56 protein-coding genes, 2 pseudogenes and 2 other annotated features (1 of these 60 cut by a window edge) are annotated in these 57,671 nt (G+C 37.4%); of the genes and pseudogenes, 47 read left to right on the forward strand and 11 right to left on the reverse strand.

What is annotated here, in order from left to right; translation table 11 throughout:
* Together B5P42_RS10515 and B5P42_RS10520 are read left to right on the forward strand one after the other, a co-directional pair.
* Positions 1-372 (forward strand): annotated as a pseudogene (locus tag B5P42_RS10515) (spore coat protein); the annotation flags it as partial.
* A 179-nt stretch (positions 373-551) separates the two neighbouring features.
* The gene (locus B5P42_RS10520; RefSeq protein ID WP_113734170.1) at positions 552-1,196 is read left to right on the forward strand and encodes a YhcN/YlaJ family sporulation lipoprotein; all 645 of its coding nucleotides are present in this window, start codon (positions 552-554) and stop codon (positions 1,194-1,196) included.
* A 32-nt stretch (positions 1,197-1,228) separates the two neighbouring features.
* On the opposite strand, the gene B5P42_RS10525 is transcribed toward B5P42_RS10520, so the two are convergent.
* The gene (locus tag B5P42_RS10525; RefSeq protein ID WP_113734171.1) at positions 1,229-1,663 is read right to left on the reverse strand and encodes a branched-chain amino acid ABC transporter substrate-binding protein; all 435 of its coding nucleotides are present in this window, start codon (positions 1,661-1,663) and stop codon (positions 1,229-1,231) included.
* A 433-nt stretch (positions 1,664-2,096) separates the two neighbouring features.
* Between B5P42_RS10525 and B5P42_RS10530 the strand changes: the two genes are divergently transcribed.
* Positions 2,097-2,612: a BofC C-terminal domain-containing protein gene (locus tag B5P42_RS10530; RefSeq protein WP_113734172.1), complete on the forward strand. Its 516-nt coding sequence runs from the start codon at positions 2,097-2,099 to the stop codon at positions 2,610-2,612.
* Positions 2,613-2,624: 12 nt separating this feature from the next.
* On the opposite strand, the gene B5P42_RS10535 is transcribed toward B5P42_RS10530, so the two are convergent.
* Positions 2,625-3,569 carry an iron-hydroxamate ABC transporter substrate-binding protein gene (locus B5P42_RS10535; RefSeq protein WP_113734173.1) on the reverse strand — a complete coding sequence of 315 codons (945 nt, stop codon included), beginning with the start codon at positions 3,567-3,569 and terminating at the stop codon, positions 2,625-2,627.
* Positions 3,570-3,758: 189 nt separating this feature from the next.
* Here B5P42_RS10535 and ruvA point away from each other — a divergent pair, with 189 nt between their 5' ends.
* The 6 genes from ruvA to yajC are packed head-to-tail and all read left to right on the forward strand — an operon-like array spanning position 3,759 to position 8,092.
* Complete coding sequence (gene ruvA / locus B5P42_RS10540) at positions 3,759-4,376, forward strand: Holliday junction DNA helicase RuvA (protein ID WP_002088786.1); 618 nt, start codon at positions 3,759-3,761, stop codon at positions 4,374-4,376.
* Positions 4,377-4,381: 5 nt separating this feature from the next.
* Positions 4,382-5,383, forward strand: a complete 1,002-nt coding sequence (gene ruvB / locus B5P42_RS10545) for a Holliday junction branch migration DNA helicase RuvB (protein WP_000344470.1) — start codon at positions 4,382-4,384, stop codon at positions 5,381-5,383.
* Positions 5,380-5,580: a DUF2905 domain-containing protein gene (locus B5P42_RS10550; protein WP_000138161.1), complete on the forward strand. Its 201-nt coding sequence runs from the start codon at positions 5,380-5,382 to the stop codon at positions 5,578-5,580. The genes ruvB and B5P42_RS10550 overlap by 4 nt, the downstream gene beginning before the upstream one ends.
* Positions 5,581-5,599: 19 nt before the next feature.
* On the forward strand, positions 5,600-6,652 hold the full coding sequence (queA, locus tag B5P42_RS10555) for a tRNA preQ1(34) S-adenosylmethionine ribosyltransferase-isomerase QueA (protein ID WP_002167633.1): 1,053 nt from the start codon (positions 5,600-5,602) through the stop codon (positions 6,650-6,652).
* 12 nt (positions 6,653-6,664) lie between these two features.
* Positions 6,665-7,804: a tRNA guanosine(34) transglycosylase Tgt gene (tgt, locus tag B5P42_RS10560; protein ID WP_002015319.1), complete on the forward strand. Its 1,140-nt coding sequence runs from the start codon at positions 6,665-6,667 to the stop codon at positions 7,802-7,804.
* A 27-nt stretch (positions 7,805-7,831) separates the two neighbouring features.
* Complete coding sequence (gene yajC / locus B5P42_RS10565) at positions 7,832-8,092, forward strand: preprotein translocase subunit YajC (RefSeq protein WP_002034132.1); 261 nt, start codon at positions 7,832-7,834, stop codon at positions 8,090-8,092.
* Positions 8,093-8,129: 37 nt separating this feature from the next.
* Here yajC and B5P42_RS10570 read toward each other — a convergent pair whose 3' ends face one another.
* Entirely contained in the window at positions 8,130-8,513 is a 384-nt protein-coding gene (locus B5P42_RS10570; RefSeq protein WP_002165041.1) for a TIGR04086 family membrane protein, read from the reverse strand.
* Positions 8,514-8,616: 103 nt separating this feature from the next.
* On the opposite strand from B5P42_RS10570, the gene B5P42_RS10575 reads away from it, so the two are divergent.
* Complete coding sequence (locus tag B5P42_RS10575) at positions 8,617-9,273, forward strand: DUF421 domain-containing protein (protein WP_113734174.1); 657 nt, start codon at positions 8,617-8,619, stop codon at positions 9,271-9,273.
* A gap of 29 nt (positions 9,274-9,302) precedes the next feature.
* Here the strand turns inward: B5P42_RS10575 and spoVB are convergent, their stop codons facing one another.
* The gene (spoVB, locus tag B5P42_RS10580; RefSeq protein ID WP_002145619.1) at positions 9,303-10,862 is read right to left on the reverse strand and encodes a stage V sporulation protein B; all 1,560 of its coding nucleotides are present in this window, start codon (positions 10,860-10,862) and stop codon (positions 9,303-9,305) included.
* Positions 10,863-11,048: 186 nt separating this feature from the next.
* Here spoVB and B5P42_RS10585 point away from each other — a divergent pair, with 186 nt between their 5' ends.
* The 12 genes from B5P42_RS10585 (at position 11,049) to B5P42_RS10635 (ending at position 26,021) form a co-directional block, all read left to right on the forward strand.
* Entirely contained in the window at positions 11,049-11,333 is a 285-nt protein-coding gene (locus B5P42_RS10585; RefSeq protein ID WP_002112000.1) for a post-transcriptional regulator, read from the forward strand.
* Positions 11,334-11,615: 282 nt separating this feature from the next.
* Complete coding sequence (gene secDF, locus B5P42_RS10590) at positions 11,616-13,880, forward strand: protein translocase subunit SecDF (protein WP_113734175.1); 2,265 nt, start codon at positions 11,616-11,618, stop codon at positions 13,878-13,880.
* 307 nt (positions 13,881-14,187) lie between these two features.
* Positions 14,188-15,081, forward strand: a complete 894-nt coding sequence (locus B5P42_RS10595; RefSeq protein ID WP_113734176.1) for a cation diffusion facilitator family transporter — start codon at positions 14,188-14,190, stop codon at positions 15,079-15,081.
* Positions 15,082-15,182: 101 nt separating this feature from the next.
* Positions 15,183-17,504 (forward strand): single-stranded-DNA-specific exonuclease RecJ, encoded by a 2,322-nt coding sequence (gene recJ / locus B5P42_RS10600; RefSeq protein WP_002015306.1) that lies wholly within the window; start codon positions 15,183-15,185, stop codon positions 17,502-17,504.
* Positions 17,505-17,569: 65 nt separating this feature from the next.
* Entirely contained in the window at positions 17,570-18,082 is a 513-nt protein-coding gene (locus B5P42_RS10605) for an adenine phosphoribosyltransferase (RefSeq protein WP_002015305.1), read from the forward strand.
* Between the two features lie 211 nt (positions 18,083-18,293).
* Entirely contained in the window at positions 18,294-20,477 is a 2,184-nt protein-coding gene (gene relA / locus B5P42_RS10610) for a GTP diphosphokinase (protein WP_002015304.1), read from the forward strand.
* A 17-nt stretch (positions 20,478-20,494) separates the two neighbouring features.
* Positions 20,495-20,935, forward strand: coding sequence for a D-tyrosyl-tRNA(Tyr) deacylase (locus tag B5P42_RS10615; protein WP_002015302.1), 441 nt, complete (start codon positions 20,495-20,497; stop codon positions 20,933-20,935).
* 116 nt (positions 20,936-21,051) lie between these two features.
* Positions 21,052-21,384, forward strand: coding sequence for a YrdB family protein (locus B5P42_RS10620; RefSeq protein WP_002143224.1), 333 nt, complete (start codon positions 21,052-21,054; stop codon positions 21,382-21,384).
* Between the two features lie 82 nt (positions 21,385-21,466).
* Complete coding sequence (locus B5P42_RS31970; protein ID WP_002015300.1) at positions 21,467-21,643, forward strand: hypothetical protein; 177 nt, start codon at positions 21,467-21,469, stop codon at positions 21,641-21,643.
* A gap of 54 nt (positions 21,644-21,697) precedes the next feature.
* Positions 21,698-21,928 (forward strand) — a binding site (T-box leader).
* A gap of 69 nt (positions 21,929-21,997) precedes the next feature.
* Positions 21,998-23,269: a histidine--tRNA ligase gene (gene hisS, locus B5P42_RS10625; RefSeq protein ID WP_012261743.1), complete on the forward strand. Its 1,272-nt coding sequence runs from the start codon at positions 21,998-22,000 to the stop codon at positions 23,267-23,269.
* Between the two features lie 12 nt (positions 23,270-23,281).
* Entirely contained in the window at positions 23,282-25,057 is a 1,776-nt protein-coding gene (gene aspS, locus B5P42_RS10630; RefSeq protein ID WP_113734177.1) for an aspartate--tRNA ligase, read from the forward strand.
* A 196-nt stretch (positions 25,058-25,253) separates the two neighbouring features.
* Positions 25,254-26,021, forward strand: coding sequence for a tRNA threonylcarbamoyladenosine dehydratase (locus B5P42_RS10635; protein ID WP_000903181.1), 768 nt, complete (start codon positions 25,254-25,256; stop codon positions 26,019-26,021).
* Positions 26,022-26,177: 156 nt separating this feature from the next.
* On the opposite strand, the gene B5P42_RS10640 is transcribed toward B5P42_RS10635, so the two are convergent.
* Entirely contained in the window at positions 26,178-26,819 is a 642-nt protein-coding gene (locus tag B5P42_RS10640) for an RsfA family transcriptional regulator (RefSeq protein ID WP_002145629.1), read from the reverse strand.
* A gap of 37 nt (positions 26,820-26,856) precedes the next feature.
* Positions 26,857-28,143, reverse strand: a complete 1,287-nt coding sequence (locus B5P42_RS10645; RefSeq protein WP_002067244.1) for a replication-associated recombination protein A — start codon at positions 28,141-28,143, stop codon at positions 26,857-26,859.
* A gap of 394 nt (positions 28,144-28,537) precedes the next feature.
* Between B5P42_RS10645 and cymR the strand changes: the two genes are divergently transcribed.
* From cymR to B5P42_RS10680, 7 genes are all read left to right on the forward strand, one after another.
* The gene (cymR, locus tag B5P42_RS10650) at positions 28,538-28,954 is read left to right on the forward strand and encodes a cysteine metabolism transcriptional regulator CymR (RefSeq protein WP_000704117.1); all 417 of its coding nucleotides are present in this window, start codon (positions 28,538-28,540) and stop codon (positions 28,952-28,954) included.
* 35 nt (positions 28,955-28,989) lie between these two features.
* Positions 28,990-30,135 carry a cysteine desulfurase family protein gene (locus tag B5P42_RS10655; protein WP_113734178.1) on the forward strand — a complete coding sequence of 382 codons (1,146 nt, stop codon included), beginning with the start codon at positions 28,990-28,992 and terminating at the stop codon, positions 30,133-30,135.
* Positions 30,136-30,151: 16 nt separating this feature from the next.
* Positions 30,152-31,267, forward strand: a complete 1,116-nt coding sequence (gene mnmA, locus B5P42_RS10660; RefSeq protein ID WP_002088752.1) for a tRNA 2-thiouridine(34) synthase MnmA — start codon at positions 30,152-30,154, stop codon at positions 31,265-31,267.
* A gap of 110 nt (positions 31,268-31,377) precedes the next feature.
* The gene (locus B5P42_RS10665; protein WP_002088750.1) at positions 31,378-32,037 is read left to right on the forward strand and encodes a tetratricopeptide repeat protein; all 660 of its coding nucleotides are present in this window, start codon (positions 31,378-31,380) and stop codon (positions 32,035-32,037) included.
* A 107-nt stretch (positions 32,038-32,144) separates the two neighbouring features.
* Positions 32,145-34,481 (forward strand): SF1B family DNA helicase RecD2, encoded by a 2,337-nt coding sequence (recD2, locus tag B5P42_RS10670; RefSeq protein WP_088293724.1) that lies wholly within the window; start codon positions 32,145-32,147, stop codon positions 34,479-34,481.
* A 127-nt stretch (positions 34,482-34,608) separates the two neighbouring features.
* The gene (locus B5P42_RS10675) at positions 34,609-34,797 is read left to right on the forward strand and encodes a hypothetical protein (RefSeq protein WP_002015288.1); all 189 of its coding nucleotides are present in this window, start codon (positions 34,609-34,611) and stop codon (positions 34,795-34,797) included.
* Between the two features lie 18 nt (positions 34,798-34,815).
* Positions 34,816-34,944, forward strand: a complete 129-nt coding sequence (locus tag B5P42_RS10680; RefSeq protein WP_002015286.1) for a YrzQ family protein — start codon at positions 34,816-34,818, stop codon at positions 34,942-34,944.
* Between the two features lie 36 nt (positions 34,945-34,980).
* On the opposite strand, the gene B5P42_RS10685 is transcribed toward B5P42_RS10680, so the two are convergent.
* The gene (locus B5P42_RS10685; RefSeq protein WP_002015285.1) at positions 34,981-35,193 is read right to left on the reverse strand and encodes a hypothetical protein; all 213 of its coding nucleotides are present in this window, start codon (positions 35,191-35,193) and stop codon (positions 34,981-34,983) included.
* Positions 35,194-35,369: 176 nt separating this feature from the next.
* Between B5P42_RS10685 and B5P42_RS10690 the strand changes: the two genes are divergently transcribed.
* Entirely contained in the window at positions 35,370-36,437 is a 1,068-nt protein-coding gene (locus tag B5P42_RS10690) for an AI-2E family transporter (RefSeq protein WP_113734179.1), read from the forward strand.
* Positions 36,438-36,475: 38 nt separating this feature from the next.
* On the opposite strand, the gene B5P42_RS10695 is transcribed toward B5P42_RS10690, so the two are convergent.
* Positions 36,476-36,820 (reverse strand): PH domain-containing protein, encoded by a 345-nt coding sequence (locus B5P42_RS10695; RefSeq protein ID WP_002034108.1) that lies wholly within the window; start codon positions 36,818-36,820, stop codon positions 36,476-36,478.
* Positions 36,821-37,057: 237 nt separating this feature from the next.
* Positions 37,058-37,276: a binding site (T-box leader), on the forward strand.
* Positions 37,277-37,317: 41 nt separating this feature from the next.
* Here B5P42_RS10695 and alaS point away from each other — a divergent pair.
* From alaS to B5P42_RS10755, 12 genes are all read left to right on the forward strand, one after another.
* Positions 37,318-39,960 carry an alanine--tRNA ligase gene (gene alaS, locus B5P42_RS10700; RefSeq protein WP_113734180.1) on the forward strand — a complete coding sequence of 881 codons (2,643 nt, stop codon included), beginning with the start codon at positions 37,318-37,320 and terminating at the stop codon, positions 39,958-39,960.
* Positions 39,961-40,038: 78 nt separating this feature from the next.
* Positions 40,039-40,305 (forward strand): IreB family regulatory phosphoprotein, encoded by a 267-nt coding sequence (locus B5P42_RS10705; RefSeq protein WP_000348591.1) that lies wholly within the window; start codon positions 40,039-40,041, stop codon positions 40,303-40,305.
* A gap of 3 nt (positions 40,306-40,308) precedes the next feature.
* Complete coding sequence (ruvX, locus tag B5P42_RS10710; protein ID WP_001221204.1) at positions 40,309-40,722, forward strand: Holliday junction resolvase RuvX; 414 nt, start codon at positions 40,309-40,311, stop codon at positions 40,720-40,722.
* A 12-nt stretch (positions 40,723-40,734) separates the two neighbouring features.
* Complete coding sequence (locus B5P42_RS10715; protein ID WP_002034112.1) at positions 40,735-41,013, forward strand: DUF1292 domain-containing protein; 279 nt, start codon at positions 40,735-40,737, stop codon at positions 41,011-41,013.
* Positions 41,014-41,253: 240 nt separating this feature from the next.
* Positions 41,254-42,324 (forward strand): endolytic transglycosylase MltG, encoded by a 1,071-nt coding sequence (gene mltG, locus B5P42_RS10720; protein WP_044442460.1) that lies wholly within the window; start codon positions 41,254-41,256, stop codon positions 42,322-42,324.
* A gap of 215 nt (positions 42,325-42,539) precedes the next feature.
* The gene (locus B5P42_RS10725; protein ID WP_002129210.1) at positions 42,540-43,181 is read left to right on the forward strand and encodes an O-methyltransferase; all 642 of its coding nucleotides are present in this window, start codon (positions 42,540-42,542) and stop codon (positions 43,179-43,181) included.
* Between the two features lie 7 nt (positions 43,182-43,188).
* The gene (locus tag B5P42_RS10730) at positions 43,189-44,118 is read left to right on the forward strand and encodes a peptidase U32 family protein (RefSeq protein ID WP_113734181.1); all 930 of its coding nucleotides are present in this window, start codon (positions 43,189-43,191) and stop codon (positions 44,116-44,118) included.
* A gap of 18 nt (positions 44,119-44,136) precedes the next feature.
* Positions 44,137-45,417 (forward strand): peptidase U32 family protein, encoded by a 1,281-nt coding sequence (locus B5P42_RS10735; RefSeq protein ID WP_002015275.1) that lies wholly within the window; start codon positions 44,137-44,139, stop codon positions 45,415-45,417.
* A 17-nt stretch (positions 45,418-45,434) separates the two neighbouring features.
* A complete protein-coding gene (gene udk / locus B5P42_RS10740) occupies positions 45,435-46,073 on the forward strand; it encodes a uridine kinase (RefSeq protein ID WP_002015274.1) in 639 nt (212 codons plus the stop codon).
* A 276-nt stretch (positions 46,074-46,349) separates the two neighbouring features.
* Positions 46,350-46,826: a transcription elongation factor GreA gene (gene greA, locus B5P42_RS10745; protein ID WP_105584419.1), complete on the forward strand. Its 477-nt coding sequence runs from the start codon at positions 46,350-46,352 to the stop codon at positions 46,824-46,826.
* 92 nt (positions 46,827-46,918) lie between these two features.
* Positions 46,919-48,670 carry a peptidoglycan D,D-transpeptidase FtsI family protein gene (locus tag B5P42_RS10750; RefSeq protein WP_088034200.1) on the forward strand — a complete coding sequence of 584 codons (1,752 nt, stop codon included), beginning with the start codon at positions 46,919-46,921 and terminating at the stop codon, positions 48,668-48,670.
* A 116-nt stretch (positions 48,671-48,786) separates the two neighbouring features.
* On the forward strand, positions 48,787-49,446 hold the full coding sequence (locus B5P42_RS10755) for a YrrS family protein (protein WP_012261740.1): 660 nt from the start codon (positions 48,787-48,789) through the stop codon (positions 49,444-49,446).
* A gap of 34 nt (positions 49,447-49,480) precedes the next feature.
* On the opposite strand, the gene B5P42_RS10760 is transcribed toward B5P42_RS10755, so the two are convergent.
* Positions 49,481-49,696 (reverse strand): YrzA family protein, encoded by a 216-nt coding sequence (locus B5P42_RS10760; protein WP_113734182.1) that lies wholly within the window; start codon positions 49,694-49,696, stop codon positions 49,481-49,483.
* A gap of 137 nt (positions 49,697-49,833) precedes the next feature.
* Here B5P42_RS10760 and B5P42_RS10765 point away from each other — a divergent pair, with 137 nt between their 5' ends.
* From B5P42_RS10765 to B5P42_RS10780, 4 genes are all read left to right on the forward strand, one after another.
* Positions 49,834-50,472, forward strand: a complete 639-nt coding sequence (locus B5P42_RS10765; protein ID WP_113734183.1) for a class I SAM-dependent DNA methyltransferase — start codon at positions 49,834-49,836, stop codon at positions 50,470-50,472.
* Between the two features lie 14 nt (positions 50,473-50,486).
* Positions 50,487-51,182, forward strand: a complete 696-nt coding sequence (gene mtnN, locus B5P42_RS10770; RefSeq protein WP_113734184.1) for a 5'-methylthioadenosine/S-adenosylhomocysteine nucleosidase — start codon at positions 50,487-50,489, stop codon at positions 51,180-51,182.
* Positions 51,183-51,264: 82 nt separating this feature from the next.
* Positions 51,265-52,188, forward strand: a complete 924-nt coding sequence (locus B5P42_RS10775; RefSeq protein WP_113734185.1) for an O-acetylserine dependent cystathionine beta-synthase — start codon at positions 51,265-51,267, stop codon at positions 52,186-52,188.
* 3 nt (positions 52,189-52,191) lie between these two features.
* The gene (locus B5P42_RS10780; RefSeq protein WP_002034121.1) at positions 52,192-53,325 is read left to right on the forward strand and encodes a bifunctional cystathionine gamma-lyase/homocysteine desulfhydrase; all 1,134 of its coding nucleotides are present in this window, start codon (positions 52,192-52,194) and stop codon (positions 53,323-53,325) included.
* A 288-nt stretch (positions 53,326-53,613) separates the two neighbouring features.
* On the opposite strand, the gene B5P42_RS10790 is transcribed toward B5P42_RS10780, so the two are convergent.
* Positions 53,614-54,969 carry an RNA-guided endonuclease TnpB family protein gene (locus B5P42_RS10790; protein ID WP_113734271.1) on the reverse strand — a complete coding sequence of 452 codons (1,356 nt, stop codon included), beginning with the start codon at positions 54,967-54,969 and terminating at the stop codon, positions 53,614-53,616.
* Between the two features lie 21 nt (positions 54,970-54,990).
* Positions 54,991-55,151, reverse strand: a pseudogene (locus B5P42_RS33515) (transposase); the annotation flags it as partial.
* Positions 55,152-55,653: 502 nt separating this feature from the next.
* Here B5P42_RS33515 and adhE point away from each other — a divergent pair.
* A protein-coding gene (adhE, locus tag B5P42_RS10805; protein WP_113734186.1) for a bifunctional acetaldehyde-CoA/alcohol dehydrogenase crosses the window boundary here: on the forward strand, positions 55,654-57,671 show its 5' portion. Its footprint extends 586 nt past the window's final position; the window shows 2,018 of its 2,604 coding nt (coding positions 1-2,018); its start codon is at positions 55,654-55,656; its stop codon lies beyond the right edge, outside the window.

Raw genomic sequence — 57,671 nt, forward strand, 5'->3', positions numbered from 1 at the left:
CAAATGCCAAACATGATGCCATATCAACAGCCAATGATGCCACCATATCCGCCGTATCAGCAACAAAATCCATACAATCAAATGCCGTATCAACAAATGGCGCCGCAATATACTTCTATGCCAAACCCAAATATGATGCCAATGGATAATAATATGCCGCCACTCGTGCAAGGGGAAGAAGATTGTGGATGCGGAGGAGAGAGTAGGTTATATAGTCCGCAACCGGGTGGACCACAATACGCCAATCCTTTATATTATCAACCAACTCAGCCAGCATATGCACCGCAGCCAGGAACGATGTATTATCAGCCAGATCCACCAAATGTATTTGGAGAACCAGTTTCAGAAGAAGAGGATGAAGAGGAAGTTTAAAAAAGGTGGGGTTATTCCCGCCTTTTTTGTATTCGTGATGGTCAGGAATATGGTGAATTTACATTAAGTGCTAGAAAATTCCTAGTGAAATATTAACAGTGTAAAAAACCTCTCTGTTACTCATCATAAGGGGGAGCTTTTCGAAAGAGAAGTTCATTCTAACAAGGGGGGTTTTTATATTGAATACGAAAGTAAAAGTTATTGCTGCTTCTTTGTTAGTTACCAGTGCATTAGCTGCATGTGGTACACCAAAAGATAAGAATGCGATGGATGGACGTAACTCTAATTACGAGCGTACATCTTATAATGACACACACCGATATAATGATAATGTAACGCGTAACGATCGTTCTACAGATTATGTAACATATAGAAACGGTCGTAATGACGCAGGATCCAACTATTATCGTGATGTAAATTATAATGGGCAAATTGCTAATCCATACCCAACTCGTAATATTACAATGAACAATTCATACATTAACAATGATGGTAAAACTGCGGAGAAAATTACGAATCGTGTAAAACGTATGAATAACGTAGACCGCGTTTCTACAGTTGTATATGGAAACGATGTAGCGATTGCGGTAAAGCCACGTAATTCGGCGACAGATGAAACAGCAATGGCAAACGAAATTCGTCAAGCTGTTGCGAATGAAGTTGGAAATAGAAATGTTTATGTTTCTGTAAGAAATGACATGTTTACTCGTGTTGATGCAATGAGTACGCGTCTACGTAACGGTACAGTTACAAACGATTTTAATCGTGACATAACAAATATGTTCCGAGATATTCGTTACGGTCTGACTGGTACTATGCGATAACAAATTAAAGAGGAAGGGCTAGCCCTTCCTCTTTATTCATCGTCGTCTTGTAAACGGCGTTTTGTTATAAAATAACTAACGGAGTAAGACGCTAAAAAGCATATGAAGAGAATACCACCTGTTAAAATAGCTTCAAATAGAGGTCTTTCTGGACTGAAAATGATATAAATAATAGCCATGATAATTCCTACAATAAGAGAGCGTAAAATAATTTTGTAATAAGGAGTTAACTTTATTTCCTTTTCGCTTTCTTCTACATCGATAGAAACGCTTAACTGTAAATAACTAAGTACAATACTTGTAAGAATAAATAATAACCACAATGGAGATTTCGTAATTTGATCCATTCCTTCTGTGAATCCGATATAACCTAAAATTCCGATTATACCAATTGATTGAAAAAGAAAGGCAATACGTATGTTTTTTAACGTTTGAAGTATGAGGCGTTCATCTTTAATTTTTTTCAAGGCATTCATCCCCTGTTTATATTTATAGCATTAATTGTAACATATATATTACATTAATCGATTTATAATTTACATAAATTTCAATTGGTTGAAAGAGGGAGAAAAATATATTTAGAAATATATTGCGCTTCTACCTTGTTAATGTTATATTAGCAAAGCGATGAGCTAATTTACGTAAGTCGAGAGATATGCTTAAGTGCTAAACAAGCGAATGTGGTCGCCTGGTCTTTCGCCGTAAACGCATCAGACGCCTGCTTTGCAGGCGTCTTTCATTTTATATAAAAGTAAATGATACATGCAGATGAGGATTAACCCTTATCTGCATTTTTTATTTTCCTTAGAAATTTAATGCTATTGTTTATATGGATAAAACCCCCATTTCCGGAAAAGCTACAAATGAAAGTATGATTTTGCCTAGAAGAGGTGAACGGAAATGAAATGGATGCTAATTGCAGTGCAAGCTTTCGTTGTGATGTTTTGCTTAGCTTATGGATCCGATGTGAGGGCAGAAGTAGTAGAAAAAGAACCTGAAGTTACAATTTTATTAGAGCGCATGTATGTTGATGGAGAAGTAAGTGAGGAAATACTGACAGAAAAAGTAGCGGATTTAGAAAAGTTTTTGCAGCAATATAAAGAATGGCAACTTGTTGATCGTGATGATGTGCAAATCGTATTACAAAGGAAAGTTGATGATATTTCTCCTTTACTGAAAACGAGCGGTTATTTTGGTGTTTCAGAGGAAGGGATATTGCAAATTTTCAAAGGGATACCGAAAAGTGATAACGCGATCCATTCCTTCTTTCAAATTGATATGAAAAAGCTTGAAAGTTATGAGCGTGCGGAATTGAAACGTGGTATTCGTATAAAATCAAAAGAAGGTTTTGTGAAGACCATCGAAAAAATGAAGCAGTACGCAGTGCAAAATAAGAAAAAAAGCAGCTCAGGGTGAGCTGCTTTTTTCTTATTTATTCTTAGCTAAAATCTCTTTTGCGATTTCATCAATTAGCATATCTTTTCCGATTGGGTTGAATGCTTTCGTATTGAATGCTTCGTTCGATACTTCATATATGTGATTATTTTTTACTGCTTTATTATCTTTCCAAACAGCGCTGTTTTTATAGTCTTCATAAACTTTATCAGCTTCACCGCCGAAGTTTACAATAAACATTTGATCAGGCTGAAATGCAACAAGACCTTCTAGTGATACTTGAGCCATCGTTTGTTTTAAATCTGTACCTTTTGTTGCTGGAAGCTTTAAATCGTTAAAGAGTATGTCACCATATCCGAAGCTACCGTATACACGGAAGTTTTGTGGTGTTACTGCAACGAACATAAAGTTCTCATCTTTTGTTTTTTCTTTAATTTTTTTAGATAAAGAGTCTGCTTTTTTATCGTAGTCTGCAATCCATTTTTCGGCTTTCTTTTCTTCGCCAAATAGTTTACCTACTTCTTTAAACTTACCGCGCCAGTCTTCTAGATTTGTTTCTAGAACAACTGTCGGTGCCACTTTTTCTAGTTGATCATAAATTTTCAATTGACGATTGTTTAAAATAATTAAGTCTGGTTTTAGAGCGGTAACAGCCTCTAAATCAACTTTAGGTGCCCAATACCAGCCAACTGCTTTTACTCCGTCTAACTTTTCAGTTAAATGATTTTGGATTTTATCTTTATATGTGTTTGCTGTACCGACAGGTTTATGACCAAGAAGTAATAATTCTTCTGTTGATCCAGATAAATCCACAATTCTCTTTGGATTAGCTGGAATTGTTGCGTCCCCTTTAGCATGTTTTACAACTTTTGTTTTCGGTTGTTCTTTTGCGTTTGCTTCTTCTTTTTGAGAAGAACAGCCAACGATAGAAAGAACAACTAGCATAATAGTAAATAAAATAAATAGCTTTTGTTTCATCCTGATGTAACCCCTTTAATTAATATTGATAATCATTATCGACTTCTGTATATTAATGTTCTTTTTGTATTTATGTCAATAGAAAAAAACGGAAATTGTAAACGGGGAACGTTTGTTGGGGCAGTCTCGCTTTTCTATTGTTAAATATGTTAAAATGGAATACATGATTTGAGAGGGAGAGATCGTATTTTGTTTGAATATGTTACAGGTTACGTGGAGTATGTAGGACCGGAATATGTCGTAATTGACCATAATGGAATTGGTTATCAAATTTTCACACCAAATCCGTATGTATTTCAAAGAAGTAAGCAAGAAATCCGTGTCTATACATATCATTATGTGAGAGAAGATATTATGGCACTTTACGGGTTTAAAACACGTGAAGAGCGTTTATTATTTACAAAATTGTTAGGTGTATCGGGGATTGGACCAAAAGGTGCTCTTGCAATTTTAGCTTCTGGTCAAACCGGACAGGTCGTTCAAGCGATTGAACATGAAGATGAGAAGTTCTTAGTGAAGTTCCCAGGCGTCGGAAAGAAAACAGCGCGCCAAATGATTTTAGATTTAAAAGGAAAACTAGCAGATGTTGTACCAGATGCGTTTGTTGATTTGTTCTCAGATACTGAAAGTTTTGATACGAAGAAAGGTTCATCAGTTGAACTTGATGAAGCACTGGAAGCACTGCGTGCACTTGGCTATGCAGAACGAGAAGTCTCTCGCGTTGTACCAGAGTTATTAAAAGAATCACTAACGACGGATCAATATATTAAAAAGGCACTTAGTCTTTTACTAAATGGTAAGAGGTGAGTATAATGGACGAACGTCTCCTTTCAGGGGAATCTGGATACGAAGATGCGGATTTAGAGTATTCATTACGGCCACAGACGCTCCGTCAGTACATTGGCCAAGATAAAGCGAAACATAATTTAGAAGTGTTTATTGAAGCGGCGAAAATGCGTGAAGAAACGTTAGATCACGTACTTTTATATGGCCCACCTGGACTTGGTAAAACGACGCTTGCGAATATTATTGCCAATGAAATGGGTGTTAACATTCGAACGACATCAGGTCCCGCAATTGAAAGACCAGGAGATTTAGCGGCTGTATTAACAGCACTTCAGCCTGGGGATGTATTATTTATTGATGAAATTCATCGTTTGCATAGATCTATTGAAGAAGTGCTATACCCAGCGATGGAAGACTTTTGCCTTGATATCGTTATTGGGAAAGGACCGTCAGCTCGCTCTGTACGTCTAGATTTACCTCCATTTACGCTAGTTGGGGCAACGACGCGTGCAGGTGCATTATCAGCACCACTTCGTGACCGTTTCGGTGTACTTTCACGATTAGAGTACTATACAGTAGATCAGCTTTCTGCGATTGTAGAACGTACAGCAGAAGTGTTTGAAGTTGAAATAGATTCGTTAGCTGCATTAGAAATTGCAAGACGTGCCCGTGGTACACCTCGTATTGCGAATCGTCTATTACGACGTGTACGTGACTTCGCACAAGTTCGCAGTGACGGAACGATTGCGATGGAAATTACACAAATGGCGTTAGAACTATTACAAGTAGATAAATTAGGACTTGATCATATCGACCATAAATTACTGCTTGGTATTATTGAAAAGTTCCGCGGTGGTCCAGTTGGATTAGAAACTGTTTCAGCAACGATTGGGGAAGAATCTCATACGATTGAAGATGTGTATGAGCCGTATTTATTACAAATTGGCTTTTTACAAAGAACGCCAAGAGGCCGGATCGTAACACCGCTCGCATATGAGCATTTCGGAATGGAGATGCCCAAAGTATGACGGAGATGCCAAAGCTGCTTATTACAGCTGGTATTTTGCTCATTGTTGTTGGATTAGCTTGGAAGTTCATAGGAAGGCTTCCAGGCGATATTTTTGTGAAAAAAGGTAACGTTACCTTTTATTTTCCTATCATTACATGTATTGTGTTAAGTATTGCATTATCTTTCATTATGTATATAATAAATCGATTCAAATAAGAAATAGGTGGATACAGTTATGGATATTAATCTGTTTGATTTTCATTTACCAGAAGAACTCATTGCACAAATTCCGCTTGAAGAGCGTGAAACATCAAGATTGATGGTGTTAGACCGTGAAACAGGAGATATTGAGCATAAACATTTTACAGACATTCTTTCTTACTTACAAGAGGGGGATTGCTTAGTTTTAAATGAAACGAAAGTGATGCCAGCTCGCTTGCACGGTGTGAAAGAAGATACAGGTGCACACATTGAAGTGCTTCTTTTGAAACAAGAGGAAGGCGATAAGTGGGAAACGCTTATAAAGCCAGCGAAGCGTGTAAAAGAAGGAACTGTCATCTCTTTTGGTGAAGGAAAGTTAAAAGCAACTTGCATTGGAACAGCAGATCAAGGTGGGCGTCAACTTGAGTTTTCATATGACGGCATCTTTTATGAAATTTTAGACGAGCTTGGAGAAATGCCACTTCCTCCATATATTAAAGAGACGCTAGAAGATCGCGATCGTTATCAAACGGTATATGCGAAGGAAATCGGTTCAGCAGCAGCACCGACGGCTGGCCTTCACTTTACAGAAGAGTTACTCGAGAAATTGAAGCAAAAAGGCGTCGGGTTAGCATTCATTACACTCCATGTAGGACTTGGAACTTTTAGACCAGTTTCTGCAGATACTATTGAAGAGCATCATATGCACGCAGAGTATTACCATATGTCTGAAGAGACTGCGGCGTTATTAAACCGCGTGAAAGAGAATGGCGGCCGTATTATTACTGTAGGTACGACATCAACTCGTACGTTAGAAACGATTGCGACAGATAATAGTGGTAAGCTTTGCGCAGCTTCTGGCTGGACAGATATTTTTATGTACCCAGGATATGAATTTAAAGCAATTGATGGTTTAATTACAAACTTCCATTTGCCGAAATCAACATTAATTATGCTTGTAAGTGCATTTTCAAATAGAGATAATGTACTTCATGCTTATAATGAAGCAGTAAAAGAAAAATATCGTTTCTTTAGTTTCGGTGATGCGATGTTCGTTGCATCTCACGCTAAAATGAGAAACAAATAAAAGGAGTAAATTATGACAGCAATTCGTTATGAATTTATTAAAACTTGTAAACAAACGGGTGCGCGTTTAGGTCGAGTGCACACGCCACACGGCTCATTTGATACACCGACATTTATGCCAGTTGGTACACTTGCAACAGTTAAAACAATGTCACCAGAAGAATTAAAAGCAATGGATTCTGGCATTATTTTAAGCAATACGTATCATTTATGGCTACGTCCAGGCCACGAAATTATTCGTGAAGCAGGTGGCTTGCATAAGTTTATGAACTGGGATCGTGCAATCTTAACGGATTCAGGTGGATTCCAAGTATTTAGCTTAAGTGATTTCCGACGCATTGAAGAGGAAGGCGTTCATTTCCGCAATCACTTAAATGGCGATAAATTATTCTTATCTCCAGAAAAAGCGATGGAAATCCAAAATGCATTAGGTTCAGATATCATGATGGCATTTGATGAGTGTCCACCGTTCCCTGCTACTTTTGAATACATGAAAAAGTCTGTAGAGCGTACAAGCCGCTGGGCAGAGCGTTGCCTAAAGGCGCATGAACGTCCACAAGATCAAGGTTTATTCGGTATTGTGCAGGGCGGGGAGTTTGAAGAACTTCGTCGTCAAAGTGCGAAAGATCTTGTTTCAATGGACTTCCCTGGCTATGCTATAGGCGGTCTATCTGTTGGGGAACCGAAGGATATTATGAATCGTGTTCTTGAGTTTACAACACCACTTCTTCCTGATGATAAACCACGTTACTTAATGGGTGTAGGTTCTCCTGACTCGTTAATTGATGGTGCGATTCGCGGTGTTGATATGTTTGACTGTGTACTTCCAACTCGTATCGCTCGAAATGGTACATGTATGACAAGTGAAGGCCGCTTAGTTGTGAAAAACGCGAAATTCGCTAGAGACTTCGGGCCGCTTGATCCGAACTGTGATTGCTACACATGTAAAAACTATTCTCGTGCGTACATTCGTCACTTAATGAAATGTGATGAAACGTTCGGAATTCGTTTAACGTCTTATCACAACCTTCATTTTCTGTTAAACTTAATGGAGCAGGTGAGACAAGCTATTCGTGAAGACCGTCTTGGCGATTTCCGCGAAGAGTTCTTTGAACAGTATGGCTTTAATAAACCGAATGCTAAAAACTTCTAATACATAATTTAAAAGGAGGAACACAAGATGAATGCAGGTATGATGAATATCGTTATGATTGTTGCGATGTTTGCGATTTTCTATTTCTTATTAATTCGCCCGCAACAAAAGCGTCAAAAAGCAGTTGCTCAAATGCAAAATGAAATCAAAAAAGGTGATGCTATCGTAACAATCGGTGGTTTACACGCTACAATCGAATCAGTGGATGAAACGAAAATTGTTGTTAAATCTGGTGGTTCACACTTAACTTTCGATCGCAATGCGATTCGTGAAGTTGTGAAAAACTAATGATGAAGGCCCTGCATGAAATGTGCAGGGCCTTTTTTTAACTATTTTGTTTTGACATATTTACACCGAAAATACCTCCGAGTGTACTCGCACCCATTAATGCTAATTGGTAGAGTAACTGTGAGTTCGATAAAGTTTGAGAGAAGCCTAAATAGTTAACGAGAAAGACGAGAAGAGCGAATGTAAGGCCTGTTGTGAAACCTACTAGCCATCCTTTTCCTTGTGCCTTTTTACCAGCAATAAATCCAGACATAAGCATAGATAGAAGGGCTATTATAAAAATAATAATTACTAATGTCCCTTCATTAATATTCGTAAATTTTAATAAAAGAGCCATGATCATACTTGTAATAGATGCGAGGATTAATAGGGTAATAATACCGAAGCCGATTGCGCTCGATAATTTTTTCGTTCCATCCATTATGCATTCCCCCTTTTTAATACAAGCATATTTTCATTTTGTTTAAGTTAGACTAGTTTCTTTTTTGTAGGGGAGCCTATAAGTAAAAAAAGGGGATGTAGAAATGGAATGGGTATCAATAATCGGACGAACAATGCTTTTGTATATAATCATTTTAATTATTTTTCGTCTTATGGGTAAACGTGAAATTGGAGAATTAAGTGTATTAGATTTGGTTGTATTCATTATGCTCGGTGAAATGGCTGTAGTGGCAATTGAAAATACAGATAAATCACTTTGGCATCAATTAGTTCCAATGACTTTTCTTATGTGTATACAAATCATTTTGTCGGTCATTTCTTTAAAGTTTCAGCGTTTTCGGCATTTAATAGAAGGGGAGCCTGCGATTCTTGTGAATGCAGGTAAAATTGATGAAAAAAAGATGCGGAAGCAGCGATATAACATAGATGATTTATTGATGCAACTACGTGAGCAAGGAATCGGAGATGTGCGTGATGTAGAATACGCTATTTTAGAACCATCTGGAAAGTTATCTGTCTTTCAAAAACAAAAAAGTAAAAAGAGCAAAAATGATACACCAATTTTTACACTCCCATTAATTATTGATGGAGAAATTCAATACAATCATTTGCAAATGATCGAACATACAGATGGGTGGCTCGTTGAGAAACTGAATAACATAGGTTATAAAGATGTGAAACAGATTGTATATTGTAGTTTTCAAAATGGACAATTTTTTGTTGATTTGAAAGAAAATTAGAGGCTTACCATTTTGAATGGCAAGCCCGCTTACTTCAAAAATGAAAGTTTCCGAATGATAGGGAGACGACTTAATTCTTCTTTTCGAATGAGTTTGAAAACGAAGAGGAGAACGATATAAACGATTGTTGTTAAAGTGATTTCCCATAATGTTTGTATGCCAAGTGAATGAGAAAAAACGATATACTTATGAAGATAAAAACCGAAGGTACCAGCAATCCCGATAGCAATTCCGCCGAAAATATAGTCTTTTGCATAAATGGTAAATGCAATTTTCTTTAAAACAGTGGCGTAGTGAAGGAATGTTACGGTTACTATATTTGCTGCGATGGCCAGGGCAACCCCCATCATTTGGAACTCTGGGCGTGAAGCGAGTGCAAAGATAACGATTAATTTTACGATAGCGCCAATAAATGTGTTCATCATAGCAGCGCGTGCTAAGTTTAAAGCTTGCAACACAGATGTAAGGGGGCTTTGAAAATAATGAAATAAAAAGCAAGGTGCAAGAAGCTGGATGAACGCGGCCGCGTTGTCTGATCCGTACATGAGAGTTAAAACTGGAGAAGCAAATACATATAATATAACGACTGACCATCCGCCGGTTATTAAGGAAATTCGAAGTGCTTGTTGTAATCGGTGTTCTACTAATTTGTGTTGTCTCTTTGCCATTGCCTCGCTAATTGATGGGACGAGTGCTGTAGAAAGAGCATATGTAATAAAGGCTGGCAGTGATAGAAGCGGGAACGCATATCCGTTTAATATACCGTATTGCTGAGTTGCGACAGAAGCAGCAACGCCGGCGATCGCTAAGCTTTGCATAACGACGATAGGTTCAAAGAAATAAGAAACGGAACCAATTAAGCGGCTTCCTGTAGTTGGTAAAGCAATGTCCATAAGGGAATAAAATGTATTTTTGCTCTCCTTTACAGTAGTGAAAAATCCAGAGCGTATAGATAAATGTTTTTCGCGTTGGAATAAGGTAAGTAAAAATAATAAAGATGCAACTTCGCCAAGAACAGCTGATAGCATGGCACCGGCTGCAGCATATTCTACGCCGTAAGGTAAAAATAACCGAATGCATACAGCAATAATTGTAATGCGGACAACTTGTTCTATGACTTGAGCGTAAGCGCTTGGCTTCATGTTTTGTTTCCCTTGGAAATAACCACGTAAAACGGAAGAAACTGCAATAACAGGGACGACAGGTAAAATAGCCATTAATGGATAGTAAGTTCTTTCATCTGTTAATAATGTTTTTGCTAAAATAGGTGTGAGTAGCATAATCCCAATTGTTAAAATGATGCTAATAATGGATGTAACGGCTAGCGAGACAGTTAATATTTTTTTAACTCTTTGTTTATCGTTCACTGCTTCCGCTTCTGCTACAAATTTTGCGATTGCAACAGGAAGGCCAATTTGTGTTAATGTAATTGCTAAAATGAAGGTGGGGACAGCCATCATATAAAGGCCAACGCCTTCTTCGCCTAAAATACGTGCCATTACAATGCGGTTAATAAATCCAAGGATTTTTGTAATAAAACCGGCTATCATTAAAATAAATGCGCCTTTTAAAAAGCTTTGTCTCGTCATACTCTTCTCCTACCTTCTCAAAATCAATGGAATGATTTACAATAATTTATATGCACGTATGAGACAAGAATGACAAGCATTTAAGAGAGTGAAGTATGAATGGTACTCTTGAAAGAAGTTATTACTGTCCATTAGAGCGGGATTAAAAGCGACTTTTCGTGCTGAAATAAGAAGGAGATGTTATATATGTTGGATAAAGAGGCTTTGGTAGAATCATACCGCGGACAGTTACAAGTCGTTTTAGAAAGTAAAGTAGAAGAGTTTCAAATGTTCGGTTACGACCGAGTGACAGATAATGATATTTGGAAGTTTCTCAAGGCGAAAAAGTGGAAAAAGATAGATAGTGATGTTAGGTTATATGAATTAGTAAATGATGTATTAAGAGTAAGTACTAATGAATATATGAATTATTTAACTGTTGAAGCATATCAAGCGCCACTTTGGTCGTTTGATGAATATGAAAATAAATAACCGACTGTAATTGGTTTGTTCTTCCTTTTGCAGTATAATGATAGGTATTGATAAAGAGGAATTAATTATGTCTAAGATTATATATAAAGGAGGTAGTGAAGAGGAAAAATAAATAATGAATAGTGTAGGTATTGTGAAAATCTTACCGACACAGCTAGTGATGAACTAGCGGAAATACATGTATTTTATAGAAAGTAAGTCTACTAACTAGGCGTATGCACACGTGCGAAAATGAATCGTAAGAGATTTATTGAAAGTGTTAGTAGCAGAAAGAGGGTACATATGGCAAAGCGTGGTACAAGAATTGCCGCCTTTTTCCTCATCGTTTTATTAATTGGTGGAGTAATTGGTGCGGCAGGAAAAGACATAGCAAAAGGAATTAGTCTAGGACTAGACCTTCGCGGTGGTTTTGAAATTCTGTATGAAGTAAAACCAGCCAAAAAAGGTGATAAAATCGATCGTGATGCACTTGTAAGTACAGTAGGTGCTCTTGAAAATCGTGTCAATGTTCTTGGTGTAAGTGAGCCGAACATTCAAATCGAAGGGGAAGATCGAATTCGTGTACAGCTTGCTGGTGTACAAGATCAGCAAAAAGCACGTGAAATGTTATCAACACAAGCGAAGCTAACATTCCGTGATGTGGATGATAACCTGCTTATGGACGGAACGGATTTAAAAGGCGGCGGAGCGAAGCAAACATTTGATGAGCAAGGCCGTGCGAGCGTAGGTCTTACACTAAAAAGCGCTGAAAAATTCCGTGAAGTAACTGAAAAGATTTCAAAAATGCCACCACCAACGAATTTAATGGTAATTTGGCTTGATTTTGAAGAAGGAAAAGATTCATATAAAGCAGAAGCTGCAAAACCGAATCCGAAGTTTTTATCAGCAGCAACAGTAAGCCAAGTATTTAACCAAGCTGAAGTATCTATCGTAGGTGGAAACTTTACAGTTGAAAGTGCGAAAGAACTTTCATCTTTATTAAATGCAGGTGCACTTCCTGTTGATTTAAAAGAAATGTATTCAACATCTGTTGGAGCGAAATTTGGTCAACAAGCATTAGAGCAAACGATTTTCGCTAGTGCGATTGGTATTGCTATTATCTTCTTATTCATGCTTGTATTCTACCGTTTACCAGGACTTGTAGCGGTTATTATGTTAGGTTTATACATTTTCGTTACATTACTTGTCTTTAACTGGATGCATGCAGTTCTTACGTTACCGGGTATTGCGGCATTAGTGCTCGGGGTTGGTATCGCAGTTGATGCGAATATCATTACGTACGAGAGATTGAAGGAAGAGCTTAAAATTGGTAAGTCGATGATGTCAGCATTCCGTGCTGGTAACCATCGTTCATTATCGACAATTTTAGATGCGAACATTACAACAATTGCAGCAGCTGGTGTATTATTCGCTTACGGTAATAGCTCTGTAAAAGGATTCGCAACAAGTTTAATCGTAAGTATTTTAGTTGGTTTCATTACGAACGTATTCGGTACTCGTTTCTTACTAGGTTTACTTGTAAAGAGCCGTTACTTTGATAAGAAACTATCTTACTTTGGTGTTAAGGAAAAAGATATTATTCCATTAACAAAAGGTGTAGTACATCCACCGACGAGATTTGATCGTATTAACTTCGTAAATATCGGTCATAAATTCTTCTTATTCTCAATTGTAGTTGTAATTGCTGGGGCAATTATATTACCGATTTTCAAAATGAATCTTGGTATTGACTTTGCAAGTGGTACACGTATCGACTTGCAATCAAAACAAGCAACTACTGTTTCTAATGTTCATAAAGATTTAAAAGAATTGAACATCGATGTGAAGGAAGAAGATATTGTACCGACCGGAGATGACAATAAAGGTTTCGCAGTTCGTACAGTAGGTGTTCTATCGAAAGATGAAATTGCGAAAACAAAAACATTCTTCCACGATAAATATGGTACAGATCCAAATGTAAGTACAGTTTCGCCGACAATCGGTAAAGAGATTGCACGAAATGCATTTATCGCAGTACTAATTGCTTCTGCAGTAATCGTTTTATACGTAAGTATTCGTTTCCGTCTTACGTACGCAGTATCTGCAGTAATCGCATTATTACATGATGCATTCGTTATGATTGTTATGTTTAGTCTTTTCCAAATAGAGGTAGACTTAACGTTTATCGCTGCGGTATTAACGATTATTGGTTACTCTATCAATGACTCAATCGTTACGTTTGATAGAAACCGTGAGTTATACAAACAGAAAAAACGAGTTCGTGACATAAAAGACCTAGAAGAAATCGTAAACTCAAGTATTCGTCAAACAATTGGTCGTTCAATTAATACAGTGTTAACAGTGTTATTCCCAGTAATCGCACTACTTATTTTTGGTAGTGAATCACTGCGTAACTTCTCACTTGCATTATTAATTGGATTAGTTGTAGGTACGTACTCTTCTATTTTCGTTGCTTCTCAAATTTGGTTAATGCTTGAAAACCGCCGTTTGAAAAAGGGCAAAAACAAGAAGAAGGTTGAGAAAGAAGAACCTGAACCGCAAGTATAAAAAAGATGATGTCTCATTATGAGGCATCTCTTTTTTCGTTTGTGGATACAATAAGATAGCAACTTTTGAAAGAATGAAATGGAATAAAGTGGTGATGTTATTGCTGATTTTGTTAAAATAAAGTGAAACTTTAATAAGTGGGGGTTTTGTTCATCCCCACTTATTATTAGCCCTCACCAATCGGGCTTTTACGGGCAGTTGATCTCCCACCTAACTTCCTTGTATTTGCCGGATTTTGAGGTGGGGGGCTTACTGCCCGCAAATAGCGGGATAAAAAGATAGGTTAAGAAAAGAAGGGATTTCAATTATGGAAAAAGATGAACGTTTTAAACAGGCCGAGTTTGGTGCTATTGTCGGAATCGTTGGTAATATTATATTAGCGATTGTAAAAGCGGTAATTGGTTATATTGGAAACAGTAAGGCACTTTTAGCGGATGCGGTGCATTCTGGATCAGATGTAATTGGCTCGTTAGCTGTACTTTTTGGATTACGAGCGGCAAAGCAACCGCCTGATGAAGATCATCCGTATGGTCATGGTAAAGCGGAATCGATTTCAGCGATTATTGTTGCGGTATTATTATTTATTGTTGGAATAGAGATAGCGATTTCGTCTATAAAAGCTTTTTCACAAGATTTAGAACCACCAAAAGGAATTACGATTTTTGCAGTTATTCTTTCGATTGTAGTGAAAGAAGGGATGTTTCAGTATAAATATCGATTAGGGAAGAGGATAAATAGTGATGCAATTATTGCAAATGCATATGAGCACCGTTCGGATGTGTTTTCTTCAATTGCAGCTTTAATCGGCATTTGTGCAGCTATTATCGGTGGTAAGTTAGGTATAGATTGGCTTGTATATGCCGATCCAATTGCAGGATTATTTGTCTCAATTCTCGTTGCTAAGATGGCGTGGAGTATTGGAGCAGAAGCTATTCATGCAACGCTCGATCATGTTCTGCATGAAGAAGATGTTGTTCCGCTTAGGGAGGCAGTTTTTCAAGTGGAAGGTGTGAAAAAAATCGGCTCTTTATATGCAAGGGAACATGGCCACTATGTTATTGTTGATATTAAAATATCTGTAGATCCATATATCACTGTAGAAGAAGGTCATCGCATTGGAAAACATGTAAAAGAAACACTTATGAAACAAGATAACGTACAAAATGTTTTTGTACATATTAATCCGTATTCTCCAAATTAAACATAACGGATATTTAATTATATAGATATCGAATCGTAGTTTGCATTATATTGTCACTCCTTAATCTGTCTTGTATAATGGATAGGTTAAGGGGTGATTTCGTGTTACAACCGAAGACGCGTTGGAAAGAAAAAGAATATAATGAGGAACTAGTGAGTGAATTAGCAAATAAATTGCAACTATCACCTCTTGTGACTTCATTATTTCTCGGCAGAGGCTTAAATACAGAAGATAAGATTGTAGACTTTTTAAATACAGCAGATCAAGAATTTCATGATCCATTTTTACTTGAAGGAATGGATCGGACTGTAGAACGTGTGAAAAAAGCTATTGAAAATGGAGAACAAATATTAATATTTGGCGATTATGATGCGGACGGAGTAAGTAGTACGACTGTGTTATATCTTGCTCTCAAAGAATTAGGTGCAGAAGTAGAGTTTTATATTCCAAATCGTTTTACTGAAGGCTATGGGCCAAATGAAGAAGCGTTTCGTTGGGCGCACAGTGCAGGGTTCTCACTAATTATTACTGTCGATACTGGTATCGCAGCGGTACATGAAGCGAAGGTAGCGAAGGAACTTGGAATAGATCTTATTATTACAGATCATCATGAGCCACCACCAGAATTACCAGAGGCACTTGCGATTATTCACCCGAAATTAGAAGGCGGTGTTTATCCGTTTCATTATTTAGCGGGTGTTGGTGTTGCATTTAAAGTTGCACATGCACTTTTGGGCCGTGTGCCAGAGCATTTGTTGGAAATTGCAGTAATCGGTACGGTAGCCGATTTAGTATCGCTTCACGGTGAAAATAGATTGTTAGTACAGCGTGGACTGAAGCATATGCGAATGACTCGGAATATCGGTTTAAAGGCGTTATTTAAAGTTGCTAACGTTTCGCAAAGCGAAATTACAGAAGAAAGCATCGGGTTCGCACTCGCACCTCGTATTAATGCAGTTGGTCGTTTGGAAGATGCAACACCTGCTGTACACCTTTTATTATCAGAAGATCCAGAGGAAGCGAAAGAGCTAGCTGAAGAAATTGATGAGCTGAACAAACTTCGAAAAGATATTGTAAAGCAAATTACTGAAGAAGCTATCGCTGAAGTCGAAAATAATTTCCCGCCAGAAGAAAATAAAGTATTAGTCCTTGCAAAAGAAGGTTGGAATCCAGGGGTAATTGGAATTGTCGCTTCTAAGTTAGTTGAACGTTTTTATCGTCCAACGATTGTATTAAGCATTGATCCTCATAAAGAAACAGCAAAGGGATCGGCTCGTAGTATTGCAGGATTTGATTTGTTTGCAAACCTTTCAGATTGCCGTGAATTGTTACCGCATTTCGGAGGTCATCCGATGGCAGCGGGAATGACGCTTAATATGAATGATGTGGATGAATTAAGACGCAGGTTAAATGAGCAAGCAGATGTAATTTTAACAGCAGAAGATTTTATTCCGATTACAGCAGTGGATGCATTTTGTAAAGTAGAGGATGTAACGCTTGCCGCGATTGAGGATATGCAAAAGTTAGCGCCATTTGGCGTAGGAAATCCGAAACCGCGTATTGCGGTGAAAGATGCCGACTTAGAAAGTATCCGTGCAATTGGATCTGATGGTTCGCATTTAAAAATGGCTCTTCGTGATGGACAAGCAACACTGGACACGATTGGATTTGGATTTGGTACTTATGCGAAAGAAATCTCTCCAGTTGCGAAGGTTTCTGTAGTAGGAGAAGTGTCCATTAATGAATGGAATAACTTTAAAAAGCCGCAATTAATGGTGCAAGATATTGCTGTAGAGGCATGGCAATTATTTGACTGGCGTAGTATGCGTAATGTAGAAGCAAATTTAGCAGAACTTCCGAAAGAAAAAATAACAATGGTGTATTTTTCTGAAGAGGTATTGAATAAATTTTCTTTAGAAGGCTATAAAGAACAGCTCGTGCATGCATCAGAGGTAGCTCATTTTGATGATCAATACATTGTGCTACTTGATTTGCCGAAAGGAACAGATGAATTAGGTGATGTATTTAAGGCTGGATTCCCAGCTCGAATTTACACACTATTTTATCAAGAGAATAATCATTTATTTAGTACGGTCCCAACGAGGGAACATTTTAAATGGTACTATTCTTTCTTAAGCCAAAAAACACCATTTTCTTTAAGACAATATGGGGAACAACTGTGTCGTCATAAAGGTTGGTCAAAAGATACAGTAAATTTCATGACACAGGTGTTTTTTGAGTTAGAATTTGTTACAATAAAAGACGGTGTCATTTTTATGGCAGACAAAAAACAAAAGCGTGATTTAATTGAATCGAACACATATCGTGAGAAAATGAACCACTTACAATTAGAGAAAGAATTGGTTTATAGCACATATCAGCAACTATATACATGGTTTGAAACGATTCGTGATCATAAATAAGTAGAACAGTTAGGGTAAAGGATTTGTATTTACAAATCTTTTATATCTGAGGAGGATTCAGAAATATGGATTTCAAGCAACATATCGCAATTGTACCAGATTATCCGAAAGAAGGTATTGTGTTTAAAGACATTACACCTTTAATGAACGACGGAAAAGCATATAAAGCAGCAACAGATGCAATCGTTGAGTATGCAAATAAAAGAGACATTGATGTTGTAGTAGGACCAGAAGCGCGTGGTTTTATTATTGGTTGCCCAGTTTCTTATGCATTAGAAGTAGGTTTCGCACCAGTTCGTAAATTAGGGAAATTACCACGTGAAGTAATTACAGTTGACTACGGTAAAGAATATGGAACGGATGTTTTAACAATCCATAAAGATGCAATTAAGCCAGGCCAACGTGTATTAATTACAGATGACTTATTAGCTACAGGTGGAACAATCGAAGCGACAATTAAACTAGTTGAAGAACTTGGTGGAGTTGTAGCAGGAATTGCATTTTTAGTAGAGCTTACTTACTTAGATGGTCGTAAAATGTTAGATGGTTACGATGTATTAGTATTAGAAAAATACTAATCATTATATAGGTGAAACTACGGTGATAAAAAAGTACCCGTGAATCTCTTGGAGAGGAGCGGGTACTTTTGTATAATTGCACAAAAAAATATGGTGAAATGTCAGTAAAATCTTTTCCTTTTCACAATTCACAATCATTGGGTTATAATGATAGAATATAATTTATTCTATTCAATAAAGATAAAGTCAATTTTCAATAAAAGGTGATTCGATGGCAAATGAGCAAGTACTAACAGCTGAACAGGTACTCGAGAAAGCAAGTCAATATTTAGCGGATGGAGATATTGAGCTAGTGGCACGTGCCTATGAATATGCGCGTGATGCACATAGCGAACAATATAGAAAATCGGGTGAACCATATATTATTCACCCAATTCAAGTTGCAGGTATTTTAGTTGATTTACACATGGATCCGGCTACAGTATCGGCAGGTTTCTTACATGATGTAGTGGAAGATACAGAAATTACATTAGAAGACATTGAACGGGAATTTAATAAAGAAATCGCTATGCTTGTCGATGGTGTTACAAAGCTTGGAAAGATTAAATATAAATCCCATGAGCAGCAACAAGCAGAAAACCATCGCAAAATGTTTATCGCAATGGCTCAAGATATTCGAGTTATTTTAATTAAACTAGCTGATCGTCTTCATAACATGCGTACATTGAAACATTTGCCTCAAGAGAAGCAGCGTCGCATTGCGAATGAAACGTTAGAAATCTTTGCACCTTTAGCACATAGACTCGGAATTAGTACTATTAAATGGGAGTTAGAGGATACGTCACTTCGCTATTTAAACCCGCAGCAATATTATCGTATTGTGAATTTAATGAAGCGTAAACGTGCAGAGCGTGAAGAATATTTAGATGAAGTAATGACTGGCATTCGCGAGAAATTAAAAGAGGTTTCAATTCAACCTGAGATTTCTGGAAGACCAAAACATATTTACAGTATTTATCGTAAAATGGCATTGCAAAATAAACAATTCAATGAAATTTACGATTTACTAGCTGTACGTGTCGTTGTGAATAGTATTAAAGATTGCTATGCGGTGCTTGGAATTATTCATACGTGCTGGAAACCAATGCCAGGTCGTTTTAAAGATTATATTGCAATGCCGAAAGCAAATCTATATCAATCTCTTCATACAACTGTAATTGGACCGAAAGGTGATCCGCTAGAAGTGCAAATTCGTACGAAAGAAATGCACGAAATTGCAGAATTCGGTATCGCGGCACATTGGGCGTATAAAGAAGGTAAAGCAGCAGAAACAACGGGTACATTAGAGAAGAAACTAACTTGGTTCCGTCAAATATTAGAATGGCAAAATGAAGCTTCTAATGCAGAAGAATTTATGGAGTCATTAAAAATTGATTTATTCTCTGACATGGTATTCGTCTTTACACCAAAAGGCGATGTAATGGAATTACCACTTGGCTCTGTTCCAATTGATTTTTCGTATCGTGTCCATTCGGAAATTGGAAACAAGACAATTGGTGCAAAAGTAAATGGGAAAATGGTGACGCTTGATTATAAGTTGAAAACTGGTGACATCATTGAAATTTTAACATCGAAACATTCGTATGGTCCAAGTCAAGATTGGGTAAAGCTTGCTCAAACATCTCATGCGAAAAATAAAATACGTCAATTCTTTAAGAAACAACGTAGAGATGAAAATATTGAAAAAGGCCGTGAACTTGTTGAAAAAGAAGTGCGTGGCTTAGAGTATGAGATGAAAGAAGTATTAGCGCTTGATAATTTAAAACGTGTCGCTGAGAAGTTTAACTTTGCAAATGAAGAAGATATGTTTGCAGCAGTTGGATATAACGGAATTACAGCAGCGCAAATTGTTACGCGACTAACGGACAAGTTCCGTAAACAACGTGAAGAAGAAGACATCGTTGAAGTTAAAGAAGTTCGTAAACCGATGAAAATTCGAAAATGGGATTCTGGTGTAAAGGTAAGTGGTGCAGATAATTTGTTAATTCGTTTATCAAAATGCTGTAACCCAGTTCCAGGTGATGATATCGTTGGGTATATTACGAAAGGTCGAGGCGTATCAATTCACCGTTGCGATTGCGTCAATGTGCATACAGAAGAAGCGGTGGAGCGTTTACTAGAAGTAGATTGGGAAGGTAGTCCTGAAAAAGAAATTGAGTACAATGTTGATATTGAAATTTCAGGCTATGATCGTCGTGGTTTATTGAATGAAGTATTACAAGCTGTTACAGAAACGAAGACGTATATCTCAGCTGTTTCTGGTAGAAGTGATCGTAATAAGATGGCAACGATTAACATGTCGATTTCTATTCGAAACTTACAACACTTGAAAAAAGTAGTAGAGCGCATTAAACGTGTTCCAGAAATTTATGCCGTACGACGCATGATGCATTAATAGGGAGTGTAGAAAAGATGAGAGTTGTTTTACAACGATCAAAGGAAGCGTCTGTCACAGTAGATGGCGAGATTGTAGGACAAATTCCATTCGGTTTAACATTACTAGTTGGCATTACGCATGAAGATACAGAAAAAGATGCAACTTATATCGCAGAAAAAATTGCAAACCTACGTATTTTTGAAGATGAGAGCGGAAAGATGAACCACTCTGTACTTGATATGAAGGGACAAGTTCTATCTATTTCGCAATTTACATTATACGGAGATTGCCGCAAGGGAAGACGTCCAAACTTTATGGATGCTGCGAAACCTGATTATGCAGAACATTTATATGATTTCTTTAATGAAGAAGTTCGTAAACAAGGACTGCATGTGGAGACAGGACAGTTCGGAGCAATGATGGACGTTTCTTTAATCAATGATGGTCCGGTGACCTTAATTGTAGAAAGTAAATAGTGTTGCCGGGGAAGAGAGGATTATAGGTCCTCTCTTTTTTCATACATTGTGGTATGTTTTGTTTAGTTACAATAGGATTTAATTTGAAGAGGAATAAAAGGAAAAGAAGGTGTAGCATGCTTCAAGAATTCAATATAGCTTTACGTTTTATGCTGGAGTTATGCATTCTTGGGATTGTTGGATACTGGGGGTTTCGAATAGGAGAAGTACCTGTTGTAAAAATTACACTGGCTATTAGTCTTCCGATTGTTGTTGCTGTCATATGGGGGTTATTTGGAGCTCCATACGCAGAGTGGGAAGTGCGTGGTATATTGCATGTATTGTTAGAAATTATCGTGTTTGGAGTAGGTGTTGCAGCGTTGTATCATTTGAAGCACCCTTTACTTGCGAGTGGATTGGCTACCGTTATTATTGTTAATCGCATTCTTATGTTTATTTGGAATCAATAACTGTTTCAGCTATGTATAACTATCTCATCAATATGGAACAATAAAAAGTAAAACAACCATATTGAATGTGAGGGATATACGTATGCGTATGAATGAAAAAGGGCATTCTGTTACAAATGGTGCAAATCAACTGTTTAACGTAAATTTACATGATTTTATTTCAAAAGAACAAAACAATACTTCAATGGAGCTTGCTTCTGAGTTTGGAATTTCACTACAAGATGTAAAGCGCCTAAAGAAGCAAATTGAGCGCTCTTAGAGCACTTGACAATCCTACTCAACAAACGTATAGTAATTTTATATTTACATATGAATATAGCCGTTGATAGAGGAGAGTAAATGAGATACACATGGAAAGAGAAGGAATGTCCTAGGCTGAAAACATTTCTACATGATGACTGATTGAATGACACTCTGTAGGTTTCAACTTGAAAGGCTTATACGCTTAGTAGAGATGAACGCAAATTTAAGCGTTATTAAAAAAGTGGAAGCATACGTGCTTCAATTAGGGTGGCACCACGGGTATAATACTCTCGTCCCTACTGTTCAAACAGTAGAGGCGGGAGTTTTTTTATTTTTATTAAGATTAAAACAATTTGAGGAGGAACTGAATATGTCTATTCAAATCCCACGCGGAACGCAAGATATTCTTCCAGGTAGTGTTGAGTTATGGCAGTATATCGAAGGGCAAGCGCGCGACATTTGCCGTCGTTACAATTATAAAGAAATTCGTACACCAATTTTTGAGCACACAGAGCTATTTTTACGTGGTGTTGGTGATACGACAGATATCGTACAAAAAGAAATGTATTCATTCCAAGACCGTGGAGAGCGTAGTTTAACATTACGTCCAGAAGGTACTGCACCTGTTGTACGTTCTTACGTTGAAAACAAAATGTTCGGTGATGCAACACAACCAACAAAATTATACTATATCGGCCAAATGTTCCGTTATGAAAGACCACAAGCAGGTCGCTATCGTCAATTCGTACAATTCGGTATTGAAGCAATTGGTAGTAACGATCCAGCAATTGATGCAGAAGTAATTGCACTTGCTGTAGAGTTTTACCGCGGTATGGGCTTGAAAAATATTAAAGTTGTATTAAATAGCTTAGGTGATGCAGCGAGTCGTCAAGCACACCGTGATGCGTTAATTGCTCACTTTGAGCCGCGCATCGGAGAATTCTGTTCTGATTGCCAATCTCGCTTAGAAAAAAACCCTCTTCGTATTTTAGACTGTAAGAAGGACCGTAATCATGAATTAATGAGCACGGCACCATCTATTACAGAATACTTAAACGAAGATTCAGCAGTATACTACGACAAAGTACAAGAACTACTAACGATGATGGATGTTCCATTTGAGAAAGATCCGAATTTAGTACGTGGTTTAGACTACTACCAACACACTGTTTTTGAAATTATGAGTGAGGCAGAAGGTTTCGGTGCTATCACAACATTAAGTGGCGGTGGCCGTTATAACGGACTTGTACAAGAAATCGGTGGACCGGAAATGCCAGGTATCGGTTTTGCGATGAGTATTGAGCGTTTAATTATGGCGCTGAAGGCTGAAAATATTGAGTTACCAATTGAACATAGTATTGATTGTTACGTTGTAGCACTTGGTGAAAAAGCGAAAGACCGTGCTGCAAAAGTTGCGTTCGATCTTCGTAAAGCTGGATTATCAGTTGAAAAAGATTATTTAGATCGCAAAATGAAAGCACAATTTAAATCTGCAGATCGTTTAAATGCGAAATACGTAGCTGTATTAGGGGAAGATGAGCTAGATAAAGGCATCATTAACTTAAAAGATATGGCAACAGGCGGACAAGAAGAAGTAGCGTTAGATGTATTTGCTTCATATGTAGCAGAGAAATTAATATAGGGGGAACTTAAAGTGGCTGAAAGAACACATGCATGCGGAAAAGTAACAGTAGAAGCGGTTGGACAAACAGTTCAATTAAAAGGTTGGGTACAAAAACGCCGTGATTTAGGTGGATTAATCTTTATCGACTTACGTGACCGTACAGGTATCGTACAAGTTGTATTTAATCCAGAAACATCAAAAGAAGCGTTAGAAGTAGCAGAAACGATTCGTAGCGAATACGTATTGCACGTAGAAGGTACAGTTGTTGAACGTGGTGAAGGCGCAATTAATGATAATATGGCAACTGGTCGTATTGAAGTACAAGCATCGAAAGTAAATGTATTAAACGCAGCGAAAACAACGCCAATCATTATTGCTGATGATACAGATGCATCAGAAGATGTGCGTTTAAAATATCGTTACTTAGACTTACGTCGTCCTGCAATGTTCAACACATTCAAAATGCGTCATGACGTAACGAAAACAATTCGTAACTTCTTAGATACAGAAGAATTCTTAGAAGTTGAAACACCAATTTTAACGAAGAGCACGCCAGAAGGAGCTCGCGACTATTTAGTACCAAGCCGTGTGCATGATGGTGAATTTTATGCATTACCTCAATCTCCGCAGCTATTTAAACAGCTTCTTATGGTCGGTGGATTTGAGCGTTACTATCAAGTAGCACGTTGTTTCCGTGACGAAGATTTACGTGCGGACCGTCAACCGGAATTCACGCAAATTGATATCGAGGCATCATTCTTAACACAAGATGAAATTTTAGAAATGATGGAGCGTATGATGACGAAAGTCATGAAGGATGCAAAAGGTGTAGAAGTTAGTGCACCATTCCCTCGTATGAAATATGCTGATGCAATGGCTCGCTTTGGTTCTGATAAGCCGGATACACGCTTTGAAATGGAACTAAAAGACCTATCTGAATTTGCAGTAGGCTGTGGATTTAAAGTATTTACAAGTGCTGTAGAAAACGGCGGACAAGTAAAAGCGATTAACGCAAAAGGTGCAGCGAGCAAATACTCTCGTAAAGACATCGATGCATTAACTGAATTCGCCAAAGTATACGGTGCAAAAGGTCTAGCTTGGCTTAAAGTTGAAGAAGACGGCTTAAAAGGACCGATTGCGAAATTCTTCGGTGAAGAAGAGGCAAACGTGTTAATGAGTACATTAGAAGCGGATGCTGGTGACTTATTACTATTCGTAGCAGATAAGAAAAGTGTTGTTGCAGATAGCTTAGGTGCACTTCGTTTACGTCTAGGTAAAGAACTTGAGTTAATTGACGAAAGTAAATTTAACTTCCTATGGGTAACTGATTGGCCACTTCTTGAGTACGATGAGGATGCAGATCGTTACTTCGCAGCTCACCACCCATTCACAATGCCATTCCGTGAAGACGTTGAGTTATTAGAAAAAGCACCAGAAAAAGCACGTGCACAAGCATATGACCTTGTATTAAACGGTTATGAGCTTGGTGGTGGATCACTTCGTATTTACGAGCGTGACGTACAAGAAAAAATGTTCAAAGCACTTGGATTCTCACAAGAAGAAGCACAAGAACAATTCGGATTCTTATTAGAAGCATTCGAATACGGTACACCACCACACGGCGGAATCGCATTAGGTTTAGACCGTCTTGTTATGTTACTTGCAGGTCGTACGAACCTTCGTGATACAATTGCATTCCCGAAAACAGCAAGCGCAAGCTGCTTATTAACAGAAGCGCCAAGCCCAGTTGCAGAAGCTCAGCTTGAAGAGCTAAGCTTAAAATTGAGCTTGAAAGAAGAGAAGTAAGAATAGAGTCTAGATGGTTATACTAACCCCATCTAGGCTTTTTTTATAGAGATTGTTTAAAAAGTCCGGTTTTACATTATGTTTTCCTTGTTTGAAATACGTATTTTTAGGAATTCTATAACTTTTTCTATACAAATAGTCGGAAAAACGCTAGAATACATGGTAGACCATTTTTGTAATAGGAGTGTAGAGCTGAATGTTACATCAATTTTCACGTAATGAATTAGCCTTTGGAAAAGAAGGCCTTGAAATATTAAAAAATAGTACAGTCGGTATTTTAGGTATTGGCGGCGTAGGATCATTTTCCGCAGAAGCGTTAGCACGTTCTGGCGTAGGACGTCTCGTATTAGTTGACAAAGATGTTGTAGATATTACAAACGTAAACCGTCAAATTCACGCGTTAGTATCTACTGTAGGACGTTCAAAAGTAGAATTAATGAAAGAGCGTATTGCAGATATTAATCCAGAGTGTGAAGTAATTGGACTAGAGATGTTTTATACAGATGAAACATATGAAGAGTTCTTTAAACACGGTTTAGATTTCGTAGTAGATGCATCTGATACGATTACGTTCAAAATTCATTTAATTAAACAATGTTTACGTCGTAAAATCAAAATTATCTCATGTATGGGTGCGGCAAATAAAATGGACCCAACTCGTTTCCGTATTGCGGACATTTCTAAAACACATACAGATCCAATTGCGAAAGTAATTCGTACGAAGCTTCGTAAAGATGGTATTAAAAAAGGTGTAAAAGTTGTCTTCTCTGACGAAAACCCAATCGTAATTCGTGAAGAAGTACGTAAAGAAATCGTACCAGACGAAAATGCAAAAATTCGTAAAGCGAAATTACCACCTTCTTCAAATGCGTTCGTACCATCTGTGGCTGGTTTAATTATGGCAAGTCACGTTGTACGTGAACGTATTAAAAACGTAGAAGTGAAGCGTGTAGGGCAAGAATAAAAAGGAAGCATATATCGTTTAGGATATATGCTTTTTGTATGTTTTAAAGAAATGTCGATGTCGAATCGTTAATATAATTTCATTTACTGTGGTGCTTTTTCACTAAGGGAAAATAAACAGGGATGTCACTTATTTGAAAAAGTGGCATCCCTGTTTTTAGTTTTCTGCAGAATATATAATATCTAAATTTCCATTTTGATCGGTTTTGAAAATCGGAGCAATTTGCTCTTCTTGTTCTTCGACCGAAACAAGTTTTCGAGCACGATCCATAATTCTAACAAGCATTGCATAATCTTCTTCGATTGCTTGTTGTTTTTTTGTGAGAACAGCTAATTTTGCTTCAAGTTCATTATTCGTTTTTTTCAGGGAAGTGAGCTGATCTTGTAATACGTCATTTTCAGTTTGTAACTTTGCGAGTGAAGGGTTATTGTGCTCCAAGTTTTGCAAAAATGAGATGACATTTTGCATTGTAAGATCTTGTTTATTTGGGGCAATATCTTCTGAAAACTCGGCATCGATTACGAGCTGCCGAGTTTGTGTGAACTGCTCTTTTTCTATTTTAGCTTCCGAACGCTTTAATTCTTTACGTTGTTTTTTTGCGATTTGCACCGCATCTTCATAATATGGTCTTACTTCAGCATTCCATCTAAAGCCACAAGCTGCTGAAGTTCGGTTTAATGTATCACCAACTTCATCGAATGCTTTTATTTGTGTACTTCCGCTGCGGATATGTCGTAAAACAGTTTCTGCTAAAAGGAGATCGTCTTCTTTTGTCCATGCATCTTGACGTGTTTTCATAAGCGAACCCTCCGTAATGGTGACGTTTTCGCTTATATTACCCTTTATTCTTCGTTTTATGCGAACTTTGTAATCTTTCATAAACAGTAGAAAGTGCTTGTTCAAATTTTCCTGTCGTTTTCGGTTTATAATATTGCTTGTTTTTAATTTTATCAGGTAAGTATTGTTGTTGTACCCAACCGTTTGGGTGATCGTGTGGATATAAGTATCCGATGCCTCTTCCTAACGATTCGGCTCCTTTATAATGACTATCTTTTAAATGACTTGGAATATCGCCTGTTTGGCCATTACGTAAATCGTGTAGTGCGGCATCGAGTGCTTTATAGGCCGAGTTTGATTTCGGTGATAGACAAAGTTCAATAACAGCATTTGCAAGTGGTATGCGTGCCTCTGGGAAGCCGACCCGTTCAGCTGATTCAATCGCTGCAAGTGTACGTTGTCCAGCTTGTGGGCTAGCAAGTCCGATATCTTCATATGCCATAATAAGCAGACGTCTACCGATGCTTTGTAAGTCACCAGCTTCAATAAGACGTGCTAAATAATGAAGTGCGGCGTTCACATCACTTCCGCGTACTGATTTTTGAAAAGCAGATAAAACGTCATAGTGAGCATCGCCACCTTTGTCGTGAACGAAACTCTTTTTCTGTAAGCATTCTTCCGCGATTTCAAGTGTGATTTCCGCGGCTTTGTCGTCAGTTGTAAAGCTAGATAAAACAGCTAGTTCAAGTGCATTATAAGCTGAGCGCATATCTCCGCCTGACGCATTTGCAAAGTGATGTAATGCCTCATCCGTAACAGTTACATCATATTCCCCAAGCCCTTTTTCTTTATCTTCAAGCGCTCGTTTTAAGCCAATTAAAATATCATCTTCTGTTAATGCGTGTAATTCGAAGATTTGACAACGACTTCGAATAGCAGAATTAATAGCATGGAACGGATTGCTTGTCGTTGCACCAATTAAAGTAAGAAGTCCGCTTTCTAAATGGGGTAATAGAAAGTCTTGCTTCGCTTTATCTAGCCTATGAACTTCATCCAAAATTAAAACGAGGTGCCGATGCATTTTCGCTTCTTGTACGACAACTTCCATATCTTTTTTATTATGAGTAACAGCGTTTAAGAGGCGAAACAGGGTTCCAGTACTTCCTGCAATTGCGCTGGCGATTGATGTTTTTCCTGTGCCTGGAGGACCGTATAAAATCATTGATTGAAAATGATTTGCTTGGACCATTCGCCATAAAATCTTACCTTCACCAACTAAATGCTGTTGTCCGATAATTTCTTGAATATTTGTAGGGCGCATTCGATGTGCGAGTGGTTGTTTCATTTGACCCTCTCCCTTAATGTATAATCTCATTCTATCGTATCATTTTTTTTGATGAAATTTGAAATAGGATGCTGTTTTGTGGGGAATATGAATATGAATATTCCTATTTTTCTTTCAATTGTAATAATTTCCGAGTTTTTCAATGTGATTTTATGTTATCATTTTGATACACAAGTTGAAATTTCTTATAATACTATATTATGCTATAATTTCATAGGATTTTAAATTGTGTTCTTTTATAAAGTGAAACTTTAATCAGTGGGGGTTTTGTTCATCCCCCACCTAACTTCTTTGCTCCAGCCGAATTTTGAGGTGGGAGTTTTACTGCCTGCAAATAGCGGGATAAATAAGATATAACCAATAGAAGTGAAAATTTGAAATGAGGTGCAAATAGATGAAGATTTCAACGAAAGGCCGCTACGGCTTAACAATTATGATCGACCTTGCAAAAAAGTTTGGTGAAGGCCCAATTTCATTAAAATCAATTGCACAGGCACATGATCTATCTGAGCATTACTTAGAGCAATTAATTTCACCACTTCGTAACGCTCGTCTTGTAAAGAGTACGCGTGGTGCATATGGTGGATATGTATTATCTGATCAGCCAGTCAACATTACAGCTGGAGATGTAATCCGTGTACTAGAGGGTCCAATTAGTGTTGTAGAAATGATAGAAGAAGAAGAACCAGCACAACGCCAATTATGGATGCGTGTTCGTGATGCAGTGCAAGAAGTATTAGATAGTACAACTTTAGAAGATTTAGTACGTTATGAGGAAGAAAATCACGGGGGCTATATGTTTTACATTTAATTCCTTGTGAAACGATTTGGAAAGAAGGAGATTTAATGGAACGCATTTACTTAGATCATGCTGCGACATCTCCGACTCACCCAGAAGTAGTCGAAAAGATGATTCCATATATGACAGAAACATTTGGAAACCCGTCTAGTATTCACTTTTATGGGCGTCAAACGCGCCATGCGGTAGATGAGGCGAGACGTGTGTGTGCACGTAGCATTCACGCGAGTCCAAATGAAATTATATTCACGAGCGGTGGTACAGAAGCTGATAATTTAGCACTTATAGGTGTAGCGCGTGCGAATCGTCATAAAGGTAACCACATTATTACAACGCAAATTGAACATCATGCGATTTTGCATACGTGTGAATTGCTAGAGCGTGAAGGATTTGAAGTGACGTATTTACCTGTTGATGAAACAGGGCGTGTTCAAGTTTCTGACATACAAAAGGCACTAACGGAAGAGACGATTCTTGTATCTATTATGTTCGGGAATAATGAAGTAGGGACAATACAACCAATTGTGGAAATAGGTAAGCTGTTAAAAGAGCATCAAGCTTATTTCCACACAGATGCTGTACAAGCTTACGGTTTAATAGAAATAGATGTGAAAGAGTTTGGTATTGATTTATTATCGATTTCCGCTCACAAAATTAACGGCCCAAAAGGTGTAGGGTTCCTATATGCTGGTGCAAATGTGAAATTTGAACCGTTATTAATAGGCGGAGAGCAAGAAAGAAAACGTCGTGCTGGTACTGAAAATGTACCTAGTATTGTTGGACTTCAACATGCAGTTTCGCTAGCTGAAAAAACTCGTGAGCAAAAAAATGCCCAATATGAAGAGTTTAAAGATATAATGGTATCTGTCTTCAAAAATGAGGACATTCATTTCGAGGTAAACGGAGACTTGGAATATCGCTTACCACATGTGTTTAATATAAGTTTTACAGGAATGAATATTGAACCGTTTCTTGTAAACCTAGACTTAGCTGGTATTGCAGTATCAAGTGGTTCTGCTTGTACAGCTGGTTCGATTGATCCATCACATGTATTAGTGGCGATGTTCGGAAAAGACTCCGATCGAATACGTTCATCCGTACGTTTTAGTTTCGGACTTGGAAATACGAAAGAGCAAATTGAAAAAGCGGCGTACGAAACAGTGAAAATCGTGAAGCGATTAACACAAAATTAGCATGGGAGGTGACATGATGAACAAACTACCTCAAGAAACACGCGTTGTCATCGGGATGTCCGGTGGCGTCGATTCATCTGTAGCAGCTCTTTTATTAAAAGAGCAGGGTTATGATGTAATCGGAATTTTTATGAAAAACTGGGATGATACAGATGCAAATGGTGTCTGCACAGCAACAGAAGATTACAATGATGTAATTGAAGTGTGTAACCAAATCGGCATTCCGTATTATGCAGTAAACTTTGAAAAACAATACTGGGATAAAGTATTCACGTACTTTTTAGATGAGTACCGAGCTGGTCGTACACCAAACCCAGATGTAATGTGTAACAAAGAAATTAAATTTAAAGCATTTTTAGAGCATGCAATTGCACTTGGTGCTGATTATGTAGCAACAGGTCATTATGCACGCGTTGCTTATATGGACGGCGAATATAAAATGCTTCGCGGCGTTGATGACAATAAAGATCAAACATATTTCTTAAATCAATTAAGCCAAGAGCAACTATCAAAAACAATGTTCCCATTAGGTGAATTAAAGAAACCACAAATTCGCGAAATGGCGACAGAAGCTGGTTTAGCGACAGCGGCGAAGAAAGATAGTACTGGTATTTGCTTCATCGGTGAGCGTAACTTTAAAGATTTCTTAAGTAACTATTTACCGGCGCAACCAGGTGTGATGCAAACATTATCTGGTGAAGTGAAAGGGAAACATGATGGTTTAATGTATTATACAATTGGACAACGTCATGGCCTTGGTATTGGTGGTAATGGTGATCCGTGGTTTGCTGTGGGAAAAAACTTGAAAGAAAACATTTTATATGTTGATCAAGGATTCCATAACGAACTTCTATATGGTGATGAAGTTATTGCTACGAATGTAGGCTGGGTAAGTAATAAAGCGAAGGAAAAAGAATTTACGTGTACAGCGAAATTCCGTTATCGTCAAGCAGACAATAAAGTAACGGTTCAAATCGTTGATGAAAATACAGTTCGTATTCTTTGTGATGAGCCAATTCGTGCGATTACGCCAGGCCAAGCAGTTGTTTTCTATGATGGAGATGAGTGCTTAGGCGGCGCTACAATTGATGAAGTATATCATAGTGGTAAGAAATTAGATTATTTAGGATAACACGAGAAGCCTCTGCCGATTAGCGGTTAGAGGTTTCTTTTACATAAAGCGAATTTTTGTTCGCTTGGAAAATACATTCTTTGTTATAATTTGTTGTAGAGGTGAAGGATATGTCAAACAAACTTGAAACAGGTATTAAATATATGCAAGAAGGAAACTGGGAAGAAGCAGCTGAAAATTTCACAGAAGCAATCGAAGAAAACCCGAAAGATGCGCTTGGATACATTAACTTTGCGAATTTATTAGATGTATTAGGTGATAGTGAGCGAGCAATTTTATTTTATAAACGTGCATTAGAATTAGATGGTAAATCTGCGGCTGCTTATTATGGATTAGGCAACGTATATTACGGTCAAGAGCAATTTGCAGAGGCGAAGGCTGTATTTGAACAAGCGATGCAAGTGGGATTACAATCAGCTGACGTAACATTTATGTTAGGTATCACACATGTGCAACTTGGAAATGATCGTCTTGCACTTCCATTTTTACAAAGAGCGACGGAATTAGATGAAGGCGATGTAGAAGCTGTTTTCCAATGCGGACTTTGCTTCGCACGACTAGAACATATTCAAGAGGCAAAACCTTATTTTGAAAAGGTGTTAGAAATGGATGAAGAGCATGCAGATGCGTATTATAATTTAGGTGTTGCGTACGTATTCGAGGAGAATAACGAGAAAGCTCTTACTTTATTTAAGAAAGCGACTGAAATTCAAGCAGACCACTTTTTAGCTGGTAATGGTATTCGTTTATTAGAGCAAGAAGCTGAATAAAGTGAAATTATAGTTTAATGCGCAGTTACCCCTCATCTAAAGATTGTGAAAGAGGTGGGGGATGTACTGCTCATTAAAGTGAAAAGAACTCGGAAAGGAGAGGAAATATGGGAAATCAACATGCAATGGATTTGTTTGAGGAAGAAAAAAGATTTATAAAAGCGCAAGTTCTTCATACCATTTTCCACAACGAAGAAAACCTCTATTCCGTTGTCAGTATGAAAGTCATTGAAACGAATGAAACATACGACGAAAAAAAAGTAATGATAAACGGTCATTTTCCCCGTATGCATGAAGATGAAGTGTTTACATTAACAGGTCATTTTAAAGACCACCCAAAGTATGGAAAACAATATTTAGTTGAAACGTTTAAAAAAGAATTGCCACAAACAAAAGCAGGTATGGTGCAATATTTAGCGAGCGATTTATTTAAAGGGATTGGAAAGCGTACAGCCGAAAAAATCGTGGACCATCTTGGTGAGCATGCGATTTCTAAAATTATGGATGATCCGGATGCGTTAAGTGGTGTTGTAAACAAGCAAAAAGCGCAGGAAATATATGAGACGATTATTGAGCATCAAGGGCTCGAGAAAGTGATGAGTTTTTTAAATGGTTACGGTTTTGGAACAAAACTTTCTATTAAAATTTATCAGCAATATAAAGAGATGACATTAGAAGTGATTCGTAATAATCCGTATAAACTTATTGAAGAAGTGGACGGAATTGGATTTGGAAGAGCAGATGATATAGGGCGTGCAATCGGAATAACGGGCAATCACGATGACCGTGTACGTGCAGGGTGTTTTTATACGTTAGAGAATATTTCATTACAACTCGGTCACGTGTATATGGAAAAAGGTCAGCTTGTAAGAGAAACGATGTCACTTTTAAATAATCAAGAAGGCGGAGTGACTGAGGAAGATATTGTAGGCTGCGTTGAAATGATGCAAAGTGAAGGGAAAGTCATCATAGAAGAAGAGCGTGTGTATTTAGCTTCGTTATTTTACTCTGAAAAAGGCGTTGTAAAGTCCATTCGCAGGCTTATGAATCAAGAGGAAACCCCTGCATTTCCTGAAGCAGAAGTGTTAAAGACATTAGGTGAAATTGAAGAACAGCTAAAGGTACAGTATGCACCGCTTCAGCAAGAAGCAGTTCAAACTGCACTTCATAAGCCGATGATGTTATTAACAGGTGGACCAGGAACGGGGAAAACTACAGTTATTAAAGGAATTGTTGAAATGTATGCGTCGCTTCACGGGCTATCACTAAATCTAAATGAATATAGTGATGACAATCCATTTCCAATACTATTAACGGCTCCAACAGGAAGAGCAGCGAAGCGAATGAGTGAATCGACGGGGCTTCCGGCGTGCACAATTCATCGCCTGCTTGGATGGACGCCAGAAGGGTCTTTCCAGCGAAATGAAACAGACCCTGTTCAAGGGAAGCTCCTTATTATTGATGAGTTTTCGATGGTAGATATTTGGCTGGCAAATCAATTGTTTAAATCCTTGCCGACGAACATCCAAGTAATCGTTGTAGGTGATGAAGACCAATTACCATCGGTAGGACCTGGACAAGTGTTGAAAGATTTATTAAATGCAGGTGCCATTCCAACGGTAAAACTCACAGAAATTTATCGTCAGGCAGAAGGTTCGTCTGTTATTCAGCTTGCCCATGCGATAAAAGACGGAACACTTCCGCCAGATTTAGCACAAAATAAAAAAGATCGTTCATTTATCAGCTGTGCAGGTGCTCAAATTGTTGAGGTTGTTAAAAAGGTTTGTGAAAATGCTAAGACAAAAGGCTTTAGTGCAAGAGATGTACAAGTGTTGGCACCAATGTACCGCGGACCAGCAGGTATTAATGTGTTAAATGAAGCTCTTCAAGAAGTGTTTAATCCGAAAAAAGAAAAGAGTAAAGAAATTGCCTACGGTGACGTTGTATACCGGAGAGGTGATAAAGTACTTCAATTAGTCAATCAGCCGGAAAGCCAAGTGTTTAATGGTGATATTGGAGAAATTGTTTCAGTATTTTATGCGAAAGAAAATGTCGAGCAACAAGATATGATTATCGTTTCATTTGATGGAATTGAAGTAACATATACAAAGCCGGATTTAAATCAAATTACGCATGCCTATTGCTGCTCGATTCATAAATCACAAGGTAGTGAATTCCCAATAGTTATTATGCCAATTGTAAAGAGCTACTACCGTATGTTACGTCGTAATTTAATTTACACGGGTATTACAAGGAGTAAGAAATTCCTTATTATTTGCGGGGAGGAAGCAGCGTTTCAATCCGGTGTAAATCGCCTTGATGATGCAATGCGTCAAACGACTTTAGCTGGCCGATTGCAAGAATCACAAGGAGAAGTGCAGATGGTGACGGTTAATGGTGAAGAAATGGACGTGGAAAACATTTCACCGTATGATTTCATGTAACAAGGTGAAATTATATAGTGAACCTTTCAAACGTATAACGTTGAAAGGTTCTAGCAATGTATAAATGAATGCAGTTTGGACATAATGGCGAATAGAATCTGGGAGACTGTAAGGAGATGAAAGCCATATGTTCAGTTGTCCAAATTGCAAAGGGAAAGACATCGGAAAAATAGGTGTCAACCAATTTTATTGCTGGAATTGTTATATCGAATTATCGGTTTCAAAGGGGAAAATCCATACACATCAAGTAGAGGAAGATGGTTCATTAAGCTCTCTTGATGATTTATTTGATGATAATGAAAGAACGATCGGATAACGAAAAGGGGGATTTACTTTGAATCTACGCAATTCATTAATCGCATTAGGTGTTGGAGCTGCAGCGTATCAATATGCTCGCAAACAAGATGTATTCTCAAAACGCAATGTGAAAAAAGCACGTAAGATGATTAAGTCTTATTTATAAGGCGTAAAAAACTCCCTTTATGATAAGGGAGTTTTTTTATGCGCTTGTATGCAAATATAAAAGTCCGATTTCAGAGAAGAGATAAGATAAACCGTAGCATCCAACGCCAAGCATTCCATAATGCCATAAGTGCTTAGCTCTTTCCTTTCGTGAGGAACGAATAAAGAAGCCTTTCCAAATACCAAACCCGATACAAATCCATTCAAGAAGCATAAAAAGTGCGGATAATGCAAGCATAAATAAGATCATTATGAGCCCTCCTGATTATATTTTGACATTTTGTATTTTCAGGGGTGGTTGTCCTTATTATGTTAAATATATGTATGTCTTTAAAAAACAGTATGGTCTGTATAAAAAGATTTTAAAACTTTTGCACATAACCTAACCTATTTATTTTCAAAATAAAGATGGAGGAGGTTTTTCGTGTGAAGAATCTTAAAATCATTTGGATATATCGTTTAGGATTATTGTTACTCGTTTTTCTTTGTTTGCTCGTCTTTTTAAAAATTAAGCCACTATGGGCACCGATTATTTTTGTATTTAAAGTGGCAATCACACCGTTCTTTATTGCTTGTTTTATTGCTTATTTATTACACCCTTTAATTGAAAAAATCCATAAGGAAGGAATGCCACGCACACTTGCTATTTTGCTCATTTATATTCTTTTCTTTGGCGGAATTGGCTATGGAATTTATAAAGGAACGCCAGTTGTTATTAAACAGTTACAAGAAATTAATGAACAATTTCCGCAGTTTACAAAAATGTACGATTCTTGGATGGATGGAGTTACAGAACAAACAGCGAATTTCCCATCATTTATTCATGAAAAGGTGAAACAAATTTTTGGTGGTGTAGAAACGAAGATTCAAGCGCTTTTAAATAAAGTCATGAGCACAGCTCGTGGTGTACTGGATTCGTTACTCATTATTTTCTTAATTCCGTTCATTGTATTTTACATATTAAAAGATTACGGTGAGTTTTATCATGTATTTTGGAAATTAGTCCCGAGTAAGTGGCGTAGTACGGGGCAAATGCTTGCGAAAGAAATTGATAAATCACTCGGAAGTTATATTCGAGGACAGTTATTTGTTTGCTTAGTATTAGGGGGAGTATCTGTTCTTTCTTTTTGGTTTATCGGTATGAAATATCCGTTATTACTCGGCATTATTATTGGGGTAACGGATATAATCCCGTACTTTGGTCCTATTTTAGGGGCGATTCCGACGTTGATGATTGCGGCAACGGTATCAACGAGTTTACTCATTAAGGCGGGGATTACGATTGCTATTTTGCAATTTTTGGAAAGTAACATTTTATCGCCTTACATCGTTGGTAAGTCGCTTCGTATGCATCCTGTTATTATTATGCTTGCATTACTAGTTGGAGGAGAGATAGCCGGGATTGTAGGATTACTAATATCAGTTCCAATTTTAGCAGTTATTCGTACAGTGATTGTTCATGTAAGGCCTCTTTGGAAAAAAGAAGATGTGTAATATGATAGCCCTCTACTTATAAAAGTAGAGGGCTATCATTATTTAGAGAGTTGCTCGTGTATTTGTTGAACGAGAGAGCTTACATCATTTGTTTGAATATGTTTTATTTTTTTCCATTCATTATCGTACATAAATATAATTTGATTGCTGAAAAGACGCTTTTGCTCTTGTAGATTAGAAATGTTTGCAAAAGAGTACTCTTCAAATATTGGGTTCTTACTTACATCTGGTCCATAAAAGAAGAGCCGTTTGTTCGTTAAAATTAACAGTCCTGGTCTTGCGACGGAACGATATATAAATATATTTAATGAGCATGCTGCATAAAAAAGGATTTTTTCATCAGTTGTTAACATTTCTTTAGCTTGATTCAATAAGGTTGTCATTGTAATCGCTCCTTTATTGTTAATAATTTAATTATAACAAATAATGTAATATTTAGAAATTCGCATAAAGTATTTTTTGAGAGGAGATTCCTATTTAGTAATAAATGCATAATATATTTAAAGGCTGTTAAGAATGAATAGTAGAATAACTATGATTAATAAGCAATTGATACAATATAAATGATTATCTACATTGACAAACTTAAGAGAATTCTATTATATTTAGTCATATAATACATTAAATCAATGACGGAACAAGTACGTTACAGTCCATTTGTAGAGAGAAGCTTCCACTGGCTGAAAGGAGCTTTAAATGAAGGGTAACAGAAAGCTAATCCTGAGAGCAGCTAATCACTGCCGTCTTGCCACGTTACGGCACCATGAGGTGATGAATTGATTGTTATAATAATCAATTCATAATTAGGGTGGTATCGCGAGTTAACTCTCGTCCCTTTTATTAGGGGCGGGAGTTTTTTATATTTAAGGAGGAAAATACAATGAAACAACTAACAGGCGCACAAATTCGTCAAATGTTTTTAGACTTTTTCCAAGAAAAAGGACATGCAGTAGAACCAAGTGCATCACTAGTTCCTCATGAAGATCCATCTCTGTTATGGATTAATAGTGGTGTAGCGACATTAAAGAAATATTTTGATGGTCGTGTAATCCCACAAAATCCACGTATTACAAATGCACAAAAATCAATTCGTACAAACGATATTGAAAACGTTGGGAAAACGGCTCGTCACCATACATTCTTTGAAATGTTAGGGAACTTCTCAATCGGTGATTACTTCAAAGAAGAAGCAATTACTTGGGCTTGGGAATTTCTAACGAGCGACAAATGGATCGGATTCGATAAAGAATTACTATCTGTTACAATTCATCCGGAAGATGAAGAAGCATTCACAATTTGGAATGAGAAAATGGGTGTTCCAAAAGAACGCATCATCCGTTTAGAAGAAAACTTCTGGGATATCGGTGAAGGACCAAGTGGACCGAATACAGAAATTTTCTATGACCGCGGTGAATCTTACGGTAATGACTTTAGTGACCCAGAATTATATCCGGGCGGAGAAAACGAGCGTTACTTAGAAGTATGGAACCTTGTATTCTCTCAATTTAACCATAATCCAGACGGTTCATATACGCCACTTCCTAAGAAAAACATCGATACAGGAATGGGTCTAGAGCGTGTGACATCTATCGTTCAAGATGTACCTACGAACTTTGATACAGACCTATTCATGCCGATGATTGGTGCAACAGAATCAATTTCTGGTGAGAAATATCGTAATGGCGATTTGGAAAAAGATATGGCGTTTAAAGTAATTGCTGACCATATCCGTACAGTAACATTCGCTGTTGGTGACGGTGCTCTTCCATCTAACGAAGGCCGTGGTTATGTATTACGTCGTTTATTACGCCGTGCTGTTCGTTATTCTAAGAAATTAAACATCAACCGTCCGTTCATGTTTGAATTAGTACCGGTTGTTGGAGAAGTAATGAAAGACTTCTATCCAGAAGTACTTGAAAAGAAAGATTTCATCGCAAAAGTTGTGAAGAATGAAGAAGAGCGTTTCCATGAAACACTTCATGATGGTGAATCAATTTTAGCTGAAGTAATTGCAAAAGCGAAAGAAGAAAAAACAACTGTTATTTCTGGCGTAGATGCGTTCCGCCTATACGACACGTACGGTTTCCCAATTGAATTAACAGAAGAATATGCAGAAGAAGCTGGTATGACAGTTGATCAAGCGGGCTTTGAAAATGAAATGGAGAAACAACGTGAGCGTGCACGTGCTGCTCGTCAAGACGTTGATTCTATGCAAGTTCAAGGCGGTGTACTTGGTGAAGTTAAAGTAGCGAGCGAATTCGTTGGTTACGGTACAGTTGCAACAGAAAGTAACGTCGTTGCCCTTGTGAAAAATGGTGAGTATACAGATAGCTTACAAGCAGGTGAAGAAGGACAATTAATGCTTGATGTAACGCCATTCTACGCTGAGAGCGGTGGGCAAATTGCAGACCGTGGTTACCTTCTTGCTGACGGCGTGAAAGTTGTTGTAAAAGACGTACAAAAAGCACCAAATGGTCAAAACTTACACAAAGTAGTTGTGGAAGAAGGTACATTAACGAAAGAAGCGGCTGTAAAAGCTCTTATCGATACGAAAAACCGTAGTAGCGTTGTGAAAAACCATACAGCAACTCACTTACTGCACCAAGCATTAAAAGATATACTTGGAACACATGTTAACCAAGCGGGTTCTCTTGTAACATCTGAACGTTTACGTTTTGACTTCTCTCACTTCGGTCAAGTACAAGCTGATGAATTAGAAAAAATTGAGCGTATCGTAAACGAAAAAATTTGGGAAAGTATTGATGTTGCGATTTCTCAAAAAGCAATCGAAGAAGCGAAAGAAATGGGCGCAATGGCATTATTCGGTGAAAAATACGGCGATGTTGTACGCGTTGTGCAAGTAGGCGATTACAGCTTAGAGCTTTGCGGTGGTTGTCACGTTGATAACACAGCTTCTATTGGTATTTTCAAAATCGTTGCTGAGTCTGGTATCGGTGCAGGAACTCGTCGTATTGAGGCGGTAACTGGTAAGTCTGCATACGAATTAATGAACGATCAAGTAGGTTTATTAAAAGAAGCAGCAGGAAAAATGAAAACAAATCCAAAAGATATTTTAACAAGAGTTGATGGTTTATTTACTGAAGTAAAACAACTTCAAAAAGAAAACGAATCTCTTGCTGCGAAATTAAGCAATATCGAAGCTGGAAACTTAACTGATTCAGTAATGACAGTTGATGGCGTGAACGTATTAGCGGCGAAAGTAAATGTTGCAGATATGAACAACTTACGTACAATGATGGATGACCTTAAAAATAAATTAGAGTCTGCAGTTGTTGTATTAGCGTCTGTAAATGACGATAAGGTAAACATTTTAGCTGGCGTAACGAAAGATTTAATTAGTCAAGGTTACCATGCGGGTAAACTTGTGAAAGAAGTAGCTTCTCGTTGTGGAGGCGGCGGTGGTGGCCGTCCTGATATGGCACAAGCAGGCGGTAAAAACCCAGCGCAAGTAGAGGAAGCTTTAGCGTTTGTACAAGAGTACGTTAAATCTGTTTCAAAATAAAGAGATAGTAGTGTACAATGGTAGGGAGAGGAGAAGTTCTTCTCCCTATACTTACTACTTACAAGTGAGGTGCTTGAAATGGACGGTTTTGATAAGACAATGAAGTTTAGCATTCAAGATGAAAAACAGAGTGTCCATGTAAATGATGTACTTTTAACTGTGTATGATGCACTTCAAGAAAAAGGTTATAATCCGATTAACCAAATCGTCGGTTATTTATTAAGTGGAGATCCAGCATACATACCTCGCCATAAAGATGCACGAAGCATCGTTCGCAAGCTTGAACGTGATGAGATAATTGAAGAGCTTGTGAAGTCTTACTTGAAACATCATCGTGAGGAGTAGTTTATGCGGATATTAGGTTTAGATGTTGGTACTAAAACAGTCGGTGTTGCAATGAGCGATGAAATGGGCTGGACAGCACAAGGGCTGGAAACAATCAGGATTAACGAAGAACGAGGCCACTTTGGTTTTGACCGTATTTCTGAGTTGGTAAAACAGTACAATGTGGACAAAATAGTAGTAGGTTTACCTAAAAATATGAATGGTACAATCGGCCCTCGTGGTGAAGCGTGCCAGCAATTTGCAGAAAACCTGCGAAATCTGTTACAATTAGAAGTTGTAATGTGGGACGAGCGTTTGTCGACGATGGCAGCGGAACGTCTGCTCATTTCAGCTGATGTGAGCCGTAAGAAGCGAAAACAGGTAATCGATAAGATGGCTGCAGTCGTGATCTTACAAGGATTTTTAGATAGTAAATAAGAGGTGACCAAAATGGAAGAAAATCAAATTACAATTGTAGACGAAAAAGGAAACGAACATTTATGTGAAATTATTTTCACTTTTGATGCTGAAAAATTCGGCAAAAAATCTTACGTAGTCTTCTCTCCAATCGGTGAAGTAGACGAAGATGGAGACCAAATCTTCGATGCAATGGCATATGAGCAAAGTGAAGAAGAGGGCGGAACATTACTTTCAATTGAATCTGAAGAAGAGTGGGAAATGGTACAAGAAATGTTTAACACTCTTGCTGATGAGCAAGAAGAAGAATAGTAATGGATAAAAAGGCGAACTGTGTACACAGTTCGCCTTTTTGTATTCATATGCAAAATGACAGATTTTTTTTCGAAACTACTTAATTGTTTATAGTATAATAAGACGGGTTGTATGAAAAAAGGCTTTAAATAAGTAGCTGTCACCGATTATTTAGAAATGATTGGTTTTGCTTTATGTTTGTAGGGCATTGTATAGAGGAAGTGTATACGGTCTACAATTGAATAAGGAGGAAGAATTTTGGTAGAGAATCAAGTGAAGAAGAAGCGTAGACGCATTTTTTTAATTTCGATTATCGCACTGCTTTTAGTTTGTGGATCAGTCTATGCGTATATTTCATCTGCATTAGGGCCAGTTGATAGTGGAAATAAAAAAGAGATTGAGGTAGAGATTCCAAAGGGGTCATCTACAAGTAAAATCGGTGAGATTTTAGAAGAAAAAGGTGCTGTGAAAAGCAGTACAGTTTTTAGTTTTTATACGAAATTTAAGTCGAAAAGCTTACAAGCAGGTACATATTTATTAAATCCTTCGATGAGTGCCAACGATGTCATTGAACAAATGTCATCTGGCAACGTACATCGTCCGGCTCTTTATAAAGTGACGATTAAAGAAGGGGCGCAAGTAACTGAAATTGCTGAAGTGATTGCGGCAGAATTAAAGTGGAATAAAGATGATGTTGTGCGTCAATTAAACGATAAAGCATTTATTCAAAAAATGCAGCAAAAGTATCCGAAGCTATTAACAGATAAAATTTTTGATAGCAACATTAAATATCCATTAGAAGGATACTTATATCCAGCAACGTATTCTTTCTATAAAAAGGATACAAAATTAGAAGAAATTGTAATCCCGATGCTTGAGAAAACAAATGCAATTATTGTTCAAAATGAGGCGAAAATGAAAGGGAAGAACTGGGATGTTCATCAACTTCTCACGTTGTCTTCACTTATTGAAGAAGAGGCTACTGGCTTTACTGATCGCCAAAAAATCTCTAGTGTTTTCTATAATCGTTTAGCGAAAGGCATGCCGCTTCAAACGGATCCGACGGTATTATACGCGCTTGGAAAGCATAAACAACGTGTATTATACGAAGACTTGAAAGTAAACTCACCGTACAATACGTATGTTGTGAAAGGGTTGCCGGTTGGACCGATTGCAAACTCTGGTAAACATTCAGTGGAAGCAGCGTTAGATCCTGCGCAAACAGATTATTATTATTTCTTAGCTGCACCAAGTGGTGAAGTGTATTATGCGAAAACATTAGAAGAACATAATGCATTAAAGCAAAAATACATTACGAAAAAACAGTGAAATGGGGAGGGATAGCGAAAAGGGTCGCATATCCCTCTTTTTTGTGGTAAAATATATCGGGTTAAAAACTGGCAGAAGAATCGTTTTTAATATCAAAACGGGACGTACAAGCTAAGGGTGAAACTGGCTTGTATTTTTATTGCATTCTATGTGTGAAAAGACAAAGGTTGACGCGTCATAGAGGCACTTCTCCATGTAAATAAGGAGGACCAATTATGGAGGATACAGTTAACGAGTACCTATTATCATTTATTGATCCAAAAGATAAATTAATTCTTGAAATGGAAGAGTATGCAACTGAAAACCATGTGCCGATTATGGATCGACTTGGAATGGAATTTATGCTGCAATTTTTACGTTTAATTGGACCGGAAAGTATTTTAGAACTTGGAACAGCAATCGGTTATTCTAGTATTCGTATGATGCAAGCTATTCCGAACTCTCGCATTGTGACAGTAGAGCGCAATCGTGAACGATATGAAAAGGCACTTGAATATATAGAATGTTCCTCGGTAACAGACCGTATTTCTGTTATTTACGGTGATGCTTTAGAAACGGGCGAACAAGTGAAAGAACATGGAACATTTGATGTTATTTTTATTGATGCAGCGAAAGGGCAGTATCGTCGCTTTTTTGACTTATACGAACCGTTATTAAATCCTGGTGGCGTTATTATTTCAGATAACGTTATGTACCATGGTCTTGTGACGACAAAAGAGAAAATTGAAAATAGACGTACCCGTGGTTTGATTCGTCGTATTAAGACGTACAATGAATGGCTTATGAATCATGAAGGATATGATACAACGATTTTCCCAATTGGCGATGGAGTGGCTGTAAGTAAAAAGAGAGGGTGACAAAAGTATGAAGAAACCTGAATTGTTAGTAACGCCTAGAGCGGTGGCGGATATTGAACCTCTTGCGAAAGCAGGGGCAGATGCAGTAATGGTTGGTGAACAAAAGTTTGGTTTACGTTTGGCAGGAGAGTTTTCACGTGAAGATGTGAAACAAGCTGTAAACATTGCACATGAAAATGGTGTGAAAGTATACGTTGCAATGAATGCGATGTTCCACAATGATAAAGTAGAAGAATTAACGGACTATGTTGCCTTTTTAAATGAGGTAAATGTAGATGCGATTGTTTTCGGAGATCCAGCGGTATTAATGGCTGTTCGTGAAGTTGCACCAAATATGCAACTTCACTGGAATACAGAAACGACAGCAACAAACTGGTTTACTTGTAACTATTGGGGGCAAAGAGGAGCGAAACGCGCTGTATTAGCTCGTGAGCTTAGCTTAGATGAAATTGCTGAATTAAAAGAAAATGCTGAAGTGGAACTTGAAGTGCAAATTCACGGTATGACTTGCATGTTCCAATCGAAGCGTTCACTAGTAGGAAACTACTTTGAGTATCAAGGGCGTAATCTCGACACCGAAAAGAAAAAGTATGAAGAGAATATGTTCTTATACGACCCGGAACGTAATAACAAATATCCAATTTATGAAGATGAAAATGGTACTCACATTATGAGTCCGAATGATATTTGTTTCATCGATGAGTTAGAGGAACTAATCGATGCTGAAGTCGATAGCTTAAAAATTGATGGTGTCCTAAAAAGTTCTGAGTACATTATTGAGGTAACGAAGAAATATCGTAAGGCGATTGATTTATGTGTAGAAGATCGTGATGCGTATTATGACGTGAAAGATGATTTATTTAAAGAGATAGAAGAAATACAACCGGTAAATCGTCCGTTAGATACAGGATTCTTCTTTAAAGAAACGGTTTACTAAACGAGGAGGGTGTAGGAAATGACTGTACAAGAAATTTCACGAGTGATCGATGGCAAACGCGTTATTGTGAAAAAACCTGAACTGTTAATCCCTGCGGGTAACTTAGAAAAATTAAAAGTAGCTATCCATTATGGGGCAGATGCTGTATATTTAGGTGGACAAGAATTTGGTCTTCGTTCTAATGCAGGTAACTTTACGCTGGAAGACATGGCAGAAGGCGTTGAATTTGCAAAGAAATATGGAGCAAAAATATACGTAACAACAAATATTTTTGCACATAATGAAAATATGGATGGGCTAGAGGAATATTTAAAAGGGATTGAAAAAGCTGGCGTAACGGGAATTATCGTTGCCGATCCGCTTATTATTGAGACATGTAAACGTGTAGCTCCTTCTGTTGAGGTGCATTTAAGTACACAACAATCACTATCCAACTGGAAAGCAGCACAGTATTGGAAAGAAGAAGGTTTACATCGTCTTGTATTAGCTCGTGAAGCAAGCTATGAAGAAATGAAAGAAATTAAAGAAAAAGTTGATGTTGAAATTGAAGCATTCGTTCATGGTGCAATGTGTATCGCGTATTCAGGGAGATGTACATTAAGTAACCATATGACAGCGCGTGACTCTAACCGTGGTGGTTGTTGTCAATCTTGCCGCTGGGATTATGATTTAGTTCAAACGGTATCACAACATAAAGATGCAAAAGAGCTTCCTCTATTCCAAGAAGAAGATGCTCACTTTGCGATGAGCCCAAAAGATTTAAATTTAATCTTATCAATTCCGAAAATGATTGAAATTGGAATTGATAGCTTAAAAGTTGAAGGACGTATGAAATCTATCCATTACGTAGCGACTGTAGCAACTGTATATCGTAAAGTAATTGATGCGTATTGTGCGGATCCGGATAACTTTGAGTTTAAACAAGAATGGTTAGATGAACTTGATAAATGTGCAAATCGTGATACAGCTCCTGCATTCTTTGAAGGGGTTCCAGGACATCAAGAGCAAATGTTTGGAAATCATAGTAAGAAAACAACGTATGATTTTGCTGGTTTAGTGTTAGATTATAATGAAGAAACGGGCATCGTAACGCTTGAGCAACGTAATCACTTCAAACCAGGACATGAAGTGGAGTTCTTTGGGCCAGAAATAGAAAACTTTACGCAGACGGTGGAGAAAATTTGGGATGAGGATGGAAACGAATTAGATGCAGCGAGACATCCGTTGCAAATCGTGAAATTCAAAGTGGATCAACCAGTGTATGTGAATAATATGATGCGCAAAAACATACTTCAATAAGAAAGAGTGGTAGTCGAATGGGGACGAATAAGCCTGTTGTAATTGGAATCGCTGGTGGTTCAGGATCAGGAAAAACAAGTGTAACGAAAGCGATTTTTGACCATTTTAAAGGTCATTCCATTTTAATCTTGGAGCAAGATTATTATTACAAAGATCAAAGCCATTTACCAATGGAAGAACGTTTAAAAACAAATTACGATCATCCGTTAGCGTTTGATAATGATTTGTTAATTGACCATTTGCAGCAGTTGCTTGCATATGAGCAAGTGGAAAAGCCTATATATGACTATACATTGCATACGCGTTCAGAAAAAATTATTCCAGTTGAGCCGAAAGATGTAATCATTTTAGAAGGAATTCTTATTTTAGAAGACCCACGTCTTTGTGAGTTAATGGATATTAAGGTGTTCGTTGATACAGATGCAGACCTTCGTATTTTACGCCGCATGCAGCGCGATATTGAAGAGCGCGGTCGTACAATGGATTCAGTTATCGACCAATACGTAAACGTTGTACGTCCAATGCATAATCAATTTATTGAGCCTTCTAAGAAATTCGCGGATATTATTATCCCTGAAGGTGGACAAAACCATGTTGCAATTGATATTATGGTTACAAAAATTGCAACAATTCTTGAACAAAAAGTAAATTTGTAATAGCATAGTAAAAGATATACGATAGGAAGGGATTTTTTCCCTTCTTATCGAATACAATGAAACATGAAACCTCACCTACCAATAGGTGAGGGCATATTTATATCAACTTTCCATACATACCTTCTTTATATAAGGAAGAATTGGAGAATAAGGGGTTGTATGTGACAACTCCACTAGTGCTACGTGTGCTAGAAACCTCCGCTATATAAGCGGAGGAGTTTTCATATGGAACTCCTCTTTTTTTCGGGGGATTGGTATATAAAAGGAGTGGAAAACATGGCAACAGAAAAAACATACCCTATGACGCAAGAGGGTAAGCAAAAACTAGAGAACGAAGTTGAACAATTAAAAACAGTAAGACGTAAAGAAGTTGTAGAGCGTATTAAGATCGCACGTAGCTTCGGAGATCTTTCTGAGAACTCTGAGTACGATGCAGCGAAAGATGAGCAAGCATTCGTAGAAGGACGTATTACACAACTTGAAAACATGATTCGTAATGCGGTTATCATTGAAGACAATGGTGAAGAGTCTACAGTTGTAACATTAGGTAAAACAGTAACATTTAAAGAGTTACCAGGTGGAGACGAAGAAGCATACATAATCGTAGGTAGCGCAGAAGCCGATCCATTTGAAGGAAGAATTTCTAACGATTCTCCAATCGCAAAAAGCTTATTAGGTAAGCAAATTGGTGAGAAGGTAGCAATCCAAACACCAGGTGGAGAAATGCAAGTAGAGATTATCTCTGTAAAATAACGTAAAAAATCACTCGTGTAAAAACGAGTGATTTTTTATTTGTATAAAAGGTGAAACACCTCGTCTAAACTACAATAGACGAGGTGTTTTTTATGAAAATGAAACGGAGAATTATAATTGTTTTAATTTGTTTTATGGGTGTGATTTTTTTATTACTTTGTCGTCTAATCCAAATACAGATTATAGATACGGAATCATTTACTGACCGAAATATCAATCTGATTGAAAAAAGTGTTACGCAACGAACACAATCACTTACAGTAGATAATGGAAGAGGGCATTTTACAGATCGAAATGGTAAGGAAATTGGTGAAGAGAAATATCCAGTCTTAATTATTTTTCCATTTTTACAAATAAAAAATGACATGTTAGAGAAAATTGCGCATATCATTGGTGTGTCAAGACAAGAGATAAGACTGCAAATGAAAAATAAGAATCAAGCATTTATATTACGAAGGGAGAATACCCCATTTCAATTAACGCTCGAGCAGATGAAGAAGGTAAATCAATTAGATATTTTAGGTATTGTAGCAGCAGAAGTTCGACTGAAGCAAATGGGAGAGGCAGATCATTTAATTGGTGATGTGGGAGAGAATGAACAGGAATTTCAAAAGCGTTATGGAGAAATGAAAAAAACTTCGAAACAAACGCCAATTGGTATTTCTGGATTGCAACAATCATTTGATGAATTTTTACTGACTGATGGAGAAGCGAAAGTACTATATCAAGTGGATCGACAAGGAGAACCGATTTTTGGGAAGCAGGCGAAATACACTTCACCAGGAAATCCATTTTATCCAGTTACTATTCAAACAACAATACATAAAACGTTGCAACGACGAGCAGAGAAGATTATAGATGAAAACGGAATAAAAAAAGGTGGGTTAGTATTACTAGACATAAAGAATAGTGAAGTTGTAGCAATGGTAAGTAGGCCTTCTTTACAGATGAATGATAGGAGGATATATAAAGCTACACTTGAAAATCAAATGTTAACTCCTCATTTTCCGGGGTCTGTTTTTAAAACAGTAGTTGCAGCAGCAGGAATTAATGAGAATTTGGTGCGGTTTAATCGTACATTTAACTGTAATACGGATTTATACGGTGAAAATCTTCCGCAAGTTATGATGGGGTCATTAAACTTTAAGGAAAGCGTTGCTAGAAGCTGTAATCGAACGTTTGCCGTATTAGGTGATGAACTAATGCAAAAGGATAGGGAAGTATTAGAAACGTATTTAGAGGCCTTAGGAGCAAGTGAGAAGGTAGGTTGGAAAGGTTCGGTATTTCATACACCAGAATTTGAGCAATTGCCAGAAGAAAAGAGTGCTATTATTTGGGAAAGCGAAGAAAATAAAGATAGTAGAAAAGCGATTGCTCAAACGATGGTCGGACAAAAAGATGTACGTGTGTCACCTCTAGCTATAGCGAATATGATGGCGACAATTGCTAGAGGTGGAGAGAAGATGGAAGTGAAAGTCGTTAAAAAAATAGCGTATAAAAATGGAACCGACTTTTTTACATTTGAAAATCATAAATTAAATGGGAAACAGCTTTCTTATGAAACGATGAAAAAATTACAACAGTTGTTAAGAGGCGTTGTAACGATGGAGAAAGGAACGGGAACCGCATTCCGTTCGTTGCCACTAACTGTCGCTGGAAAATCTGGGACGGCACAAACAGGAAAAGGAGAGAAGGTGAATCGCTGGTTTGCAGGTTATTTTCCATATGAAAACCCAAGATATGCTTTAGTTGTAGTTGATATAGAAACAGATAACGTAAATGTAGTTACACCAGCTTTTGCAGAAATGGTAGAAGCAATTCATCAATTAGAAATTGAAAAGTAATCTTGCAATTATTTATGAAATGTTTTCATTTCGTGAAAATATTATTGTAAATGTTCAACCTTTCTAGATTTAATGTTACAATAGCAAGTATGAAAAACTGCATGGAGGTTTGAAGAATGGCAGGAGGATCTAGATTCCAACAGAAACAACAAAAACGTCGTCAAAACGGTGTTTTAAATATTGCGATTGCTATTGTATTAGTAGCAGTAGCTATTGTAGCATATCAATTGTTTGTTCCTGACACAAAAGAGCAAGCGTCTTCTAGTGATAATAAAAAAGTAGCTCAGCAAACAACAAAAGAAAATAAAGCTGAGAAAGCAAAAGGTAAAGAAGAGACGAAGAAGAACGAGCAAGAGAAAGAGAAAGCAGAGGCTAAGAAGAAGGAAGAAGAAGAGAAGCTAAAGGCTGAAGAAGAAAAGAAAAAAGCTGAAGAAGAAGCAAAAACTAATGAGAAAATATCAGCTGAAAAAACACAGCCAAAGGCAACAGATGCTTATACGAAACCTTCTTGGAAGCCAGTAGGTACAGAACAAGGTGCAACACCTGCGATGACGTTTCAAAAAGGTACAGCAGATTGGAATGAGATGAATCAGGCGATTTCCGCTGCAATTGACGTTCCGGTAGAGCAATTGGTTATTCATAGAATCGGAAATAACGGTAAGAATAAAGCTTACGGTAACGTGCAAGATAAGCAATCAGGTAAAAAATATTATGTAAATATTGATTGGGTAGACAATGAGGGCTGGAAACCAGTACTCGTTCAAACTCTAAACTAAAAAAGAGAGGCTCTTAGGAGCCTCTCTTTTTTAGTTAGCGTAATTTCTTTAATTTAAAATGAACAACCGCACTATAATAAGGTCTTTTGCTTTCAGGATCCATAATCATTTGGTGAGAAATATGATGAACTTCGAGCATAAGTGCTTTATTATTATCAATTTGTTCGCTAATTTTCTTTTCTAAAGAAACCAAGTTTGCAGCCTCGAAAAATTCTACTTTATCTTCTAACATTTCAAAGGTAAATGACACAAAGATGCCCCCTCTCCTGTGATAATCACCTATAGTGTAACAAAGAAAAGAAGGAAATACTATGTACATTTCAATTGACATTTTTAGAAAGAGGGAATATCATACTGATAAAACCGATAAGAAAAAGGGGAATTTTTATGGGCATAGAATTTAATGGTTTATTTGATGAATGGGCTCATACGTACGACTCATTTGTACAAGGCGAAGATATACAATATAAAGAAGTTTTTGCCCATTATGAGGACATTTTAGAGGATGTAGTTAACAAGTCATTTGGCAACGTATTAGAATTTGGTGTTGGTACTGGCAATTTAACAAATAAATTATTACTTGCTGGCCGCACAGTTTACGGTATAGAACCGTCACGTGAAATGCGTACTATCGCAAAAGAGAAATTACCAAAAGAGTTTTCAATTACAGAGGGTGATTTTCTTTCATTTGAAGTTCCAAATTCAATTGATACAATTGTGAGCACCTATGCATTTCATCATTTAACAGATGATGAAAAAGACGTAGCAATTGCGAAGTATAGTCAATTGCTAAACAAAGGTGGTAAAATAGTGTTTGCTGATACGATATTTGCAGATCAAGATGCATATGATAAAACTGTTGAGACAGCAAAACAAAGAGGTTTTCATCAGTTAGCAAACGATTTGCAAACAGAATACTATACACGTATTCCGATCATGCAATCTATTTTTGAAAACAATGGCTTCCATGTAACGTTTACGAGATTAAATCATTTCGTTTGGGTAATGGAGGCAACTAAGCAATAGAAAGAGGGATTAGATTGAGAATTGCTGTAATTGGAGCAATGGAAGAAGAAGTACGTATTTTACGTGACAAATTAGAACAAGCAGAAACAGAAACTGTTGCAGGTTGTGAATTTACGAAAGGGCTATTGGCAGGACATGAAGTAATCTTGCTAAAGTCTGGTATTGGTAAAGTAAATGCAGCTATGTCAACGACAATTTTATTAGAAAAATATAAACCTGAAAAAGTAATCAACACTGGTTCAGCTGGTGGATTCCATCATTCTTTAAATGTTGGAGATGTGGTTATTTCAACAGAAGTTCGTCACCATGACGTAGATGTAACAGTATTTAACTACGAATATGGTCAAGTGCCAGGAATGCCACCTGGATTTAAAGCTGATGAGGCATTAGTTGCATTAGCTGAGAAATGTATGCAGGCAGAAGAAAATATTCAAGTTGTAAAAGGAATGATTGCAACAGGTGATTCATTTATGAATGATCCGAACCGCGTTGCAGCAATTCGTGATAAATTTGAAGACCTTTATGCAGTAGAAATGGAAGCAGCAGCTGTTGCGCAAGTATGCCACCAATATGAAGTTCCGTTTGTTATTATTCGTGCACTTTCTGATATTGCAGGTAAAGAATCAAATGTTTCATTTGATCAATTTTTAGATCAAGCAGCTCTTCATTCTACAAACTTTATCGTAAAAGTATTAGAAGAGTTAAAGTAATGTAACAAAAAGGCAACTGTCTCATATAAAGAAAATACATACAGTTGCCTTTTCTTTATTGGCAAATAAGGGGGAGAACACGATGAATGTATATCGTGGAGTTCATGAGTTGATTGGTCATACACCAATCGTAGAAATTACTCGTTTTTCACTTCCGGAAGGAGTCCGTTTATTTGCAAAGCTTGAATTTTACAACCCAGGCGGAAGCGTTAAGGATCGTTTAGGAAGAGAATTAATCGAAGATGCGTTAGAAAAAGGGCTTGTTGCAGAGGGCGGAACAATTATTGAACCGACGGCTGGAAATACAGGTATTGGACTGGCACTTGCAGCGTTAGAACATGATTTACGCGTCATTGTTTGTGTACCAGAGAAATTTAGTGTTGAAAAACAAGAATTAATGAAAGCGCTAGGTGCAACAGTCGTGCATACCCCGACTGAGCAAGGAATGACCGGCGCAATTGCAAAGGCAAAAGAATTAGTAAAGGAAATACCGAATTCATACTCTCCAAGTCAGTTTGCTAATGAAGCAAACCCTCGTGCTTATTTCAAAACACTAGGTCCTGAACTTTGGGACGCACTGAATGGAGAGATTAACATATTTGTTGCAGGGGCAGGAACTGGCGGTACATTTATGGGAACTGCGTCTTATTTAAAAGAAAGAAATATTGATATTAAAACGGTTATTGTAGAACCAGAAGGATCTATTTTAAATGGCGGTAAAGCTGGTTCACATGAAACAGAAGGTATTGGTCTTGAATTCATTCCACCATTTTTAAAAACATCTTATTTTGATGAAATTCATACAATTTCTGATCGAAATGCATTTTTACGTGTAAAAGAATTGGCGCAAAAGGAAGGCCTTCTCGTTGGAAGCTCTTCAGGAGCGGCATTTCATGCAAGCTTACTTGAGGCAGAAAACGCAGCACCAGGTACAAATATTGTAACGATTTTTCCTGATAGTAGTGAGCGCTATTTAAGTAAAGACATATACAAAGGATGGGAATAAAAAATGAGAGCAAAGACAAAGTTAATTCATGGTATTCGCATAGGAGAACCTTCAACTGGATCTGTAAACGTGCCGATATATCAAACGAGTACGTACAAACAAGAAGCAGTTGGTAAGCATCAAGGATATGAATATTCACGAACAGGTAATCCAACTCGTTCAGCTTTAGAAGAAATGATTGCAGTGTTAGAAAATGGTCATGCTGGATTTGCATTTGGTTCAGGGATGGCAGCTATTACAGCAACTATTATGCTATTCTCAAAAGGAGATCACGTCATTTTAACAGATGATGTTTATGGCGGTACGTATCGCGTTATTACAAAAGTACTAAACCGTTTCGGCATTGAGCATACATTTGTAGATACAACAAACCTAGAGGAAGTTGTAGAAGCAATTCGCCCAAATACGAAAGCGATTTATGTGGAAACACCAACGAATCCATTACTGAAAATTACTGATATTAAGAAAATATCCGCTCTTGCTAAAGAAAACGATTTATTAACAATTATTGATAACACATTCATGACGCCATATTGGCAGTCGCCAATTTCTTTAGGAGCAGACATTGTACTTCATAGTGCAACGAAATATTTAGGTGGGCATAGTGATGTAGTTGCAGGCCTAGTAGCTGTAAATAGCCCGCAACTAGCAGAAGACCTTCATTTCGTACAAAACTCAACAGGAGGTATTCTTGGACCACAAGACAGCTTCTTACTACTTCGTGGTTTAAAAACATTAGGAATTCGTATGGAGGAGCATGAAATAAATTCACGCGCAATTGCTGAGTTTTTAAATAACCATCCGAAAGTAAATAAAGTATATTATCCAGGTCTTGAATCACATCAAAATCATGAATTAGCAAAAGAACAGGCGAACGGATTTGGTGCAATCATCTCATTCGATGTAGATAGTGAAGAAACATTAAATAGAGTACTTGAGAAGTTACAGTACTTTACACTTGCTGAAAGCTTAGGAGCAGTAGAAAGTTTAATTTCCATTCCATCACAAATGACACATGCATCAATCCCAGCAGATCGCCGTAAAGAATTAGGAATTACAGATACATTAATTCGAATCTCTGTTGGCATTGAAGATGGAGAAGATTTAATTGAAGATTTGGCACAAGCACTAGCATAGTCAACTACCCCCGCTGAGATGAAGCGTCTCAGTGGGGGCTTTGAGTTAGAACTCTAGGTCTTTTCGTCTATCGCTAGACAGTTTGACGCTCTAGAATGCATGCCACCTTACGGTAACACCCCAAGTAAGTTTTTGGTTGGTACTGGCAACGAACTATTGTTTTCCCACTTGCACCACCCTTTCGAAAAAGAGCGATTCTTCCTTATGGAAGAAGCCACCACTCAGATTACCCTGGCGTGTGCTACAAGCCCCGAAAAGTCGAGTACACATGGATGGTTGACACACCCACTAAGCTATGCACGAAGCAACAGCCTTACGTTTTTGCACTTCTAATAGAATCGGCGTTTTCACTTTGAGATTTTCATCTAATTGTACAACTCTTGATTTTTTCAATGTATTCAGAGCACCATTAATATCAGCATGGATACATGTTCCTGCTTTACTTTGGTACAGACCACGAGTGATTCGTTTGCCACTAAAGCGATAATGTGTCCTATCATCCTTAGACCAAACTGGAACCCTATCTTTATCAAGAAAACTAGCTTTTGAAGTATAGCTTTCTTCTTGTTTTAAAAATCGGATGCCTTCTTTTACACATTTATTCTCAATTGTTGCAATCAGTTTATGAAATGGGATTTGCACAAATTTTTGATTATTCTTTTTCCCCATATCAGATTTTTGTTTCCAACCAGCGTTATACCCTACGACAACCGTATCTATGTTGCATGCTTTCACTTTTTTGAACAACAGGCCTACAGTTTGTGAAATGTAACCATTTATTTGTCTTTCTCGTTTATGCCAAAGTGCAGCCATTTTATTCGTTACAATACGTTTTGAAATTCCATTGTCCATATTTTTCTGTTGTAGATTACGTATCATTTTGTTGAAGTATTGGTTAATGGATTTTAATTTTTTCCCATCAATTAAGAATGTATCACCTGTATTTGTTACACAACTTAATAATCTGTCTACACCTAAATCGCAACTCAAAGCGTTACTAGTAGTCGTGGATTGTTTCTTCATTTGAGAAACGTGCATCTCATATGTATAATGCACCTCAAAGAACCGACCTTTTTGCTTCGGTACAATCTCAATGTAGGAGATTTTTCTATTTCTTAAATTTTTAGGCATACGTATTTTAATAGAACCGAATTTTTTTCTGAATGCAACATTCATCGGAATCATCCAATACCCGTTATCATCCACTTTTGGAACTTGATAGATTTCAATGATTCGTTTGTCAGTTGGACCAGAGTAATTCGGAAACTTAGGACGACCTGCGAATGTTTCAGGTTTTTTCTTCCACTGTTCCAGTGCTTTAAAAAAGCTCTTCACTTCTGTAAATAAGGCTCTACGAATCGCTTGAACAGAGTTTGATTGAATGCCCGAGTAATTCATATTGGCTTGCATGGCAGTATCCACTTCTTTTACAGTAGCCATTTTATTATGGTTCAAATAACTTTGTTTAATGGTGTACAATCCAACATTTCGCAATGCTTTTGAACTATGTGACATGCGCTGAAGTAAACGAAATTCTTTAGCTGTGAGACAAGCTCGTCCGATATTCTGTTTCTGAGTGAATCGTTGCATGTTTTCTCTTTTCTTTTGTTTACGTAATACTTTCACTGCTTTCTTTCTAGCCATTGTTTTCACCACCTTTCTTAGAGAGTTCATTAAAATTATTTCTTTCCTAAGATAATGTTTTATCTTGGGAAATCTCGTTTCACGAAACGAGAACTAACACTTTTGTAACTGTTAATTACTTTTGACAAATCAATATTTGGAACTAAACGGAACAAAATGTGAACATGGTCTTCATCGTAATTCCTTTTGGTTCAAGTAACCGAATGATTATTATTATCCAATTTCGTTGTCTTAAGATATATTCCCTCCTTATCTACGACAGATTATATCGTAAGACAAAAGGAAACAAATATTCGCCCTCAAAAAATTGTTATGACCGAAACAAAAGAGTTCAGCCTACCTTCTGACGGCAATTCATCTCCACCTGAATTGTTGGGTTTCACCCGTAACACAAATTAGATGGAGCCTTCTTGCCGAAAAGGATAAAAAATGCACTGCTAATATAGAGCAGTGCATTTTTATTATATTAATTTGTGAAATATTTCACAAATTAGACATACACAAATGAAATGATTTCATGTATATTGAATTCATGAAATATTATTCACGAACAAACTTGTGAAATGTTTCACAAGCGATGGGATTCATGTAGGAAGGTAACTCTATTTTTTTACGCTAATCGGGACTTTTTATGACCTATAGGGACTTATGAAGTCCAAGATAGCAGAATAGGAGGAAATTTACATGGTAGTCAAAGAGAAAGTTGTAAATGAAATGCAAGAGGTAAAAGAGATGATTGATACGTTAGTAGATAACGGTCAAAAAGCTTTACAAGCATTAGAAAGTTTTACACAAGAGCAAATTGACAACATTGTTCATGAAATGGCGCTTGCGGGTGTCGATCAACATATGCCGCTTGCGAAGTTGGCTGTTGAAGAAACGGGCCGTGGTGTATATGAAGACAAATGTATAAAAAATATTTTTGCCACTGAATATATTTGGCATAGCATGAAGAAAGATAAAACAGTAGGGATTATTCACGAAGATCCTCATGAAGAAATAATAGAAATTGCGGAACCTGTCGGTGTAGTAGCTGGGGTAACGCCAGTAACTAACCCAACGTCGACAACGATGTTTAAAGCATTAATCGCGATAAAAACGAGAAATCCAATTATTTTCGCATTTCATCCTTCTGCACAAAATTGTTCTATTGCAGCAGCGAAAACAGTATACGATGCAGCAGTGAAGGCTGGTGCACCAAAGCACTGTATTCAATGGATTGAAAGACCTTCTGTCGAAGCAACGAAACAATTAATGAACCATGAAGGTATTGCGCTCGTTCTAGCAACTGGAGGAGCTGGTATGGTGAAATCAGCTTATTCTACTGGCAAACCAGCGCTAGGTGTAGGTCCTGGTAATGTACCATGTTATATAGAGAAATCGGCACATGTAAAACGAGCTGTTAATGATTTGATTTTATCGAAAACATTTGATAACGGTATGATTTGTGCATCGGAACAAGCTATCATTGTAGATAAGGAAATCTATGATGATGTTAAAACAGAAATGATTGCAAATAATTGTTACTTTGTAACAGAAGAAGAGAGAAAAGAATTAGAAAAGCTTGTTATTAATGAAAATACATGTGCAGTAAATAGTGATATTGTTGGGAAATCAGCACAGTATATTGCCGAATTAGTAGGAATTACTGTACCTGAACATACAAAAATGCTTGTAGCTGAAATTAAAGGAATTGGATCGGCGTATCCACTATCTCGTGAAAAACTGAGCCCAGTGTTAGCTTGTGTAAAAGCAAATTCATTAGAAGAAGGATTTACATATTGCGAAGAAATGTTAGAGCTTGGTGGCCTAGGGCATTCAGCGGTTATCCATTCTACAAATAAAGAAGTACAAAAACAATTTGGGTTACGTATGAAAGCCTGCCGTCTCATTGTAAATGCACCTTCATCACAAGGTGGAATTGGTGATATATATAATGGATTTATTCCATCACTTACGCTTGGTTGTGGCTCCTACGGGAAAAATTCAGTTTCCCAAAACGTAACGGCGACTCATTTACTAAATATAAAAAGGCTGGCAAATAGAAAAAAGAATATGCAGTGGTTCAAATTACCACCAAAAATTTATTTTGAAAAACATGCTACAGCATATTTAGCGAACATGCCTAATATTTCACGTGCATTTATTGTAACGGATCCAGGAATGGTTGAGCATGGATATGTAGATACTGTCACGCACTATTTACGTAAACATGCAAATGATGTGAAAGTTGAAGTTTTCTTCGAGGTCGAGCCAGATCCATCAGATGAAACTGTATTTAAAGGTGCAGACATGATGAAAAGCTTTAAACCAGATGTAATTATCGCGCTTGGTGGCGGTTCAGCTATGGATGCAGCAAAAGGGATGTGGCTATTCTATGAGCACCCAGAAACGACATTCTATGGAATAAAACAGAAGTTTTTAGATATAAGAAAACGTACATGTAAGTATCCGAACTTGGGAAATAAAGCACAATTTGTTGCCATTCCAACAACATCAGGGACGGGATCAGAAGTGACGCCATTTGCGGTTATTACAGATAAGAAAAATAATATTAAATACCCGCTTGCGGATTATGAATTAACACCAGATGTAGCGATTGTTGATCCGCAATTTGTAATGACAGTACCACCTCATGTGACGGCAGATACTGGTATGGACGTATTAACACATGCAATTGAAGCGTATGTGTCTGTTCTGGC

This window comes from Bacillus sp. SRB_331 (assembly GCF_003264175.1).
Taxonomy (GTDB): domain Bacteria; phylum Bacillota; class Bacilli; order Bacillales; family Bacillaceae_G; genus Bacillus_A; species Bacillus_A mycoides.

Bases quoted from the DNA above. Each gene is read 5' to 3' on its own strand.
- B5P42_RS10530 (WP_113734172.1), top strand. From the start codon at position 2,097: ATGAAATGGATGCTAATTGCAGTGCAAGCTTTCGTTGTGATGTTTTGC.
- B5P42_RS10535 (WP_113734173.1), bottom strand. From the start codon at position 3,569: ATGAAACAAAAGCTATTTATTTTATTTACTATTATGCTAGTTGTTCTT.
- ruvB (WP_000344470.1), top strand. From the start codon at position 4,382: ATGGACGAACGTCTCCTTTCAGGGGAATCTGGATACGAAGATGCGGAT.
- B5P42_RS10550 (WP_000138161.1), top strand. From the start codon at position 5,380: ATGACGGAGATGCCAAAGCTGCTTATTACAGCTGGTATTTTGCTCATT.
- queA (WP_002167633.1), top strand. From the start codon at position 5,600: ATGGATATTAATCTGTTTGATTTTCATTTACCAGAAGAACTCATTGCA.
- tgt (WP_002015319.1), top strand. From the start codon at position 6,665: ATGACAGCAATTCGTTATGAATTTATTAAAACTTGTAAACAAACGGGT.
- yajC (WP_002034132.1), top strand. From the start codon at position 7,832: ATGAATGCAGGTATGATGAATATCGTTATGATTGTTGCGATGTTTGCG.
- B5P42_RS10570 (WP_002165041.1), bottom strand. From the start codon at position 8,513: ATGGATGGAACGAAAAAATTATCGAGCGCAATCGGCTTCGGTATTATT.
- B5P42_RS10575 (WP_113734174.1), top strand. From the start codon at position 8,617: ATGGAATGGGTATCAATAATCGGACGAACAATGCTTTTGTATATAATC.
- spoVB (WP_002145619.1), bottom strand. From the start codon at position 10,862: ATGACGAGACAAAGCTTTTTAAAAGGCGCATTTATTTTAATGATAGCC.
- B5P42_RS10585 (WP_002112000.1), top strand. From the start codon at position 11,049: ATGTTGGATAAAGAGGCTTTGGTAGAATCATACCGCGGACAGTTACAA.
- secDF (WP_113734175.1), top strand. From the start codon at position 11,616: ATGGCAAAGCGTGGTACAAGAATTGCCGCCTTTTTCCTCATCGTTTTA.
- B5P42_RS10595 (WP_113734176.1), top strand. From the start codon at position 14,188: ATGGAAAAAGATGAACGTTTTAAACAGGCCGAGTTTGGTGCTATTGTC.
- B5P42_RS10605 (WP_002015305.1), top strand. From the start codon at position 17,570: ATGGATTTCAAGCAACATATCGCAATTGTACCAGATTATCCGAAAGAA.
- relA (WP_002015304.1), top strand. From the start codon at position 18,294: ATGGCAAATGAGCAAGTACTAACAGCTGAACAGGTACTCGAGAAAGCA.
- B5P42_RS10615 (WP_002015302.1), top strand. From the start codon at position 20,495: ATGAGAGTTGTTTTACAACGATCAAAGGAAGCGTCTGTCACAGTAGAT.
- B5P42_RS10620 (WP_002143224.1), top strand. From the start codon at position 21,052: ATGCTTCAAGAATTCAATATAGCTTTACGTTTTATGCTGGAGTTATGC.
- B5P42_RS31970 (WP_002015300.1), top strand. From the start codon at position 21,467: ATGCGTATGAATGAAAAAGGGCATTCTGTTACAAATGGTGCAAATCAA.
- hisS (WP_012261743.1), top strand. From the start codon at position 21,998: ATGTCTATTCAAATCCCACGCGGAACGCAAGATATTCTTCCAGGTAGT.
- B5P42_RS10635 (WP_000903181.1), top strand. From the start codon at position 25,254: ATGTTACATCAATTTTCACGTAATGAATTAGCCTTTGGAAAAGAAGGC.
- B5P42_RS10640 (WP_002145629.1), bottom strand. From the start codon at position 26,819: ATGAAAACACGTCAAGATGCATGGACAAAAGAAGACGATCTCCTTTTA.
- B5P42_RS10645 (WP_002067244.1), bottom strand. From the start codon at position 28,143: ATGAAACAACCACTCGCACATCGAATGCGCCCTACAAATATTCAAGAA.
- cymR (WP_000704117.1), top strand. From the start codon at position 28,538: ATGAAGATTTCAACGAAAGGCCGCTACGGCTTAACAATTATGATCGAC.
- B5P42_RS10655 (WP_113734178.1), top strand. From the start codon at position 28,990: ATGGAACGCATTTACTTAGATCATGCTGCGACATCTCCGACTCACCCA.
- mnmA (WP_002088752.1), top strand. From the start codon at position 30,152: ATGAACAAACTACCTCAAGAAACACGCGTTGTCATCGGGATGTCCGGT.
- B5P42_RS10665 (WP_002088750.1), top strand. From the start codon at position 31,378: ATGTCAAACAAACTTGAAACAGGTATTAAATATATGCAAGAAGGAAAC.
- recD2 (WP_088293724.1), top strand. From the start codon at position 32,145: ATGGGAAATCAACATGCAATGGATTTGTTTGAGGAAGAAAAAAGATTT.
- B5P42_RS10675 (WP_002015288.1), top strand. From the start codon at position 34,609: ATGTTCAGTTGTCCAAATTGCAAAGGGAAAGACATCGGAAAAATAGGT.
- B5P42_RS10685 (WP_002015285.1), bottom strand. From the start codon at position 35,193: ATGATCTTATTTATGCTTGCATTATCCGCACTTTTTATGCTTCTTGAA.
- B5P42_RS10695 (WP_002034108.1), bottom strand. From the start codon at position 36,820: ATGACAACCTTATTGAATCAAGCTAAAGAAATGTTAACAACTGATGAA.
- alaS (WP_113734180.1), top strand. From the start codon at position 37,318: ATGAAACAACTAACAGGCGCACAAATTCGTCAAATGTTTTTAGACTTT.
- B5P42_RS10705 (WP_000348591.1), top strand. From the start codon at position 40,039: ATGGACGGTTTTGATAAGACAATGAAGTTTAGCATTCAAGATGAAAAA.
- ruvX (WP_001221204.1), top strand. From the start codon at position 40,309: ATGCGGATATTAGGTTTAGATGTTGGTACTAAAACAGTCGGTGTTGCA.
- B5P42_RS10715 (WP_002034112.1), top strand. From the start codon at position 40,735: ATGGAAGAAAATCAAATTACAATTGTAGACGAAAAAGGAAACGAACAT.
- B5P42_RS10725 (WP_002129210.1), top strand. From the start codon at position 42,540: ATGGAGGATACAGTTAACGAGTACCTATTATCATTTATTGATCCAAAA.
- B5P42_RS10730 (WP_113734181.1), top strand. From the start codon at position 43,189: ATGAAGAAACCTGAATTGTTAGTAACGCCTAGAGCGGTGGCGGATATT.
- B5P42_RS10735 (WP_002015275.1), top strand. From the start codon at position 44,137: ATGACTGTACAAGAAATTTCACGAGTGATCGATGGCAAACGCGTTATT.
- udk (WP_002015274.1), top strand. From the start codon at position 45,435: ATGGGGACGAATAAGCCTGTTGTAATTGGAATCGCTGGTGGTTCAGGA.
- greA (WP_105584419.1), top strand. From the start codon at position 46,350: ATGGCAACAGAAAAAACATACCCTATGACGCAAGAGGGTAAGCAAAAA.
- B5P42_RS10750 (WP_088034200.1), top strand. From the start codon at position 46,919: ATGAAAATGAAACGGAGAATTATAATTGTTTTAATTTGTTTTATGGGT.
- B5P42_RS10755 (WP_012261740.1), top strand. From the start codon at position 48,787: ATGGCAGGAGGATCTAGATTCCAACAGAAACAACAAAAACGTCGTCAA.
- B5P42_RS10765 (WP_113734183.1), top strand. From the start codon at position 49,834: ATGGGCATAGAATTTAATGGTTTATTTGATGAATGGGCTCATACGTAC.
- B5P42_RS10775 (WP_113734185.1), top strand. From the start codon at position 51,265: ATGAATGTATATCGTGGAGTTCATGAGTTGATTGGTCATACACCAATC.
- B5P42_RS10780 (WP_002034121.1), top strand. From the start codon at position 52,192: ATGAGAGCAAAGACAAAGTTAATTCATGGTATTCGCATAGGAGAACCT.
- B5P42_RS10790 (WP_113734271.1), bottom strand. From the start codon at position 54,969: ATGGCTAGAAAGAAAGCAGTGAAAGTATTACGTAAACAAAAGAAAAGA.